Below are 57,266 nucleotides of genomic sequence, written 5' to 3'. Positions count from 1 at the left end.
CTGGCGCCGTAGCTTTGCCGAAACGGCGTCCATAAACGCCCATAGGCGGCGAGTGCTTTTTTATAAGCTAGCTAAATTTATCGATCTAGCGGCAAAGTTTTGCTTCCGCACGGTAAATTTAGCCAAGCCGAAACGCAGCCTAGCGCGGATCGTCTCGGCAAAATTTAAGTCGCGCGCGGCGGCGTAAAATTTCAAGCGATAGTAAAATTCTAACGCAAACTGCTCGTGCAGTAAAAATTTATGCCGCACGAGCGATGGTAAATCGCAAGTGCCCGCTCGCTAAACGAAGCGGGAATTTATAAAATTTTATCGGCTCATGCAGCCTGCAAAATCTTATACCAACGCCTCCCGCGTGCGTTTAATCTTTCGATTGGCTCGTGCGAAGGAGCGATCGCACATCCGCCCAAACGCACGATCCGCGCAATGCATTCATTTCCACGCTCAGCTACACAGCGCATCTGCACCGCTAAGCCTACGATCCTGCGCGCTTTGTCTGCATATCTGTATGTCGTCGGAGCCGTATACGGCCCGCCGCCGTCATACTCAACGGCACTGCCGCCCACCTTATTCGCTCCAAATTTTGCGGTTCAAATTTAGCTCACTCACGATGCCTACAAGCGCGCCGATCTCATCTACGTAAAGCGCTATCGTGGCGTCCTGCTTTAGCGAGCAGTCGATTCTAGGCTCGAAATTATCGCGCCAGGTCTCGATCGCCACGTAAATTTTATCCTCCCTTAGCACCGCGTTTATCTGCGAGCCCACCCTTAGATAAACCTCCGTCAGCCGCTGCATCAAAAGCGGCGTCAGAGCGTATCTCGCGCCTACCTGATCTGTCGTATAGACGTCGAAAAACTCCTCAAATTTCACGTCGTCCATATTTGCTCGCTGTCCGTATTTGCGTAGATTTCGAGAGTTTTTGTGACACACCCGCACCTCGCAGTTAAGCCTTTTGTGAAAATCCGCGACGAAAAGCACTCCTTGAAATTTTACGTCGGTGCGAGTGCCGTTTTTGGTGCGCACCTTTTCAGCGGCGTAAAAGTCGCTAAAGCTAACGCGCACGCCCTGCACCTCCCCGCTCATCATATCCTCGCTCGATTGCTCGTTTATGTAGCAGTCATAAATTTCAAAAAACTCATCTGTCCCCAGCCCGTCACTTTCATCATAGCTAAGTCCGAAGTTTTTTGCGATGCTCGCGACGACCCTGTTTTTAAAATTTGATCTGAAATTCCGTCTTTTGCTCGCCGTTAAAAGAGCGCTCACGACGCCGTAAACAGCTACGCTGAAAAATACGCCGGCCGCCACTTCGTCCCAAAAGCGCGCCACCAGTGCACCCACGCCGGTCCCTACGGCAACGGCGATTAGACCGGCCTTTTTCACCGCTTCTTGCAGCGCTGCGCGCTCATCCTCTAGGCTCTGTAGATCGGCTAGAAAGTTAAATTTTGACCCGGCTGCGCCGTCTTTCTCGCTCCCGCCCTCACCTTCGGCGGCTTTAGGCTCAAACCTTCCGTAGGTAGAGGATATACGGCTATCGCCGTCTTTAAAGCCGCTACCCTCGCCTGCTTCGGATTTTAATACCTGCCCCTCGTTTGCATCAGCGCTTAAAATTTGACCATCTTGCGCCGCGCCCTGCCCTAGCGCGCCCCTGTTTTGCGCCGTATCAAAGCCGCTAAATTTATCAAAATTTGCGCGCTGCGCGTCACCGTTTTTGCCAAAGCTTAAACTGTAAAATAGACGGTAAAGCAGTCCATTTAAGAGGGGCAAGATGATGAAAAGCGCGACTATGAGCCAGTTTGTATCAAACGAGGCAAGCTCCGCCCTGGTATTTAAAAGCACGTAAAACCCGACTAGCAGCAGGGTTATCAAAAATGAGATGAGCTTGCTAATGCGCGCGAGCTTTTCGCGCCGTTTTTCAAGTAGGTAAAGCTCTTCCAGATCGCCGTTTCTATCCATACTCCGCCTTTTGTAACGCATTTAAGCGCCGGTTTATTTGCCGCGCGCTAAATTTAAACGTTCGCGCGCCGCAGCCTGATCGCCGCTAAATTTAGCGTAAAGCTTGCGCCCTGCCGCAAAATTTTAAAATTTGCTCCGCCGCTTTAAATTTTGCCGCTATAAAATTTTAAATTTCGTCCTTGCCGCGCCGCAGTTCGTTTAATGCGGGCAAATCTTTAGCGCCTCTTTCAGCCGCCCTAGCCCGTCTTTTAGCAGCGCCCTAGAGGTCGCGATATTTAGGCGCAAAAATTTCTCGCCGCCCTTGCCGTATTGCGCGCCGCAGGAGAGATACAGCCCCGTTTTTTCGCGGATGAAGCGCGCAAGCTCCGCGCTATCCTGCGTGTAAGCGCCCGCATCAAGCCACATCAGATAGGTCGCGTCTTGCGGCACGACGCGCACCTGCGGAAGCTCACGCGCGATAAATTCCGCCGCGAATTTGCGATTTTCGCTGAGGTATTCGCGCAGAGCATCCAGCCACGCCGCACCCTTCGTAAATGCGGCGATCGCTCCTTGGACGCCGAAAAAATTCGGCTCGGCGATGTCGTCGGAATTTAGCGCCTTTGAAATTTTATGACGCAAGCGCTTATCCGCGGCAAAAACTGCCGCGCTTTGCAGCCCTGCGATGTTAAACGCCTTCGTGGGCGCGATTATGCTGGCCGAGATCCTCTCGCAAATTTTACTTGCCGCAGCAAATGGTGTGTAACGCACGCCCGGCTCGGTCAGATCGCAATGCACCTCATCGCTAAGCACCGTCACGCCGTGCTTCTCGCACAGCTCGCCGATATGTGCAAGATCGTCCCTGCTAAAGGTACGACCGACCGGATTGTGCGGGTTACAAAGGATAAAAAGCGTCGTCTGCGGATCGGCGAGCTTAATCTCCAAATCCTCCCAATCGATGCTATAATCGCCGCTAGCGTAGGCAAGCTCGTTTTCTATAGGCACGCGGGCGGCGTTTTTGATACAGTAGTAAAAGCAGTTGTAAACGGGGCTCATCAGCAGCACATTTTCGGCGGGCGAGGTGAGCTTGCGAATGATCGAATCGATCGCAGGCAGCGTTCCGCCGGCATAGATCAGCCGCTCCTTTTGAATTTCATAATCGTGGCGCGCGAGCCACCAGCCTTGATACGCGCTGCGCCACTCATCATCTACAAGCGAATAGCCCAAAACTCGCTCATTTAGCCGCTTTTGCAGAGCCTCGATGATCTCGGGCGCTACGGCAAAGTCCATATCCGCGACCCACATCGGAAGCTCGTTCTCGCCTACGTCCCATTTAAGCGACTTCGTGCCGCGGCGGTTCGGCAGAGTGTCGAAGTCGTATTTCTCTTTGCCGCTTATAAAATCAAAAAGTCCCATCTTACGCCCTTAATTCAGTAATGATTTCAGTTTTAGACGCGTCCGTTGCGCCGTCTAGGATCAGTTCGCCGATACTTGCCGCGCGGATTAGCCCGCTGCTCGGATTTTTGACGCTATCGATCGCGCCTTTTATTTCGGCATGTACGTCGCTGTATTCAAACGCTAGCGTCGTATTTATTAGCTCGCAGTCTTGCAAGCGTAAATTTTGCATATAGCAAAAGCCCTGCAGGCTCTCGATCTTGCAGTTTCGCAGCGTTACGTTTTTGGAATTCCAGCCGAAGTATTCGCCCGCGATGAAGCAGTCTTCAACCACGATATTTTCGCAGTTCCAAAACGCGTCCTTGGATAGAAGTTTGGAGTTTTTGATCGTTACGTTTCTGCAGCCGTCGAAGCAGTAATCCCCGAAGAGCGATAGATTTTCGATGCTTAAGTTTTCGCAATCAAGCCCAAAATACGCGCCCTTTGCGGTGACATTTTTTAGCGTGACATCGCTGCAGTGCCACAAGGTCTCTTGCGCATCATGAAATTCCACGTTTTGCAGCGCGGCGTCTTTTACGCGGCGAAGCCCTTTAGGCGCGCCGTAGAGGCAGTCTTTTAGCACCACGCCGCGGCTATACCAGATCCCTGCGCGCGCGATCTCGTCGAATAAACAATCCTGCGCGCGGATATTTTCGGCATACCAAAACGGATATTTCCACTCAAATTTACAGTTTTGCGCGACGATATTTGCGCTGTGTTTTAGCGGCGACTCGCCCTCGCCGAAGACGGAATTTTCGATCCGCAGATCCTTTGCGCCGAACAGCGCGCGCTCGCCGCTAAAGTGCTTTTGTCTTAATATTTGCATGGCTTTCCTTAGATTTTAAAATTTGCTTCAGATTATACAAGGAATTTCAAAATTCCGCATAGATTAGGCGTATGAAACGCAAGCGAATTTTAAAAATTTTAAAATTTAAAGGCGGCGAGGGACTAAATTTGATGTGCCGCGGTAGCGGGTACGAAACACATGCGGCGAATGCGCGGAAAATCGCCGCGCACCCATGGCCTATAATGGCGCTTCACAAAATGTAGATAAAGCGCGTCTAGGTAGCTACGGCGAGCTGCGTATTCGCTTAGGCACCCGTGTATCTGTTCGCGACGCGCGCCGCTTAAAAGACGCATAAAATTTTGTGTCTAATGCTCGTGATGATGCAAGTGGATATCTTCGCCGCGGTCTCGATCTGTAGCGCGCTTTCGTAGATCAAAATACACAAAAAGCCCGCTAGGCTCGCCATCCTCGTAAATTTCAAGTTTGTAGCGCATTACGGCGTGCGTGCACACTGCAACATCAAGCGTCGCTTCATAGCCGTCTGCGCTGCGCTTTAGCGGAAATTCCGCATTGCCCATATTCATACTCACGCCCGAAATTTTAACGCTCGGATTTTTCAGCTCACGCGAAATTCCGCTTATTTTTAGCTCGTTTGCTCCCGCTTCGATCGGATGGCGCGCCACGCTAAAGAGCGCCTTCTGCCCGCCCGCGTTAGTCTCGCAGTCCTGTGCGGCTAGATTACAACCCAGACGCGTCCTTATGTCCTTAAATAATGCATCGCTCTCATCCGCGCCAAATCCTAAAGTAGCGGCGAAAATCAAGCTAAAACGTAGAGCCTTTATCATTATGATCCTTTGTAAATGAAATTTGTGCGCAATTTTAGCAGAAAATTCCGCGCCTATTAAAAATATTTATTAAAATTTTAGCTAAAATAACGATATCTTTTACGAAAGGATGAAAAATGGCTGAGTTTTTAATCAAAGACGCCAAAGACGGCTGCAAATTCGATCTACTCTATGACGGACACGTACTGTGCACCTCCGAGGTTTACACGAGCAAGGCCGCTTGCAAAAACGGCATCGAAAGCGTCGTAAAAAACGCCGCGCTAAATAAGATCGAGGATCAAATCGCAGGCGGAGAAAAGCTAAATAATCCGAAATTTGAGCTTTACACCGATAAAGCAGGCAAGGTTCGCTTCCGCCTAATGGCTAGCAACGGACAGATCATCGCCGTTAGCAAGGATTTTGAAGCCAAAGCGGACGCTCTAAAAGTAATAGAGCTTATCGTAAAACAGGCTGCAAAAGCCAAGATCAAGGAGGCGTAAATGGACATAAACGGACTTGTAAATATGGTCTCGGCGCTCAAAAGCGACGATAAAAATTTAAGAGAATTTCAAAGCGGTCCGGTCGCTTTTATCGAAAAATTTCTAGGCGTGGACCTGCCCGACGACCAGATAAATGCGATAATTGCGGGCATCAGCTCAAATTTTTTAAGCAAAAACGAAAGCGGCGGATCTAGCTCGCTAGGCTCGATGCTGGGCGGACTTTTGGGCGGCGGCGAGGACGTGCAAGCAAACGCCGTCGATAGCAAAGGCGTGGATTTTAGCGCGCTGATCGGTAAAATCGCAAGCGCCAAGCTCGACCTTAACGGCGACGGTAAAATCGATATCAACGACGCAAGTAGCTTTTTGGGCGATCTTTTAGGAGGCGGCGCAAACGGCGAAGATAAGAGGCTAAATTTAGGCAGCCTGCTAAAAACGTTTAAAATTTAAACGAGGCTGAATTTCAAACGCAGGTCGGATTTTGCGCGACGATGTTTAAATTCGCGCGCGCTATTTTAATCCGCGCCTGCGTCGTTTAACGCTCGCGTGAAGGGTTTAAATTTATGCTGCATTGCGCGCGAGGCATTGAGTTTAAGCAAAACGAGCTTAAATTTATAGCCAGCGAGACGGCATTGAATTTAAGCCGCTTCTTTGTAGCATTTTATTTATACTGCCTTGGCAGAGCACCCTGCTCCGCTCTTTTGATCGCCCATATTGAGCTAAAATAATCACAAACCTGCTTTAAATTTTATCTTTGCTCTTTAATGTCCGCTTTAAATTTAGTCGCTTTTTGGCTCCGTTTCATTTCGCTACCCATTCAAATTCCCACATAGCGCACCATAGCATATCGTCGAATTTCATCAAAATTTTAAAAAATGCTATAAATTAAGCACGAAAGAGTTTGCCTAAAAAGGATATATTTTATTTCTATTTACTATTTAGGTAGTATAATCGTTCACGTCCGACAAGATAAAACCTCCTTTTTGTATGAAGCCCGAGTTTAAAAGCTCGGGCTTTTTTTATGCCCGAAATTCTGCTATAATCCCGCCAAAAACTGCAAGGAATTTTATGCTTACACATATCGACGAAAACAATATGCCCCGCATGGTAGATGTCGGCGCCAAGGACGAGAGCGAGCGCGTAGCCACCGCTAGCGGTATCATACGAATGAGTGCGGAGGCGTTTGCCGCCGTCAAGCAAAACACGGCCAAAAAAGGCCCTGTGCTTCAAACTGCCGTCGTTGCCGCGATAATGGGCGCTAAAAAGACGAGTGAGCTAATACCCATGACTCATCCGCTTACGATTACTTCGATTAAAACCGATATTGAGGAGCTTGCGAGCGAGTGTGCGTTCAAGCTTTTCGTGACGGTAAAGATCACGGGCAAAACGGGCGTCGAGATGGAGGCGCTAACGGGCGTGAGCGTGGGGCTACTGACGATTTACGATATGCTAAAAGCGATCGATAAATCGATGCAGATCACTGATGTCGTGCTACAGCGCAAAGAGGGAGGCAAGAGTGGCGTGTATATTAGGATCTGAAAAGCCAAAAATCGACTATCCACTCTTTTGGGAATACAAAGTAGTCCTAGACGCGACTACCCAAAAGCGTGAGCAGATCGATGAAATTTTAAAGGACGAAGATTACAAAATAGACTTTTCGCGCTTTTCAAACGGCGGCAAATATATGAGCTTCAACGTAAGCGTTTTCGTTAAAAGCGACTTGCATCGAAACGAAATTTTCGAGCGCCTAAAAGCCCACTTTAAATATGTATTGTGACAGGAGATGAAATGAAAGAAGCAATAATCAAAAAATTCGGCGCCGATCTCGCGCAAATTTCACAAGCCGAGCTAGCCTCATATGTGCAAGAGCTCGCCTTGCAAGAAGCCACGAAGGCTTTGTGTGAGCTTGACGACAAGAGTAAAAGCGCCAAAAGCATGCAATTAATCCTAGACTTCGCAGCCGAGTTAAAAGACGCGGGCGCGCTTAGCGATGAGACGGCAGAAGCCCTACTTAACGGCGTTAAAAAGGCGCTGTGCGACGAGGACGAGCAGGCTCTTTACAAGCTCATCTACGACTACGACGATCTGCGCAAAAAGATCGCTTGTAAGCAAAAGGCGATTAAAACCCTAGTTCTGCGCAGCTACGACGATCTAGATACCGCACTGCAAAACGTAAGCGAAACGGAGCTAAAAGAGCGCATAGGCTCGTCGCTACAGCGAGCGATTGCGAGCAAATTGCCGCTTGCGGACGTGCTGAAAGAAGCAAGCGAGCTAGCCTTCATAAGCGTACTCGAAAGCGGGACCGACATCGAGGATACCGCGCACGAGACGGCGAAAAACATCGCATTTTCGGCTATCGGCGACGGGGAATTTACGAAATTCCGCACGAAAGAAATTTCAAAAATCATCATAAATCGCGCGATTTTCGTCGCAAACGAGAGCAAAAATACAGCCTCTGCGCTGATTAGAGGCGCGATTTTAGGCTGCTACGACGGCATAAACAAAGCCGCCGAAAGATACCGCGACGAGCTAAGTTTCTCGCCAGCAAGCGACGCACAGAGCCTAGAGAACGAAAGACTTCAAATTTCGCAGATGAGCGAGCTATTTAGCGCGGTTTTAAGCGATGCGGTCGCAAGCTCGGAGGAGCCCGCTAAAAGCGAAATCGCCAAGATCGCCGATGAAGAATTCGGAGGCTATTTGGCTAAATTTAGAAAAATTTCAAGCGATCTTGCCGAGCAGCTAAGCGCCAAAATCGGCGAGATCGAGCTTGGCGAGCGCGCGAAAAAGGCGAGCGCCAAAGCGCGCGAAATCACTCAAGAGCTGAGCCAAAAAAGCGCCAAAATCATCGAAAACCTCGATCTGGACGAGAAACTGGACGCAATCAAAAAAGAGCTCAGCGAATTTGAAAAGAAGATGAGCCAAAAATTTGCCGAGCTAAAAAGCTCCGACGTCGCTAAAAACGTAAGCGAAAGGGCGCGCGAGATGAGCGCTAAGGCTTACGAGGCCGCAAAAGAAACGATCGCCAAGCTAAAGTCCAAAAAGGACTAAATGGGCGCTGCAGGCGCGAAATCCCTAGCGGTAAACACTCAGCGCTCACTGCTTTGCGCTGCAAAATTTACTAGCATGCCTTAAAGCTCGCGTGCCCTAAAAGAAAGGAGCTTTCGTTAGAGTTTGCGAGGCCTGCGCAGAATTCTTTATGCGCTTTAACGGCGCTGTAAAATTCCATGCTGATAAGAATTTTACGAATTTTGCATAGCTAAATTTAGATGCGCGCTGCAAAATTCCGTGCCGCCAAAAACCCTACGGCGATGCGAGACCCCGGTCCAACCAAATCTTGCCGCAGCGATAAAATTCTAAGTGTAAAATTTTATAGCTGACGCGGCACATATAAAATTCCAAAAACGGCGCAGATTTTTAAGCTTAAAATTTCATCGTACAAATTTGCGTAGCCGAATTTTAAAATTCTAAACGCATAAAATTTAAAATTCCGCCCCAAAGTGATATAGCACGGTTTGCAGTTTGAAATTTTATCCCGACGCGCGCAAATGAAATCCCACGAGATAAATTCTACAAAAAGGCGTCTGTGGCGTTTGGCATTTCTGCGATCATTTCAATTCCCACAACGAAATTTTATTGCAACACAAGATGCAGTGGTGTAGTGCCTTTTGCCAAGTTAATAATTAGAATTTATGCGCCACAAAATACTAACGCGACTAATCTCAAATCATAGCGACATCCGAGCCCATTTTATCGCACGATTTGATCGCACAAATTTTAAACCGATCTTGCTGCGCCCGGGTCGAGCGCCTGGTGTAAATAAAATTCTACCGGATTTATCGTTGCGTAAATTTAAAACCGCGCCCCCGCTCTATTTGGGCGCAGAGGTACCTTATTTATACAACGTCGCACTTGGATTTGGATAAATCCACTACTTTCACGTAGCAATGCCTCGTTTACGCCACGATAAAATTCTGCGAAATCACCGCTAAATTTTATCGCTAAATTACAAAGCCCAATTCTATTTTAAAGGCGACGGCCGTCCTTAAATTTCACGACAAATTCCAAATAGATCCCGTCTGCAAAATCCGGCAATCCAAAATAAAATTCTAAAAATTTAATCAAATTTCGCTAAAATCGCCGCAAAATTCCAAGGAGAAAAGATGAAAAAATTAGCTCTTTTAATATCCTTTGCTGCGATGATGATTTTTACCGGCTGTGCGAGTACCACGCAAGGCGGCGCCGTAGGCATCGACCGCTCGCAATTCATCACCGTAAGTGAAGCCGAAATGGATCAAAGTGCCGCGCTTGCCTACAGGCAGATTACCGCCCAAGCAAACGCCAAGCACGTCCTAAATACTGATAAAAAGCTAACTGATCGCGTTAGAGGCATCTCGAAGCGCCTAATCGCTCAAGTCGGCGCATTTCGCAAAGACGCACTGAAATGGAACTGGCAGGTAAACGTCATCAACGACCCTACGATCAATGCTTGGTGTATGCCTGGCGGTCGCATCGTCGTATATACTGGCATCATAGAAAAACTAAAGCTTACCGATGCCGAGTTAGCTGCTATTTTGGGGCACGAGATGTCGCACGCACTGCGCGAACACAGCCGCGAGCGAGCCTCGACTGAACAGATGAAAGATGTCGGTATCGCCGTAGCAAGCTCTGCAGCGGGGCTTGGAGATCTGGGCTCGGCGGCTTTGAACATGGCGGCGCAGTACACATTCACGCTGCCGTTTTCGCGCACACATGAGACGGAGGCCGATCTGATGGGTGTCGAGCTGATGGCGCGCGCAGGATACGACCCGCGAGCGGCGATAAACGTCTGGGAGAAGATGAATAAGCTAAATGAGAGCCATCCGCTTAAATTTATGTCCACGCACCCTTCAAACGACGATCGCATCGCCGATCTAAAAGAGGTGATGCCGAAAGTCTTGCCGCTTTACGAGGCTGCCACAAGAAATAGATAGTCTTGCGATTTAAAATTTCGCAAGAGCTTGCGCGCTAAGGTTTTTTAATTAGCAGGTTTTATCGTCGCATTTAAATTTCTTAATGGGCTTGCGCGCGGCGCTAGGATTATCCGCCGCAGCGCTGTAGCTCTATTGCGATAAAATCTCGCTGAGACAAAGACCTGCCGCAGCGCGAAATTTTAAATTACCGCAGAATTCTGCGCACGGGCGCGAGGCATTTTCCACACCTTTTGGATTTTAAAGCGTTTTTAGATATAATCATAAATATTTATTTTTAAATTTCAAAGGATAAGAAATTTGGACACGGACAGTTCGGTTTTAATGTTAGTTTTAGCTTTTGTATTCATCTTTATGAATGCTTTTTTTGTTCTTTCGGAATTCTCAATCGTCAAAGTCAGAAAGTCTCGCCTCGAAGAGCTTATCAAGGATAAAATTCCAAACGCAAAGCTCGCTTTTAAAATTTCAAACTCCCTAGACACCTACCTCAGCGCCACTCAGCTAGGCATTACGATAAGCTCGCTCGCCCTTGGCTGGATCGGTGAGCCCGCGGTATCAAGACTGATCGAGCTGCCGCTAAGATCCATCGGCATAGGCGGCGGAGCGGCGGCACATACGATCGCCTTCGTCATATCTTTTACGCTCGTTACGCTATTTCACGTAGTGCTTGGCGAGCTAGTGCCAAAATCCATCGCTATTGCTAAAACCGAGAAGATCGTGCTTTTTATCTCCAGGCCGCTTCATATTTTTTGGATTATGTTTTTTCCGATCATAAAGGCATTTGACTTCATCGCTGCCGTCTCGCTTAAAATCATCGGCGTAAAGCCCGCTAAAGAGAGCGAGCTTGCGCTTTCGGACGAAGAGATCAAAATCATCGCGAGCGAGAGTCTAAAGGGCGGTGTGCTCGATAGCCTAGAGACCGAGATCATCAAAAATGCCGTCGATTTTAGCGACACGGTCGCCAAAGAGATAATGACGCCGAGGCGCGATCTCATATGCCTAAATAAGCAAAAAAGCTACGATGAAAACTACGCAACCGTACTGCAGTCGAAATTTACGCGCTTTCCATATATCGACGGCAGCAAAGACAACGTCCTAGGCCTCATCCATATCCGCGACATCATCCAGCAAAAGGGAGATAAAAGCTTCGATAAAATCGTGCGCAAACTCATCATCGTGCCTGAAAACAGCCCGATCTCTAAAATTTTACCGATGATGAATAAGCAGCGCATTTTCGCCGCGCTCGTCATCGACGAATACGGCGGTACTGCGGGATTTTTGACGATGGAAGACATCATAGAAGAAATTTTTGGCGACATCAACGACGAGCACGACGCGAATGCACAAAATTTCAAACGTATCGACGAGAACACCTTTGAGTTTAGAGGCCGCTTCGAGATCGAAGGCGTCGAGGAAGTGATGGGAATTGACTTCGACGAAGAGACCGAGCAGCTAACGATCGGTGGCTACGTCTTTAATCTCTTCGGCAGCCTACCTGAAATCGGCGATAAAATAAGCGATGAAAACTGCGATTACGAAGTGCTGCGAATGGATGGCACGAGGGTATCGCTCGTAAAAGCGATCAAAAAAGTAGTCGCGCAACCGCAAGAAAACGAAGAAGCGGAGAAAAATAACTAAGTCAAAGTGTAGGCTAATAACATTCCGCCCTGCGATGCTGCGCGCCGGAAATTTCAAACATGCTGCCGCTTGCGACGCTCTCAATTCCCATGTAGGGTAAAAATTTATTCACCGCTCCCACATAGATGCCCTAATAGCGGGCACAGGAATGCCACTAGCCTTGTAGAGCGCCATAAAAGTGCTATTTATAAGTCCTCTTCATATTACAAACGAAAGGCGAAATTCTACCGCGAAAATTCTGCCAGAACAATGCTAGATAGAATTTCTCGATGAGTCTATTTTTAAATTTTGCGAGATCGTAAATTTTAAAATTTTAAAATTTCGCGGAATTTTAAAATTTCAATTGATCTAAATTTCTCGGCTAACTTAAATATCAAGCCCTGCTACAAGCCTGGGCTAAGCGGATTTTAAAGCCAAAGTCTAAGCGTAAAATTCTAAAATTATTAAAGATAAAATTTTGCTGCGTAGTATCGCAGAATTAACTCTATCAATTTTGATCATAAAATTTCACCAATCTTACTTTAAAACTTCGCGATTTTAAATTCTAAAAATTCCTAAGTAATCAAATCGGCACGCCTTAAAATTCCGCATAAATAAATCTTAAATTCCTTTTTGCTACCATAACTAAAATTTTTCGCACGGATGGCTTTATGACAAAACACAAATTCTCATCGCGCTGGGCTTTTATCATCGCTTGCGTGGGCTCCGCCGTAGGTATGGCAAATGTCTGGGGCTTCCCTTATAAACTCGGCACGAACGGCGATGGCGCATTTTTGCTAATCTAAGTTTTTTTATAGCGCTGTTTTCATACGTAGGCCTAAGCGCCGATACGCGATCGGTCGCCGTGCCAAAACAGGCACGCTAGGCTCATACGAATACGCGTGGAAAAGCCGCAGACTTGGCGCTATCGGTAAGGTTATCGGTTGGTTGCCACTTGCCGGTTCGATGTGTATCGCAGTGGGCTATGCCGTCATCATCGCCTACGTTCTAAAAGCGCTAGTCCAAGCCATAGACGGCTCGCTAATGAGTGAAAATACCGATACGTGGTTCAACTCTTTTGCCCTGACGCCCTACTCCGTGGTACCTTATCACTGCATAATTGTTGCAGGCACGTTGCTGACGCTGTTTTTCGGCGCCAAAAGCATCGAAAAAACGAATAAAATTATGATGCCGCTATTTTTCGTGCTATTTGCGATTTTGGCGGTTAGGGTTGCGACACTGCAAGGCGCTGCGGGCGGATATGCGTTTCTTTTCGGCGCCGATTTTACTAAGCTAGCAGATCCGATGGTTTGGATTTCTGCGATGGGACAGGCGTTTTTCTCGCTATCGATTACGGGCTCAGGCATGATCGTCTATGGCGCGTATCTATCCAAGGACGAAGACGTCGTATCTGCGGCGAAAAATACCGCGCTATTTGACACGCTAGCCGCGATGGTAGCTGCGCTAGTGATGATCCCTGCAGTATTCGCTTACGGAATGGATCCTGCGGCGGGGCCTAAGCTACTTTTCGTAACTCTGCCTAAAATTTTACAAGATATGGCAGGCGGTAGAATTTTTGCGGTGATTTTATTTACCGCCGTGATTTTTGGTGGAATTTCATCGCTTCAAAATATGTTCGAAGTAGTCGCCGAATCGCTAATGCATAAGTTTCCAAGGCTAAGCCGCGCCTTCACGCTTGCGCTATTGTGCGCGATCTGCCTTGGTGCAGGCCTTGGTATGGAAGCGATAAGCTCATGGGGTCCGTGGATGGATTTCGTATCGATTTATATCATTCCGATCGGAGCAGTAATCGGCGCAATATCGTGGTTTTGGGTGATTAAGCGGAATGAAATTTTAGATGAGATCAATCTGGGCGCAGATAGGGCTCGCGGCAAGCTCTGGTATGATATCGGGCGCTTTGTCTATGTCCCACTGGCGCTACTTTTATGCATAATCGCGCTTAGTATGCATATTTCGTTTTGAATTAAAATTTTGTTAGATTTAGAATTAATAGTGTTTTCTCGTAATGGAATTTTAGCAAAGCACATTTATAAATCATTGCATTATCCATATAAATAATGTATAATGCAATCAAAAAGGAGACAATATGACGCGATCTATAAACGTAAATTTTAGAATGGATGCCGAGCTTAAAAAAGGGTTGGAGGAAGTATGCTCTGAAATGGGGCTAAATTTAACTACTGCTTTTACAATATTTGCTAAAAAAGTATTGCAAGAACGCAAAATTCCTTTCGAGCTGACAGCAGATCCCTTTTACAGCCACGAAAATTTATCTCATCTTAAGCGCTCTTTTGACGAATTAAAGGAAAATAGCGGGATTGAGCACGATTTGTTAGAAGCGGATCAATGAAAAAAATCTGGTCGCAAGAAGCTTGGAAGGATTATCTGTATTGGCAGGAAAATGATAAAAATATCCTAAAGCGCATAAATAAGTTAATCCTAGATATAGAGCGTAACGGCTACGATTGTATAGGCAAACCCGAAGCGCTAAAGGGCAATTTATCGGGGCTTTATAGTGTTAGAATAGATGGAAAAAATCGGCTCGTATTTAGAATATCTAATGGCGCCATAGAAATAGCTCAGTGTAAAACTCACTATGGAGATAAGTAAAATACGCACAAAAGCATCAATATCAAAGCGGTAGTATTTGTCCCAAAATAAAAACTTTCACACCAAAAAAAAGGCGTGGAATTTTAAAATTTTATCTTATTTTATGGCTTAAAATTTTGAAATTCAGTCTGGATTTAAGACAGCAAATTTCGAAATTTTGCCTTTGGCTGCTAAAAAGAAATTTCGTCATCAAATTTAACAACAGAAATTGCTTTTTAATAAATGCCGTATCTGCAAAAGAATATCATGAGCTGCTGCAATATTTCAAGGCGCTAAACGTAAAAATAGAAGATCGGACCGACTTTATACCGCAGGCTCAAAACAGCGGTTATTTCACCGATAAAAATGAAATTTACAGCGACAATTTTAGCGATACGCAAATTCCGAAGAAAAATTTTAAATGGAAGCTTAGGCGATTTTTTAGTTTGGATTGAAATTTTAGTCCAAACGGCAAGTTCTTAAATTTAGCGAGAATTTCACGAGCAAATAGAGAGTAGGGCGGCGAGGCAAATATTACTTGCTGTTATCTCCAGCCTGCCACAGCTCAAAGTTACGATAAGTTAAAATCAACTCAGTCATCACTGCAAGCGCAAGGCTATAAAATTTAAATCAGCCCCGCGACCTATCGTTGCAGTCGCGAAACTACGGCAAGCTAAATTGGTCCCAATACACAGCCGGACTATATAAAGCTGCGGCAAGTCGAAATTGATATACCTCGCCGTAGCAAAACCACGGCGAGTTTGGCTAAAGCCTGTAGAGGATCGGCGTATCTAATCCAAGCCAGCAATGAGCCAGTCTTAAAACCTAAACCGCCCCCCAATCTTTACTTCGCCCCTTTAGGCGGCATAAATGCGGTTAGTTTGATATCCTCGCCCGCCTTGTGTTTATAAAGCTCGATATCTACCAGCGCCGTGTGGGAGATATTACCGTTGGCAAGCTCGCTCGTAGGCAGGTCGATCGTAAGCACGTTTGGATTTCCGTTTTTGCAAAGACCCTCGGCGTTAGGATCGTACCACGCGCCTTCAAAGATCTGCACCACGCCGCGCATTATGTCGCCGCTTACGTTGGCTCCCGCCAAAATTTCGCCGCGAGCGTTAAATACGCGCACCAGATCGCCCTGCTTGATGCCGAGCTCCTTAGCGTCTTCGGTATTGATCAGCACAGGCTCGCGATCCGCGACGGCGTATCTCTTGCGATTTGAGGTATTGCTCTGCTGCGAATGCAAGCGATCAAGCGGATGCAGGCTAAGCAGGTGAAATTTCGCAGGCTTATCCTTCATGCCCAGCCACTCGACGGGCTCGAACCACATCGGATGCGCGCCGCAGTCTTTGTAGTTCATCGCAGCAATCGTATCGGAGTAAATTTCGATCAGCCCGCTAGGCGTTCCCAAAGCCTCCAAAACGGGATCGTTTCTAAAATCCTCAAACGTCACGTAGGCGGCATTTTCAGGCGTCTCATAAAATTCCGTCGGCTCGTTTTTCTCCCACCACTGCTCAAAGCTCGGCATCTGAATGCCTAAAGCGGTGTTTGCGTTCACGGCGCTCGCCGCCCCTTCGTAAAATTCTTTGATCCAGTCCATCTCCGTTTTGCCGCCGTCCGTATAAGCCTCGGCAAGCCCGTCTGCGTAAGCCTTGCAAAGGTCAGTAAAAATTTGATAATCGTCCTTCGCGCCGTGCTGCTTGGCGACGACCTGCTTCATAGGAATGATGTGCATATTGGAGTAGTCCCCGCTCATCGTAATGTCGTTGCGCTCGTACTGCGTAGTGGTCGGGAACACGATGTCCGCTATCTTCGCAGTCGGCGTCCAGTAAATTTCATTCACTACGATGGTGCGCGGCTTGCGCCAAGCTTTTATGTTGGCGTTGGTGTCTTGATGGTGCACGATCGGATTTCCGCCGACCCAGTAGATAAAATCGATCTTCGGATAGGTGATCTTTGCGCCATTCGCGTCGATCGTCTTTCCCGGATTTAGTAGCACGTCCGCGATACGAGCTAGAGGGAAAGCAACCTTCGCCGTATTTACCAGCCATGCTTGGGCTGCTTCGCCGCCTTGCTTCTGATCCTGCGCAAGCCCTAGGAATTTGCCGTCCTTAACGACGCCGACGCTTGCCGCGTTCATTCCGCCGATCACGCCGCCCGCGCAGGTAGGCGCGCCGCCGTTAGCGTAGTGGTAGCTAAAGCCAAAGCCGCCTCCGGCAAGTCCGATCTGCCCCAGCATCGCGCACAAAGTTACGATCATCCAGTGCGCCTGCTCGCCGTGATGAGCGCGCTGGATACCCCAGCCAGCCATTATCATCGTGCGGTTTTCGTAAAATTTTATCGCGAGCTCTTTGATCACGTCCGCGCTAATGCCGCAAATTTCACTAGCCCACTCCGGCGTCTTAGCCACGCCGTCGCTCTGCCCCGTGAGGTATGGGACGAATTTTTCAAAGCCCACGGTGTAGTTTTGTAAAAATTCCTTATCGTACTTGCCCTGCGAGTAGAGGTGCTGCGCCATGCCCAGCATCATCGCCACGTCGGTGTTCGGGCGAGGAGCGATCCATTTTGCCTTGCCCTCGAAATACTTGCCGCTTACGGTTTTGATCGGATCGATGATGATGATCTCTTTGTCGCTGTCTTTTAGCTGTTCGAAATACTTAAATCCCTGCTCGTCCGAGCTCGTCCACGCCACGCGAAGCGTAGAGATCGGATTGAGCCCCCAAAAGACCACTACTTTGGAGTTTTCAAGCACCACCGGCCACGAGGTTTGCTGCTCATAGACCTGGTTTGAACCCGTTACGTGCGGCATTATTACCTGCGCCGCGCCCGTAGAGTAATCGCCCGTGACGCCCGTAAAGCCGCCGGTTAAATTCATAAATCTATGAAGTAGCGTCCTTGAGACATGCACGTTGCCCGTGCTCTGCCAGCCGTAGCTGCCCGCAAACACCGAGCTCGCGCCCTTTTGCTCGCGCGTCTTTTTTAGCTCGCGCGCGACGAGCTTGATCGCGTCTTCATATTTTACCTCGACCCATTCGTCAAGCCCGCGAAGCTCGGGCTTAGGATTATCGGGATCGGCGAGGTAAGATTTTCGCACCATCGGCGCTTTAATACGCGTGTTATAAACGAGATCCGCCATCGTATTTTGAAGAGTATTTGGAATTTTAGAGGTGATCTTCCACGGCGCGGATTTTACGATCTTGCCGTTTTTGACGCTCGCTTTTAAAATTCCCCACCGCGCCGCGGTTAAAATTTCGCCGTTTTTCTTAAGCGCGGTGAGTTTATCCGCCGCAAGCATCGAGCTTGGGATGAGCGGAAGCGCCGAGGCCGCCGCACCGAGCTTTAAAAAATTTCGTCTTTTCATTTCGTCTCCTTTAAATTGACATCTTTAGAGTGCTTTTGCAGATACTGCACCACCGCCCAGCTCTCGTCCTCGCTAATAGGCGTACGCGAAAGCATCGATTTTATGTAGCCGGGCCATTTGTTTGCCTCGTAGCTTGCGGACTGATGCAAGGCATGGCAGACGCTACACGAGGTTTCGAATTTTTCCTTAGCGCCCGCGAAAATTTTATCCACGTCGCCGCTTAGCGCGCTCTCGTCGGTGTAGGCGGTTATTTTAACCTTATTAAAGCCGTCCTCTTCGCCCAAACTCTCGCTTTGAAATTTGGCCTGCTTCGAAAACGCCACCGCGATTATGCGCGCTTTAGGCGTGAAATAAATAACGTTGGGCGCCTTTGGATTTTGATAGCCCGTGATCGAAAATTTCACCGCTCCGTCCTTGACCTCCAGTACCTCTATGGCGTTTGTGGGCAGCAGCCTGCCGTCCTTGTGCGACAAATCGCCGCTTACGCTTACCTGCTTTAGCACCGTGCCGTAAAGCGTCTCGCCCGCCTTAACCTCGGCGCCAGCGTAGCTTGTGATCGCAGCCGCAATAGCCGCCGCAGCCGCAATAGAATTTAAAAACTTCATGCTTATCCTTTCTTAAAATTTTAAAAACTTCTCGTAAATCTGCCGTATAAAAAGCTCGCAAACATCACGGCCAAAACAGCCGCGAATGCCGCAAACGCTACCTGCGCGCACTGCGCCGCATCTGCAAATTTTATGCTCGGCACCAAATAAAATCCCTCGCCGTAAAATCCGCCGAAAAAGCTCTGCACATCGCTAAGCGCGGCGCCTGCGGGAAAGGACGGAGTGCCCGTGCAGCTTGCGGGGCGAAATAGCTCCGGCAGCAAGCCATCAAGCGGCGCCGCAAAGGGAAAGGCGGGTGCCGCGAGGCAATTTGCCGTATCTGCGGCGGGGTGCGGCGCGGAGCTTTGCATAAACCCGTATATCGCGCCCGCAAAGCCAAGCACGTAGGCAACGAGCCTTGCTATGAAGCTAAACGGCATCAGTAGGCCGATGAGCGCGCCCACGCCCGCTACGGCAAAGCCCAGACGCACGAGGGCGCTCGTCTGCGTAGGCGACATAAAAAGGTAGCGCTGAAAGAAAAAATACGATACCGCAAGATAGCCTGCGCTTATCACAAAGAGCCAAAACCATGGCGTAGCGGTATTTTGCCACGCGTAAATCTTCAAAATCAATCTATTCAAGATCTCCTCCGTCTTATAAAATTCTTAAGAATACTTTTTAATCTTAAAATTTAAATTTATGAGAGAATTATAGCAGTAAAAGATAAAAATTCATGTCTGCATTGCCTAAATATCGGAGTTTTATACACTTTAAGCTTAACGTATAAAATTTCAATTTTAAAATTTGTCGCTCCTTGCGTAACGGCGAAACGTTTTTGAAATATGAAATTAAAATGGTAGATTTTATAAAATTTATCTTTATTCGGCTCTGTTTTGAGGAAAAATATGCCGATTTTAAAACCCTCGAAACCCCGATACTCGATAAATATTATGAAGATGATATAATGAGCCAAAATTTTGAATAATATCACTTTATAATTTAAGGACGAGGTGCCGTGTGAAATTTAACATAAATGCCGTTATCGGCGGGGCGGATGATGTGCCGATCTATATGCCGGATATTATAAGAGCGGTAAGGCAAGAGATTAAAAGGGTTTTTAGCAACTTTGAAATGGAGTCTCTACAAAAGATCGATATTTGCCTTTGTTTGAGCGTAGAAGTATCGAGATATTTTCCGAAATCGGGAATTTACCAGCCGAAATATTATCTTAAAAGCAAAAAAATTATTGCGTATATTCATTTTAGCTCAGACGAGTGGAGCTCCGATAAAAAGGCAAACGTAGATAAATTTTTAGAGAAGCTCAAGCGGTATCTTATGGAGCTTGGAGATATTACCGGGCGGAAAATTGCTAATAATAATTTGGAATTTGACGATACGCAATACAAAGACAATATAAATAAAATTTTTGAAAATTTAGTAGTAAATTGTTGAAATAAAATTTAAAAGAATATCTATCTGAAGCGGCAAAATTCCGCTTCAGATAAAGTAGGCGTGAGCCGGGCTCGTGAAATTCCAAACACCTTAAAGTGCAAATAGCGATGAGGCGAGTTTGGAATTTCATCATCAACTATAATTTAAAATTTTGCCCGAAAGCTTATTGGCTAGCTTAAAGCGCCTTGGTTGGCGCCCCGTAGAATTTCAAAGCTCAAGCAGGCGATGCGCGAGCAGGGCAAAATTAATCTTGTGCGAGCGCATAGAGGCGCGCGAGTGTTATTTCGCGGTAAAATTTTACGGATTTGATCTCGCGTATAAAGGGCGATATCAAGCTTAAATGCCCGCGCAAGGACAAATTTTACGCAAGACGGGCCTTGCGCGAGCGCTAAATCGCGGCTTTTAACGCCTCAAATTTCGCGTCTTGCTCGGCTAGCAGCTGTCCTTTCTCGTCGCGCGAGACGTAAATTTTAAAGATATTCTCGCCCGCTTTGTCGTAAAAGCCCACGAATTTCGAGAGCATCCCCATGAAAGTCTGCGTCACGAGGATGATCTTATCGATCTCATCCGTCTTTAGATGACCTGCTAAAATGCCCAGCCCATGTGCCTCATCGCCGTTTGCGCCCATGCCGAAATTATAATATCCGCGCGCGCTCTTGCCGCTTGGGATCTTGGTTTTAAACTCGATGATGAAGCTCGGCGTATTTTTTACGAAAAGCACCTCGCCCCAGCTCTCAAGCTCCCTAATGACCTCGCAGAATTTATCGCCGCCGGCGCTCTTGCCGAAGCGCTCGGGCAGGTTTAGCAACACGTCGATCTCCTTCGCGCCCAGCTCCTTGCAGATCTGCGCGATCGAAATTTTAGGATTTTGCGCGAACAGCGCCTCGATTCTCTCTTTCATTTTCATCCTTTCTAAAATAAAATTTTAAGAGCCATTATAATATAAAAATTCTAAGTTATAGATAACGGCAATCAATTAAAGAGGATTTGAAAAGCTTATTTGAAGAAAAATTTAGCGCTGCAAAGTGCTTATGCGTAGAATTTTAAGTGATAATACAAAGAATTTTATCTGCACGGAATTTTATAATTCTAAAATTCCGCAAATCTTTAGAGCTGTATCATAGCGGATCGTATCCGAAGCGATTGGACCCGCTATCGCCGCGCTGCACGAAAAATACAAGCAGCACTATCCAACCCACAAATGATACCAAAAGCCCGATATCGCCGAAAAAAGCGCCCACAATCGGCGTTAAAATAAGCAGAAAAAACCAGCCGCTTCTATCGGTGTCATGTAGTCGCCTGACCGATACGGCAATGGCTGGCACGAGCATAGCTAGCTGAAAAAGCGCATCTATAATGCCGATTTCTTGATGGACGATTTTGCCGGCTATTATTTGATTGTACCCTATCGTAGTGCCTAAAATGCCATCTATCAAGCTCAAAACAATCCCACCAAGCACGGTAAATAGAAAAAACCACCAGTACTCCGACCTTGATGCTCGTCCGCTAAATGCGGCGTATTTTTGCTTTACGCAAGTTTGCACAGACTCCATAAAAGTCATTTAAAACTCCTTTTTTAAAATAATATAGGATTATACTAATCGCCCCTTAAATTTAAATACCTAAAACTCCCGCCCGTTCATCTGCCTTACGTGATACGCCAGATGCACTAGGCCGTAGCCGCCTTTTGAAGCGGTAACCTCCCTAGTGCCATAAACCGCCGAAACATTTAGAATTACCGAAGCTAACCACCCTATGGCAAATACTAAGGCGAAAAGCTGTGAGTCAAGCGCTATCAAGACTAGAGTTACTATCTCCGTAGCTGCAATAACATAAAACGCTCTTAGATAGTTTTTCTCTCCGCTGCAATCGTAAAGCTCTTTACTAACTAGCAGCTGATAGATCAGATATACCGCTGTGCATACGCAATAAATGCTTATCATAAAAACCGATGGTTTAAACAATTCAAATCCTACAAATATAGTACTTACTGCGCTTATAGCCGAGGAAACCCCGACTAACACGGCGTTTGATAGCAGATCGGTGCTGCGTATAGCGCGCGCTAAAAAATATAGCCCCACAGCTAGGCATATCATAGATATAAGTCCGACGCCCTCCAACGCACCCACTTTATCTACATTCTTGATATATCTGCCTACCGCATTTAACGCCTCAAGCCCAAACGCTATGTAAAGGGTAGTTTTGGCAGTAGATATATTTTCGCTCTGCTCTTTAGCGTCATCCGTATAAACATACAGGATTGCTCCCGCGCCTACGGATACATTTAGCTTTCGCACCATATCAGGCAACCTAAAAAAGTCGCTAACAAGCCAAATTAAAAACAAAACATTAGGCACCGAGAAAATAACCATAAAATGAAAAAAGCCCTGTTCTATATCTTTTAGGTCTGATGCTTGCACGCCTAAATCCGGACGAGATGAGCTTATAAGCGCCAACAGCTCGTTACTTTCTATACTCGTCCACATGACGGTAACTACTATTAAAAAGAGCCAGATGAGAAATGGTAAGCCGCCTAAAAGCTGAAAAATCGCGGAAATTATACGCCCAAGATAAAATCTATGCGCGCCGAAAGGTCCGAGAAACATATAAAATACGTAGGCCTTATTTAGATCGTAAGCCTTAGCCGCTGAGATCTGCCTTGCTGAGCTTTGTGTAGAGCTAATTCTATCGGAATTTGAGGAAGCTGAATTTTGCCAAGTGGAATTCTGCTCTGCAAAATTCTGCGAGTTCGCAGCATTTTCGGTAGAATTCAAACTTTTAGCGTTAGAATCTTGCTCGCTAGAGCCTGTAGCGGCAGAATCTCGCAAAATAGAATTTTCTTCATCCAAGCCTTGAGCTGCAAAAGCTAAATTTTGCTCCGCAGAATTCTGTGGCGTAAAATTTTGCCTTATGGAAGTGGAATTTTGCTCTATAGAATTCTGAGCCGCGAAATTTTGCTCTATAGTATCATCCGCCGCAAGTTCTTCTTGCGCTAAATCTAAATTCTCAGATTGCTCCTGTGGTTTCTCATCCAGGGGCTTTTTTTCTTCGCCGCTTTTACGTCTTATACTGGCTAGCGATGCAGGATTACTGCTGCTGCCCCAAATATCTTCGCCCATCTGCTCTCCTTGATTTTTAAAGCAATTTTACCTGAAATTTAAGGAATTTTTGTATATTCGCCGCTACAAATTCAAAACAAAGGACAAAAATGTCAAAAGTAACATTTCAAGGAAAGCCCGTAGAGTTAAGCGGGCAAGAGATAAATCTAGGCGATCGCGCGCCACAAGTGCGCTTAGTAGCTCAAGATCTAAGCGAAATCGAGATCGCTAGCGGCAAGCACGTACAAATCATAGTCGCTGTGCCGTCGCTAGATACGCCCGTCTGCGCGACGGAGGCACGTAAGTTCAACGAGCGCGCCACATCGCTTCCTAACACAGAAGTAATCGTCGTTTCAATGGATTTACCGTTTGCGATGGGGAGGTTTTGCACGACTGAGGGGATCAAAAATCTACGCGTTGCAAGCGATTTCCGCGATAAGGAATTTTGCCGCCGCTACGGCACCCTCATCGCCAGCGGCGCATTAGCGGGTCTTAGCGCCAGAGCGATCTTCGTCATAGATACCGCAGGCGTCGTGGTTTATAAAGAGCTCGTAAGCGACATAGCCTCTGAACCCGACTACGACGCAGCGCTAGATTTTGCAGAGCTCGTCGCTCGCAACAGCTGCTCTAACTGAGCAAGATAATAGATCCAAGGTTTGGATAATTTTCGCCTCGCTTTAGTTCACTACTTTAAGCAAATTCGCCCTACTGCAAGTAAAAAACGAAGTAGGGCACTTAAAATTCTACTTCAATTTTACATTTTGATTTTACGCTTTAATTTGCGCTCCAGCGTACGCAAAGCTGTTAGCGCACAGCAATAACAAGCGAACGAGCATGAAATATAGGATCGCCTGCTGCTAAATTTTAAATTTAGCAGCAGCGAGAGTTGAAATTTTAAAATTTGCTCGCTTAGCCACTCCGCGCGATAAATCCGCTAAAAGAGATCTCCTGCGCGTAAAATTTTACCCCGAGCGAGACGAGTTTGTCTTGCAGCGGCAGCGCCAACTCCTCTATGCCGCTAAATACGCAAAGCGGCAGTTTTTGTGCCCTCTCTTTGGTCGCCGCAAAGCTCCCATCTTCAAAAAATTTCTTTAAAAACACGAGCGTTTTTACCGGGTCTGCGCCTAAATCCTAGATGAAAACGCTGAAATATTTATATCCCGGCTCCTCGCGCGCTTCATCCGCCTGCGCATAGTCGTCCGCCAGTTCGCGGTAAAATTCGTTGTTTAAGTCTGCAAGCGGCGCGATCGCATCAAGCGAGCAGAGTTTTTTAATCCGCGCAAAATTTACATTCAAATTTTGAAAGATTGCTAAAGAAAGCAAATTTACGTTCAAATTCAACAAACTGCAAATTTGAGCACAAAAAGACAAGCGGAAGTATCGCGAGATGATTTTGAGAGTTGTGCAGAAATTTTAAGTCAAGGCTAGACAAGTAGTCTGCCGCAGACTTAAAATTTCAAATCTCTCTCAAAAGCACTCGCGAGACGACGCGTTAAATTCTACAAAGATTGTAAGATTTTAGGTTTTGAAAACGCTGTTATAGGTTTAATCTCTCCCTTAAATTTCTCGATTTGGGCAAGCACGGTGTGAGCCGAGTTGCTTTGCGCGAGACTTGACGTGCCTTTATCAAACGTAAGCACATTTACACAGCCGTGCTGGCAGAGGCTCTTTTCGCCCCAAACCTCGGGATCGTACCACGCACCTTCGCAGATAGCTGCGACGCGCTCGGGCACGATGTCGGTAACGAGCACGCCCGCTAAAATTTCTCCGCGATCGTTGAAAACGCGCACGATGTCGCCGTTCGCAAGCCCGCGAGCTTCGGCGTCTTTTGGATTGATAAGCACCGGCTCTCTGCCGCTAACCTCGGCGAAATTTCTGATGATCGAGTTGTTTAGCTGGCTGTGCAGGCGGTAGCGAGAGTGCGGGCTTACGATATGAATCGGGTATTTCGCCGTCTTTTTCGCATCCCCTAGCCACTCTTTAGGTTCAATCCAAGTAGGCATCGGCGGGCAGTCGGCATAGCCCATCTTAGCGATTACGGGCGAGTAAAGCTCGATCTTGCCGGATGGCGTACCGAGACGATTTTTGGCGGGATTTTCGCGGAATGCCGCGAGGCGCGTGTATAGCGCGCTGCTCTCGTCGTCCTTTTCAAAGCGCACGAAGCCCTTGTCGTAAAATTCCTCAAAGCTAGGCATCGTTATATTTAGATCTTTAGCTTGCTCTACGGCATCGGCGTAGAATTCCTTCATCCATCCTAGCTCATCCTTGCCCTCGCTAAAGACCTCGCCGTATCCCCAGCGCTTGCAGATCTGCTCGCAGATCCAAAAGTCGCTCTTGCTCTCGCCCATCGGCTCGATTGCGGGCCTGTAAGCGACTATATATTCGCCCGTAGCGCCGGTTTGGTTGATGTCGTTTCTCTCGACCTCGACGGCGACGGGAAGCACGATATCACTAAGCTTCGCCGTGCTCGTCCAGTAAGGCTCAGCGGTGATAACGGTGTCGAGCTTACGCCACTGCCTCACAATATTATTCACATCTTGGTGGCGCGTAAACATCGATCCGCACGCCATATATGCGACTCTCATATGCGGCAGCTTGATTTTAGTGCCGTCGTAATCGATCTGCTTGCCCGGATGCTCCAGCGCCTCGATGCTGCGAGAGGACGGGATGGTAATGTTTTTCGCACTTTTCCAAGGCGCAGAGCCCGTGTTTTCGTATTTTTCATCTATACGAGTGCTAAGCCCCTTTAAAATCGGAGCTACCTTATTCGTAGCGCCCGCAGAGTCGTAGCCTAGGCTAAATTCAAAGCCGAGCCCCTCCTTGCCGATATGCCCTAGCATCGCATTAAGCGCCACGAGCGCCCAGAAAGGCTGCTCGCCGTGATCGGCGCGCTGCAAACCGCGACCGATTAAAATCGTGCTCGGCTCCTTTGCAAGCGCCGTAGCAAATTTCGCAATAGCCTCCTCGCTAAGCCCGCAAATTTTGCTCGCCCAAGCTGCGTCCTTTACGATTTTATCGCTCTCGCCTAGAAAATACGCTTTAAATTTATTAAATCCGACGGTGTATTTTTTGATAAATTCCTCGTCGTAGAGGTTATTCGTAAACAGATAATGGCACATACCGATGATGAGCGCAGTGTCGGTGTTTGGGCGCACGATGATATCTTCGCTGCCAAAGTAGCGCGCGGTGTCGTTTCTCATCACGTTTACGCTATAAGTTTTGATGCCCGATTTTTTAAGCTCTTGCATGCCGATGTAGCCGTCGTGCGTAGGCGGAATGGATGAAATTTGATTGGTTACCGCAGGATCGGTCGCCCAAAATACGACGTTTTTAGCGTTTTTGACGATCGCTTTCCACGTAGTAGGCGCGTCGTAAACGGCGCTTGAGCCCAACACGTGAGGCATGATGACGAGCCCCGCGCCGGTCGAATAATCGCCGCTTTCCTCTACGTAGCCGCCTAAAATTTTAAGCATTCGGTGCGCTACGGTGCGTCCCCAGCCGATCTTACCGCTACCGCCCCACCAGTAGCACTCGCCGTAGATCGCCTCGGCGCCGTATTTGTCGAAATTTTCTTTCAAAGCCTTCGCCGCTAGATCAAGCGCGACGTCCCAGCTAACGCGCACGAACTCCTCTTTGCCGCGTAGTTCGCTCTTTGCCGCGCCTTTAGCCTTTAGATAGCTTTTGCGCACCATCGGATAGAGCACGCGATTTTCGTTTTGGATATTATCGGGCAAGCTGTAATTCATCGTGTTTGGAAATTTATCGCCCTCAAAATCGCTTACCGAAACGATCTGCGACGAGTTTAAATTTAGCCAAAAGGGGCCGAATCTATTTGCGCCGAATACCTTTTTGTTATCAAAAATCGTCTGCGTAACTCCCTCGATCCTGCTAGCGCTTGCCGCGCTTGCGCCTAAAATCCCCACCTTTAAAAAGTCTCGCCTTTTCATCTGATCTCCTTTATCATTCAGGTTTTTTTGCGTTGTGTTGTAGATATTTTATGATCAAATTTAGCTCGTCGCCCTCGAGCGCTACGTAGTTTGCGTTGATCATCTCTTGCAGATTCGCAGGCCATTGATTTGCCGTGAAGCTATTCGGCTCGTGAAGCCTATGACACGCCGAGCAGATCTGCTCGTAGTTTGTCTTTGCCTCCGCATAAAGCGCCTTAGCGTCCTTAGCTACGGCATCCGAGCCAACCTCATAAATTCCCTCGACCTCGTACCAGATCTCGCCGTAATCATCCTCGAGCTTTTTACCCTTTTTAAAATTTGCTTCGGCTTCGTTCGTAAAAATCGCATAAATTTCAGCCTCCTTCATATTTTTTTGTATTTGAAGCTGATAGTTTTCGCTCACGACGCCTTTAATTTTAATCTTGGTAACGCCGCCATCGCTGGATATTACCTCGATCGGCGTTAAAATTTCAGCCTCGCCGATTGCTTTGCCGTCTTGCGAGATCGTAGCGGTTTTGGAGATCACCTCTCCGCCGAAAAGCGAACACGCACAGATAAATGAGATAAAAATTTTCCTCATAAAGTATCCTTTCTAGGTTGTCTTTAACGCGAATTATAAATCAAAGATAAATTTAAATTTGTCGCGATTGCGACGAATTTATCCTTTTTATGTAAAATTTACGTGAAATTTTATGCAAAGAGCTGCTATGATAGATAGATTAAATAACGATTACAGCGAGAAATTCGACTTTTTAAGCAGGGAGCAGATTGCCAAATTTAGGCGCGAAAGCTACGCTCACGGCGACGTGATCTACGCGCAAAAGTTTAAATTTATCATTTTGCTGCAGGGTAGGGCGAAGCTAAACTGCTACGAAAACGGCAAGGAATTTATCTTTAGCTTCGTAAGAAGCGGCGCCTACGTCTGCTTGGATAAAAACACGAGCCTTGAAATTTTAAGCGACTGCGAGACGCTGCAGATCAACATCTCGGAGCTTTTTGAGCTGCTTGGAAACGAGTTTGCAAGCTCGATCATAAACGCGCTTATCAAAAATATCTACTCGCAGCGGATTTTGATCAAAGAGATCGTCTTTGCGAAAATCCAGACGCGAATTTTAAATTTTCTAAATCGCATCGCAAACGCAGATAAGATCGTGGAGCTTCCCTTTAATATAATGACGCTTGCAAGCCTGCTTGGCGCGCCTCGCCAAAACGTCTCTCAGGCAATTACGAAGCTCGTAAACGACAAAAAGATCGTGAAATTAAAGGGCAATAGGATTAAAATTTTGTAGTTTGAATCTCGCGGCGAATCTAAATTTAAATATAAAAGGCTATTTTGAGCGAAACCGCCTAGTAAAAAGGGCTAAAACCAAAATGGAATTAGCCCTAAATTAGCTTATTTACAAAGCTTATGTGTGCTACAAAGCTACGTTTAAAAAATTGAGCCTCTGCTTGCGGGTCGCAACGGATCGTCTCCAAAGCGATTGCCTCCGTTAGTGCCTTGCTGGATAAAAAATACGATCAATACTACCGGACCTATTATCGGGATAAAAATTAACAGATAAAACCAGCCGCTTCTATCGGTATCATGCAGACGCCTTACTGCTACGGCGATAGAAGGTAAAAGTATTGCCAATAAAAAGATTGAGTTAATAAAACCGATCATTCTACCGGAACTCATAACGGCATAGGTGCCTAAAAAGCCATCCAATACTAACGTTACGATTCCTAAAAGTGCCGCAAATAATGCAAACCACCAGTACTCTGAACGTGGTGCACGCCCCTCAAAATTGCAATAATTCTCTTTGAGACAAGTGCGAACAGACTCTATAAAAGTCATCTCAAACTCCTTTTTAAAAAATAAGGTAAATTATATAACAATGGCACTTAAATTTGTCCTTTATATTGATTAAATTTTAAAATTTACCTTCGCCGCCGCGCTGTCTGGCAAATACATTAAAATTTATCTCGAATGAACTTAATAGCGAGCTGTTTGATAAGCGGAGGAGGGTAGGTTAGGCGGAACAAATTTTGCTTTTTCGCTCGCGCTAAATAACAAAGTAGGGCGACTGCGACTAGCACAATTATAATAGCGAATTTATCTGCTTTGCACCGCCATAGCTGCTCAAATTTTAAAATTTACTTCTCTTTGCAGCTTAAAATTTTAGAAATTTTTACAGCGTCGTAAGTTTTCGCCTGCGCTTTTAGAAACTCGCAAAGCTCTTTCTGCTCGCACAGACCGTGCGAGAGCAGAAATTTCGCCGTCATCTCGTCATCCAGCACCACAGCTACTTTGATAAGCGTTTCGATCTCCTTTTTATCGATGCTTGCAAAGCTTTGAAATTTTAAAATTTCGTCCAAATAGCATAATCTCCCGTCACGGAATTCTTTAAATTTGGCGCCCGCGGCAAACTCCCTCGCGGCAAGCGGCAGCGCCTCCTTATATCCGAGAATAGAAACGTTGTTATCGCTTAAAAATATTAATTCGCTGCCCGCAACCGAGCCGACTACGTCTTTCGTATCTCGCGCGCCGTTTGCAATCAAAAACTTGAATGCCTCGAAATTATCGTTTGCCACGGCATCTCGTAGCAGCCCGCTAGTCTTGGCGTTCGCGCCGTTTTGTACCAAAAGCTCTAAAAGCCGCATCGCATCAGCGCTATCAAAGCGATAAAGCTTCGCCATCTCGCCGCTAAATTTCGAGCCGAAAAAGATCGCGAGCTTTAGTGGCGAGAAAAAACCGCCGTCTCCGCCGTAATTGAGATTTGGTTTAAATTTAAGGATTTTTTCTATCCGCTCGAAGTCAAATTTTGAATTTCGCAGCACCTTCGGATTAAAAATGAAAGCGGTGAAAATTCTATCTTTAAACTCCCCGAAATCATCGTCGATCCTGCCCCTGTTTTGCGCCGCGAAGGCTAAAAGTGCGTCCAAGCCCGCATCTATCTGCGCATCGCTAGCATTTTCATCGTAAAAAATTTCAAAATTTGGCTGCGGCAAATTTGATGCCACCTGCTGCGTAGTAGAAGCCGCCGCATCCTCTTTAGCGGCGCCGAAAGCGTAGCCCGCAAGTAAAAGCCACAAAAAGATAAAATTTTTCATATCGCCCTCGCTTAAATTTTGCGCGATTATATCAAATCTAAGGCTAAATTTAACGGCGTCTTGAAATTTCATAAAAAGCAAACGGCAAATAAATTTAGCCTAAAAAAGCGCCTTTTGATTTTAATTTCGCTAGAATTAGCCATAAATAACCTAAACAAAGGAGCAGCAAATGAAACTACTTTTTACTTTGATCTTGCTTTGTGCGGGGCTTTTTGCAAACACGCTGCAAGAGATCAGAAATAGCGGCGTCATTAGAGTAGGCGTCAGGGACGGCAGACCGCCTTTTAGCGAGATTAGCGGTGGTAAATTTGAAGGTTTTGAGATCGAGCTTGCCAATGCGATCGCAAAGGCGATTTTCGGCGCTAAACAAGGTGAAGTGCAGTTTGTCTCTCTAAACGCCGCCGATCGCGTCTCGTATCTAGTCAATAATAAAGTCGATATAGTCGCAGCTACCTTCGTCATCGATTCGGCGCGTAAAAATCACGTGGACTTCTCGATGCCGTATTTTTCGACCAATCTCGGCGTGTTAACTCGTAAAGCGGACGCCATCAAAGATATATCGCGTTTGCGTGATATGAGGCTCATCACTGAAGAGGGCACGACCGTAGATAATTACCTCAAAAAAGAGAAATTTAGCAACGTAAGCTACTGCAAAAGCACAAGCGAATGCTACGCGATGATCCGAGACGGTAAGGCTGATGGATACATCAATTTAAATATCACGGTGCTAGCCTACGCCGTCGTGGACGATACGCTCGAAGTGCCGTTTCAAAACTTCGGTAAGCCCGATTTTATCGGTATCGGAGTGCAAAAAGGAAATAAGGAGCTGCTTGATTTCATCAACGCAGAGCTTGTCAAACTAAGCAAAGAGGGCTTTTTCAAAAAGGCTTATCAAGACACCTTCGAGCCTTTTTACCGCGGCACGGCGGATAAAAAATACTTCCTGCTAGATGGAATTTATGATTTGCTATAAAAGCGTAGAGCTAGAAATTAAAATATAAAATTTATCGAAGGCAGTTTGCATAACGAATAAATCTTGGGATTTAAAATTTTTCAAATTCATTAAATTTCAAATCCCCACTTCGCCTCTAAATTTCAAACCTACATACGCGCGGTGATTAAATTTTAAACCGCTTGCATTTATTTTCTCTAAAATATATAGTGCTATAATTATTTCAAAACTAAAAAGTAGGGGGCTTTTTATGAGATTACTTTTTATTTTAGCCTTATTTTGCGCTAGCATTTTTGCAAATACACTAGATGAAATCAGGCAGGCAGGGGTTATCAGAGTAGGCGTGCGCGAAGGTCGTCCGCCGCTAAGCGAGTCTAATAACGGCAAGTTTGAGGGCTTTGAAATCGAGCTTGCTAGCTCAATCGCCAAAGATATTTTCGGCGATAAAAAGGGCGAAGTGCAGTTCGTAGCCGTAACCGCAGGCGAGAGAATCCCGTTTTTGAAAAATAATAAGGTCGATATGGTTATCGGCACCTTTATGATTACGCAAGAGCGTAAGAAGCAGGTGGATTTCTCACTGCCGTATTTATCGGTAAATTTTGGCATTGTAACGCGTAAAGAGGATCAAGTGAAGGACTTCGCACAGGTTCGTGATATGAGAATTTCAATCGAAAAAAATCCCAACGGCTCAATGACCGAGCGCTATCTACGCAAAGAGAAATTTAGCAATTTAGTTTACTGCAAAAATACCTCCGAGTGCTACGCGATGATGAAGGACGGCAGAGCCGACGGCTACGCCAATGACAACATCATCGTCCTAGCCTATGCCGTCGTGGACGATACGCTTGAAGTGCCGTTTAAAAACCTAGGCGCGGCGGAATTCTTAGGCGTCGGCGTGCAAAAAGGCAATCAAAGCCTGCTTGATTTCATCAATGCCGATCTAATCAAGCTAAGCAAAGAAGGCTTTTTCAAAAAGGCTTATGAGGACACTTTCGAGCCATTTTACCGTGGCACTGCGGATAAAAAATACTTCCTGCTAGACGGAATTTATAATATGCTTTAGATCTTAGAATTCTAAGGCGCGGAATTTTGAAATTTTGAAATTCCGCTTCGCACGCGGCGAGTGGAATTCCGCGATCTGCAAATTTTAGAATTTTTGTAGCTGCAAAATTTCGTAAAATTCTAAAATTTAAAATTTTATCTTACGCTCGGTTTAAAAACATCTATTCCATTCGGAGCAAAATTCCACGCTACGATAGAATTTTAATCCCGTGCTGCAACAAAATTTCGTAATTCAGGGCTTTTGCGCTGCGATAAAATATAAAAATTTATCGTGCGGTGTAGAATTCCGCAGATAAGCGCGATAAATTTAAAAGGATAAAATTTCGCGTGAGGAGAAATATAGCTCTTGACAAAAGCACAGTCGTCGCAGATACTATCGCTTAAGCTTTGTGGTCGCAGAAATTTACTCAAACGCCTTGTAGTGCGCCTCGTCGGCGAATTCTAACATCTCGCGATCGCCCCTGCTGTCGCCGTAAGCGATGATGCGATCGAAAGCCTGCACGTCGTATGCCGCGCGCACGCGAGCGACCTTTTGCGCGCCGTAGCAGTTCTGCCCCTCGATCTCGCCCGTGATGATGCCGCCTTTGCGCCGTATTTTGGTGCCCAAAAGCTCCAAGCCCTGCGCATCGCACCACGGACGCAGCCAGTCTTCTAGCGAGGCGGTGACAATGACGATTTTATCGCCCGCGGCTTTGTAGCTTGCGATCTTGTCCATCGCGCTTTGTTTTAGGATATCTTCGATGTGAGTGGTAGAGTATTTTTTGCAAATTTTATCGAATTTATCGGCGCTCATGCCCGCAAAAAAGTAGCCCAAGAGCTTTCTGCGCGTAAAATTATTGCTCGCAAGACCTAGCTTATACGCCGCTAAAATGGGCGATAGCACCAAAATCCCGCGAAAAAATTTCTTAAATCCGACTACGTAGGCGACGAACTCGAGCAGCGAATCATCGCGCGTGATCGTGCCGTCAAAGTCGAATAAAACAAGATTCATTGCCTCTCCTAGCAAAATTTTAGCAGCGTAAATTTTAAAATTTGCCTATAAAAAAGGCGTGAAATTTAAAAGCTAAATTTCACGCCGAATTTTAAAATTTCATTTTGAAATTCTATTTTTTAGCCATTCGTCTGCGCGTCGTAGGATCCAGGTATCGCTTACGCACGCGGATATTTACGGGCGTAACCTCCACAAGCTCATCCTCCTCGATCCACTCCAGCGCGCGCTCTAAATTTAATGCTCGCGGCGGCACGAGCTTGATCGCATCGTCGCTGCCGCTGGCGCGGACGTTGGTTAAATTTTTACCCTTGATCGGATTGACGTCCAGATCGTTCGGGCGGCTGTGCTCGCCGATGATCATGCCCAGATAAACCTTCGCCTGCGGAGCAATAAAAAGCACGCCGCGATCTTGCAGATTCCACAGGCTGTATCCTAGCGCTACTCCGTTTTCCATGCTCACGAGCGCGCCGTTTTGTCGCTTCTCGACCGCGCCGATGAAGGGGCGAAATTCCAAAAAGCTATGATTCATCACCCCTTCGCCGCGAGTATCGGTCAAAAACTGCGAGCGAAAGCCGATAAGACCGCGCGCCGGGATCTCAAACTCCATACGCGTCTGCCCGTCGCCGGTAGGGTTCATCACCTTCATCTCGGCCTTTTTGCGGCCGAGCTTTTCGATGACGGTGCCGGTGCAATCATCGGGCGCGTCGATAACTAAGTGCTCGAAGGGCTCACATTTGATGCCGTCGATCTCTTTGATGATAACTTCTGGGCGCCCGAGGCAGAACTCAAAGCCCTCGCGGCGCATATTCTCGGCCAAAATCGTGATCTGCAGCTCGCCGCGACCGCTTACTTTAAATTTACCCTCGCCCACGTTTTCATAGCGCATCGCGATGTTGGTTTTCATCTCCGCTTCCAAGCGCTCGTCGATCTTATTTGAGGTTACGAATTTGCCCTCCGTGCCCGCCAGCGGTCCGTCATTTACGCTAAAAATTACGCTAAGGGTGGGCTCTTCGATATGTAGCGCATCAAGCGGAATCGGATTATTGGGATCTACGATACTATCGCCTACGTCAAGCGCGTCAAAGCCAGCGATCGCTACGATGTCGCCGGTGCCTGCCGCGTCGATGTCGGTGCGCTCAAGCCCGTTAAAACCGATGAGCTTTGAAATTCTACCATTTATATGCGTGCCGTCGGCTTTGGCTAGCATAACGCTTTGGTTTTTGTTTATCGTGCCGTTGAAAATCCTAGCGATGCCAATCTTGCCTACGTAGTTATCGTAATCGAGCGTGAAAACCTGCAGCTGCAAAGGATTATCGTCGCTACCGCTCGGGGTAGGGACGTGAGAGATAATCGTCTCAAAAAGCGGCTTCATATCGGCGCTTTCGTCACTTAAATCGTATTTTGCATAGCCGTTTTTAGCCGCGGCGTAGATGACGGGAAACTCGAGCTGCTCGTCGTTTGCGTCAAGCGCTACGAAAAGATCAAAAATTTCATTTACCACGCGGTCCGGATCGGCTGCGGGCTTGTCGATTTTGTTTACGACTACGATAGGTCTGAGCCCTAAAGATAGTGCCTTTTTTACGACAAATTTTGTCTGCGGCATGACGCCTTCTTGCGCGTCGACGAGCAAAAGCACGCCGTCTACCATCTTTAGCACGCGCTCGACCTCGCCGCCGAAATCGGCATGGCCCGGAGTGTCAATGATGTTGATTTTAACGCCGCCGTAGTGGATGGCGGTATTTTTGGATAGGATCGTAATACCGCGCTCGCGCTCGATGTCGTTGCTATCCATCACGCGCTCGCCGACTTCTTGGTGATTACCAAATGTGCCGGACTGTTTTAAAAGCTCATCTACGATAGTGGTCTTGCCGTGATCGACGTGCGCGATAACCGCAATATTTCTGATATTTTCCAAATTTTTCTCCGTTTGCTATTTTAAAGGCTGACGATTATACTAAAAAAATTCTTAAGATAAAAATTTACGAGTACTCTTTGACTTCGCAGACAAAAAACTCATAAACGCGCTGTTGGATTAGTGCATCCTCGTCATCATCTCCGATCAGACGGCGCAGATGCGAAAAATCGATCTTTTTGATATATTTTTTGTTGTTTTTGATATCTCTGTCGATCTCTTTTAGAAGCGAGTCTAAATTTAAACTTTTATAGGTTTTCGCCTTTAAGATATACTCTTTTACGATGGAAACAAGCACGCCGATGCGCTGCTCGTCGCCCGGATAAATTTCGCCCGCTATATCTTTGATCACGTCGTAATCCTCGTCGGTCTGCTTCTTTTTGGCAAGCAGCATCGCGGCAAAAATTTTGGCTCTAAACTCGATAGAGCGATGATGAGGGATAAAGACCTCACGAAATACGGATAAAAGATGATTTTTGAAATTCATTTATAACCTTAGTTTAAGAAACATTTCCATATAATCCCGTTTGCCCTTTCTTAGACCTGTGCAATGCTTTTTTTAGGCACCGCTTCAGGGTAGGAATACAGCAGAGCACTTAGATCTCGCATGTGCCGCAGCTATCTGGGAAGGGGTTTTACAAATCGATCCTATTAAGCCCGAAATGCTCTTTGAAATCCTCGCAAACACTCTGAAAATCAACGCCTTCGATTTTCGGCTTGGCTTTGAAAAACTCTAACATCGAATTATACCCACTAAGCAACTCCTTGCTTTTCACGCCGTAGCTGATCGAAATCCCCGCCTCGAAAAACGCCGCTAGTTTATCGCAATACTTAAGCGCCTTGCCGTCGATTGCGCGAAATTTATCTTCATTAAACATCTTTAGGCTGCCTTCTGCAAATTTAGGCTCCTTGCCTAGCTCGAAAGTGCGATTTTCAAACTCGTCTTTTATAAATTTACCGCCCTCTTTGCGGATACCTAAAATATAACTGAAATCATCTCTCATATGCTCGGGCACAAAGGGTAAAATTTTATCGTCTATTAGCCGCATCTCATATTCGCTAATGATGTCGCTAAGGCCCTTGACGCCGTATTTTACGGGGCTAATGATGTCGCGAGTTAGGCTTTCGGGCAAATCATGAAATAGCGCGCAGAAAAAATTATACGCCGTGCGCGAGCGGCACGCATCCACTTCAAGCGAAAAAAAGTAGCTTAAAATCGCAACTACCAGCATGTGTCCAAGCACCGATGTCTCAGGGATGCGCGGCGTCTGCGCCCAGCGCTTTTGAAAACGAAGTCTGCCGCTAAGATCGACTATGCGAGCAAGTTTTTTATTCATCACGATCTTTCGCACGCCGATTAGCTCGTAATAATCCTCGAGCTCCTCCTCGACCTTGGCTTTTAGCTCCTCGATGTCGTTTAGAAACTGACTCGTTTGATAGACGATATTAAATTCCCAGCGCGTAGAAAGGTAGCTCGCCGCCTTTAAGATCACGGCTTCTTTCTTATGATCCTTGGAATTTAGATATTTTTTAAATCGCTCGAAAAAAGCGCCATTTTGAATAGGCAAAAGATCGCTTTCCAGGACACTTAGAACCCATTCGTTGATCTTTTTTTTCTTGGTTTTTTGGATCTGATGAAAAACGTCCGGGCGAATATCGGTTACGACGATGCGCGCTAAAAACTCGAAAATCCCTGCTTCTATCACATAGTTGATATCCACATCGCGCTCAAAGCTAGCGATGAAATAAGCGATGATAAATTTATGCGCCTGTTTGTCGAGCTCGACTAGACTTACCATCTTTGGGTAATCGTTCCAGCGGCTAATGCTTGCGGATTTAAAAATTTGTTCGACTAAATTTGAGCTTATCATCGGTAAATTTGATCCGAGTTTATTTTGATTACGGTGTGGACATTGCCGCGCGGATTAAAATCGCCCGTGATTTTCATAAATTTAGGCTTTAATTTGCTTTGCAATGCGCCATAAATTTCATTTATGCTATCTTCGTGGCTAATATAGCGATTCATAAAGGAATTTATGTAAAGTTTGATAGCTTTAAGTTCGACTACGAGCTTGTCCGGGATATATTCCAAATAGATCGTCGCAAAATCCGGATAGCCCGAGCGCGGACAGCGGCAGCAAAACTCAGGTAGGGTTATTTTTATCAGATAATCGTGCTCCTGTTTATTGGGCCAAACTTCCATCTTTTCTATGTCAAATTTCTCAATTTCCTCTTCGCCGTATCTCACTATGATCTCCTTAAATTCGATATATCGTTCGGCTTTTCGACGCAAAATCCCTGAATATAATCGATGCCCATTTTATAAAGCTGCATTTGAAATTCCTCTTTGTCGATGAAGCGCATTACGGTTTTGACGCCCGATTTCGCACAGGCTTCGTTGATGCCTATAAAGATATTTTTAATCTTTTCATCGTCTAAATTTTTATTAAATTCTATGTCGTAAACGATAAAATCCACTTCTAAAAATTTTAAATATTCAAAGCTTGCGTTTGAGCCGCCAAACTGCGACAGCGCGAAGCTAAATCCGAGTTCGCGGAATTTAATCAAAATTTCATCAAAGCGCTTGATCTCAGAATAGATAAGCTTTTCGTTAAACTCAAACACGATCTTTTTCGGATCGATTAGATTATTATCGATGAGCTTTAAAATTTCATTGCGAAACTCGTTATTTCGCAGCGTCTGAGGCATAATCTCGATAAAAATTTTAGCGTCGATATCCTTAAAATAGATGATTCTAGAAATTTGCCTCATCATCGAAATATCGTATTTAATATCGTAATGATTTAGAAGCAAAATATCTAAAATTCTACTTTTTGTGATCTTTTCGCCGCTTCGCAGATCAAGCTTTGGAATCAAATTTATATGTGATTTCACGCCGTTTTTATCTGCGACGCGCTGATATTTAAAACTGAAATTTTCACTATCGATCGCTTCCATTACGTCGGCGGAAAATACGTCGATTAGTACCTTCTCAACGTCGATCGCCTTCTCGCCGTGCTCTTCGTCGTCCAGGTGATTTATCTTATAAAATAGAGCATTTACGATATTATTTAGATTGCGATCATATGAGCTTGGAAGCATTGTAAATTCGCTTTTTATCTCTACATTTTTAATCGTTTGACTTGAAATTTTATGCTCAAACATCCGCAAAATATGGCTTAAATTTGTAGCTTTCGATTCCACTCCGAATACGAAGTAGCCGTTTATAAAGCGACCGATCGGAAGGTCCTTAAAGCCCTGTTCCGCCATAAAATTTGAAAGTTCCTTACAATACTCATATAAAATTTCATCGCCGTTTTTATATCCGTATCGATCGTTTATGTCGATGATATTTTTAATTCGCAAAAGCACGATATTTATTTGACGATTTTTGGCTAGATCGTTGCTCAAAATTTTCTCGATCTCCTCGCGCACAAACACATGCGTAACGGGATCGATCAGTGTCTTTTGAAAGCCGAAGTAAATTTGATAAATGACATAATAAACATAGCAGATTAAAAGTATTAAAAATAAAATTACATCGTCAAATTTAAACTCGCCGTTTCGGAACAAAATAATTCCGAAAACAATCAAAACGCAGGTAAACGGCACCGAAATTTTAAGTGCCGTTATGAAACGATTTTCGCGCTCTTTGGTCTCACTAAATAGCATCTAAACGTCCAAATGTTTTACATCTTTTGCATGATCTTGGATGTAATTTCGGCGCGGCTCGACCTCGTCGCCCATAAAAAGATTAAAGGTATCGCTAGCACTCTGCGCATCGGCGATATTTATTTTTAGTAACCTTCTATTTTCAGGGCTCATAGTGGTTTCCCAAAGCTGCTCCGGATTCATCTCTCCAAGACCTTTATAGCGCTGAATATAAGCGCCTTTTTTCGAGCTTTTTTCGATTTCGTCTAAAATTTCAATAAAATCCTTGCCAAAGCTTACATCCCGCTCTTTGATCTTAGAATAAACTCTGATCGCCTCTTCAAAGATATAATTGCCGAATAAATTCTCATCTATCACGAGCTGTTCTAAGCCGCTCGGCGTCTGGACATAAATTCTAATGCCTTCATCATTTACGTAGGAATTTAAGATGTTAAATCCTTCACTCTCTAGGCGCGGTTTTAAAATTTTAAATAGTTCCTCGTAGCCTAGGCTTCGCGCTTCGTCGTTTTCTATCAAAAATCTGATCGCGCTAAGCACGCTGAAGCGCTTTTTAAGCTCATTTAGAAGAGAGCGGTAGTTTGAAACGATTTTTAGGTAATCGATCAGATCCTCGTTGCCGATGCCTTCAAACTCGCCCATATCGATGCCCGTTTCGATTAAAAACTCGCTAAGCGCCTTTTCGTCTTTTAGGTAAATTTCTTTTTTGCCCTTTTTATATCTAAAAAGCGGCGGCTGTGCTAGATAAACATAGCCGTTTTCGACAACAGGGCGTAAAAATCTAAAGAAAAATGTTAAAAGCAGCGTCTGGATATGGCTGCCGTCGACGTCTGCGTCCGTCATAATGATGATTTTATGATAGCGGAGTTTCTCTTCGTTAAATTCCTCTCCGATACCGCAACCAAAGGCCGTGATCATATTTTTAATCTCTTCGGATTGCAAAATTCTATCCAGGCGCGCCTTTTCTACGTTTAAAATTTTACCTCTAAGCGGCAGGATCGCTTGAAACACGCGGTCTCTTCCCTGCTTTGCCGAACCGCCCGCACTATCGCCCTCGACTAGATAAATTTCACTGATGCTTGCATCCTTACTCTGACAATCGGCTAGCTTTCCTGGAAGGGTGCCGACGGAATTTATATTGTCTTTTTTGCGCGTTAGATCGCGCGCTTTTTTCGCTGCTTCGCGACCGCGCGCGGCCAAAAGAACCTTATTCATAATGGCGCGCGCTTCGATCGGATTTTCTTCAAAATACTTACTAAGCACCTCAAACGCCATCTTTTGCACGATCGGCTTAACGTAGCTGGAGCCCAACTTACCTTTAGTTTGTCCTTCAAACTGCGGCTCGGGAACCTTTACGCTAATTACCGCGATAAGTCCCTCGCGAACGTCGTCGCCGGTGATCTTCGTGTCCTTTTCGCGCGCAGCCGCATTTGCCGCGACGTAATTTGTTATCGCGCGCGTAAGACCCGCTCTAAAACCAGCCTCGTGAGTACCGCCGTCTGGAGTTTTGATATTATTTACGAAGCTTAGCAGTTTTTCCTCATATCTTTCGTTATACATCAACGCAAAATCCACCATAACATCTTCCGCGCCGTCGCTAAACGATACGGCTTTGGATATAGGAGCGGCTTTATTCATATCGTTTACGAAGCTTTCCAAACCGCCTTCAAAATGAAAGTGCTCGTCCCTGCCCGTGCGGTTATCTTTAAAATTTATCGTGATTTTTGGATTTAGATACGCTAGCTCGCGAAATCTTTTTGATAAAATTTCATCATCAAATTCTAAAATTTCAAAAATTTCGCCGTCGGGCCAAAACTCGATCGTAGTGCCCGTACGATTAGTAGTTTTTATCTTTTCAAGCTCGGTAGTAGGAATTCCTTTGGCAAATTCTTGTCTATAAATATTTCCGTCACGTTTGATCGTAGCAACGAGCTTTTTTGAAAGCGCATTTACAACGCTAACGCCAACGCCGTGCAGACCGCCGGAGACTTTATAAGTGTCTTTGTCAAATTTACCGCCTGCGTGAAGCACCGTAAGAACCACCGTCGCTGCAGGAATTTTTTCAGTCGGGTGTATATCGACGGGGATTCCACGACCGTTATCGTTAACGATGCAGCTTCCCTCACTCGTGATCTCGACGTCGATTATGTCGCAGTACCCTGCCATCGCCTCATCGATCGAATTATCTACAACCTCATAAATCATATGATGAAGCCCACCGATATTGGTGTCTCCGATATACATTCCAGGGCGCTTTCTAACAGCCTCAAGACCTTTTAAAACTTTAATATTACTGGCGCCGTAATTTTGTTTCATAATTTTCCTTTAAATATTATTTATCGGCATAACGACTGTTTTTAAGCCGTCCGCGCTAAGTACGAACGCCGTATCGGAGCTGTTAAAATCAAGCTCAAAAATTTCACTCTCAATATTACTTAAAAAATCAAGCAGAAAGCGGTTTTTCACGCCAAAAACTATCTCGCCGTTTATCTCGATCGCCGCTTCAATTTCGGTCTTTGCCTCAGAATTATCCTCATTAATGCTCTCAAAAATCATTCCGTCCTTTTTAATAGTAACCTTCATCTCCTCACACATCGCGTTTATCGCTCGCACGCCGCTTACCATCTTATCGCGCGGAATTGAAATTTTATATGCCGTATCGCTTGGGATCACGCGCTCGTAGTTTGGAAATTTGCCGTTTATAAGCTTCGTAAAAAACTCAAAATTCTCGCTTACCGCTAGCAGCACGTTTTCGTCGTAATAAATTTTAATCTTGTCCGAAAATAGCTTTTGAATTTCTCCTATTGCCTTTTTAGGGATTAAAATTTTAGTATCTAGCTCGCCCGCTTTTGACTGAGTGATCAGCTTATAAACGCTAAGTCGTTTAGTATCGGTCCCGACTAAATTTAAAAAGCCCTCTTTTACGTCGATCAAAGCTCCGTTTAGCTCATATTTTGGGTTGTTGGTGTCGATCGAAGGATAGATCTTTTTAAGGCTTCTGCCTAAAATTCCAGCATTTACGTCAAAGCTGTTTTTGCCCTCTATCGTAGGAAAGTTTGGAAAATCCCTCGTTTCAAACATCGGAAGCTTATACTTGGATTTTTTTTGCTTCACAAATAGTGCTCCGTTAACGGTTTCTAAAGTAACGCTATCGTCGCTTAGGCCTTTTATGACGCTAAGAAGCTTACCTCCGTTTGCCGTGGCTTCTCCTTCCATTTCTATTGAGATATTTTGTAAATTATAGCTGAGACCAATTTCATGATCGGTAGCTTTTATACTAAAAATCCCTCCCTTAGCGGTTATTAGTAGGTGAGAGGTTATCGAGCTTAGATCTTTTTTATCAAGATAGGAGCTCGTACTGGAAACTATCTCTTCTAAGAGTTTTTTGGCGATTACGACCTTCATATTTTATCCTTTTAAAATTTTATCGTTGTAGTAGTTGGTAAGCGGTTTTTGTGAAAAACTCATCCTAAAGCTCGTCTTTAGGCGGTTCATCTCGTGAGTAAGTAGTTTTGTTTTATTCACTTTCATTCACCTTTTTTGCTTTATTTTCATAAAGTTTAAATTTCATTCTTATCCTTTTTGGTTATTTTGTTTTTTAGCTCTTCGATCTTTATCTTTAACATCTCGTCGGTTTGGATGAGCTCGTTGATTTTTTTGATATTTTTGCTAATGGCGCTGTGGTCTTTTAGATTAAAAAACGTTGCGATTTTCGGCATTGAGTTTTGAGTTAACTGTTTGGTTAGATATATGCAAATTTGGCGCGCTTCGACGACGTTTTTAGCTCGCGTTTTACTCTTTAGCTCGCTAGGTTTTACGTTTAGTTCTTTTGAGATTACCTCTATGACGTGTTCGAGGCTCACGCTTAAATATTTTTGATGGATCTGATCTTGAAGTGTACTTTTGGTAAATTCCAGCGTGATCTTTGTGCGAAGTATTGAGGAATAGGCATTTAGTTTATTAATCGCACCTTCGATCTCTCGGATATTATCACCCATATTTGCAGCAATATATTCTACGACGTCGTGTGGAATTCTAACGCGATTTTCCTCACTTTTTTTATTGATGATGGCGATTTTAGTTTCTAGATCCGGCGGGGTTATGTTTGCTATTATGCCGCTTTCGAATCGCGTTGTGAGGCGACTTTCAAAGCCTTTTAAAAATTTCGGCGGCAGATCGTTAGTAAGGACGATTTGGCAGTTTTTGTCTTTCAGCTCGTTAAACGTATAAAAAAGCTCCTCTTGAGCTTTATCACGCCCGATTAAAAACTGAATGTCATCGATGAGTAAAACGTCGCAGTTACGGTATTTTTGCTTAAATTTATCGATCGAGTTGTTTTTGAGATTAAAGACGAAATCATTAGCAAACTGCTCGCTGGTGACGCAAATGACGGTCTTTCCCTTTTTGATACAGTAATTTCCGATTGATTGAAGCAGGTGAGTTTTTCCAAGCCCGCTAGGCCCGTAGATAAAGAGCGGATTAAAGCGAATTCCTGGCTCTTTTGCGACAGATACCGAACACTCGAAGGCAAATTTATTTGAATCGCCGATGATAAAATTTTCGAAGTTGTAATTTTCGCTTAAAATAGTGCTTTTAGGCTTTTCGGAGATGATTTTTACCTTTTCTTTCGGCGAAATTTTAGCCTTTGAGGTGATTTTGACGATCACGTCGTTAAGCCCAAACTGTTTTTTGATAAGCTCTTTTATCTTCGTGCCGTATTTTGTCTGCGCGTATTTGGCGATAAACTCGTTAGTTGCGTTGTAGATAAAAAATTCCGGTGTCGAATTTTTATCGTTAAATTTCAAATTTTTAATGTATCTAGAGTATTCGGTAGGTAAAATTTCCTTCTCTAAATTCGATAAAATTTCTTGTGCTTGCGACGTCGCCATAAAATTCCCTTGCAAATTAGATTAAGATTTTAGCTAAATTTCGCTAAATTTGCGGTAAATTTAAGTTTATTCACTTGTGATTAAGCCGTGAATAAGCGTGAAAGAGGATTATGAAAATTTTAGGAATCGATCCCGGAACTAGAAATTTAGGCTATGCGATTTTGGAAAAAGATGTGAATAAAATCACCCTTATAGAGGCGGGATTAGTGAAAATGAAGGCTGAAAACGTGCAATTTCAAATGACGCAGATGAGCGAGGCGATCGATCAAATTTTTAGCGCTCATAATATTGATGAGGTCGCGATAGAATCGATGTTTTACGCCTACAATCCGCAGTCTGTTTTAAAGCTCGCTCAGTTTCGCGGCGCGCTGGCTCTTAAAATTTTACAAATTTTTGGTAATTTTGCCGAATACACGCCGCTTCAGATAAAAAAATCGGTCACAGGAAAGGCGAAGGCGGCGAAGGAGCAGGTCGCCTTCATGGTAAAGCGGATTTTAGGGATTAATAAAGAGATCAAACCGCTCGACGTTACCGATGCCATCGCCGTTGCGCTCACGCACGCTCACGCGATGCGCCGGGCGCCTAGATAGGAGAAAGAGTTGAAAATAGCAATCTTGCAAATGAACGTAAAGCTCGCCTCTACTGCCGCGGATTGCGAGCAAAATTTTATCCGCGCGCGCGGGCTGATCGATCGCACGTTAAAATGCGGCGCGGACGTAGCGGTACTGCCAGAGGCCTTTAACACGGGCTTTTGCGTGCAAAATTTCAAGCGCTTAGCCGACGCGGGATCTGCGCGAACGAAGGGATTTTTAAGCGAAATTTCGCAAAACTGCGGCGCTGTTTTAATAGGCGGATCGATAAGCTCCGAGCGAGATAAAATTTATAATTCTGCTTTCGTCTATCAAAACGGAGCCGAAATTTTACGCTACGACAAGATCCACGCTTTCTCACTCGCTCGCGAAAACGAGATCGTAAGCGGCGGCGATAGGTTGGGCATTTGCGAGATAAAATTTCAAAATCGCGCGCTTAAAATCGGCATCGCGATCTGCTACGATCTGCGCTTCGGTGAAATTTTTCGCGCCTTGGCGCTTCGCGGCGCGCAGATTGTTTTTGTGATCGCGCAGTTTGCGCAAAGCCGCATAGAGCATTTTATCACGCTTGCGAAAGCCCGCGCGATCGAAAATCAAATTTTTATCTGCGCGGTAAACGGCTGCGGCGATACGGGGCAGGGCGAGAGTTTCGGCGGAAATTCCATGCTGATTGGTCCGGGAGGTGAGATCGTCGCGCGCTTAGGCAAAAAAGAGGCTATCAAGATCGCTCGAGCGGATTTAGATGAAATTTTAAAATTTCGCGCTAAAATGGATCTTTTAAAAGATATGAAACCTGAAATTTATAAGGAGTTTTGATGAAAACTTTGGTATTTGTGATCGATATGCTAAACGGCTTCGTAAAATTCGGCGCGATGGCCGATCCTAGCATAGCAAAGATCGCTCCTGCCGTGCTTAAACAGATTGAGGCGGCTAAAAATGTGCATTTTATCTGCGATGCTCACGCCGAGCGGGATTTGGAGATGAAGCGCTATCCGATCCACTGCCTAGCTGGCTCGCCCGAAGCGGATGTAATTGAGGAGCTAGCGCCCTACGTAAGCGAGCAAAACGTCACTTTTAAGCGCAGCACGAACGGCTTTCATAATTTGGATAAAAAAATCCTAGACGGCTTCGATCGCTTTGTGATTACGGGCTGTTGCACCGACATCTGCGTGATGCAGTTTGCCCTTAGCCTGCGCACCTATCTCAACGAAACGGGAAAGGATAAGGACGTCATTGTTCCGCGAGGTGCGGTAGCTACCTACGATGCGCCGAACCATGAGCGCGGCTACTACGACGAATGTGCGCTAAGCCTAATGCAAAATGCGGGAATTTTGGTAGTTTAAGCTGTACTTAGATTAAACAGAATTTCAAGCTAAATTTTCTAGATTATAAATTTTAAAATTTAGAGCCGCTCTTAGAATTTTGAAATTTTGTGTTGCTCGTAAAATTTTAAAATTTTAATCTTTTTATGAAATTTAGCTTTGTTTTACTGCGACTGCTTTTGCGACGAAAAATCCAACTACCCCGGAAATTATCGAGCCTAAAAATACCGCGAGCTTGTCCGTGTAATGATACATATCGCTACCGCCGTATGCGAGGCCATCGACGAAAAGTGCCATCGTAAAGCCGATACCACAGATAATTGCCACGGCGTAAAGCTGTGGCCAGCCCGCGTTTTCGGGCATGTAGGCGATTTTGGCTTTGATTAAGATCCAGCTGAAAGCAAAAATCCCGATCTGTTTGCCGAAAAATAATCCAAGCATAATGCCCATCGGTACGGGACCGAAAAGAAAGCTAGGACTGATGCCCGCTAGCGATACGCCTGCGTTTGTAAAGGCAAAGATCGGTAGGATGAAGAAATTTACTGGGTAGGCTAGGCCGTGCTCCATATCCTTTAGCATAGAGCCCGAGCGGGTCTTAAGCGGGATGCAAAAGCCCGCAAGCACTCCTGCGATGGTCGCGTGGATGCCAGAGTTTAGTACCATCACCCACAGCACGACGGCTACGATGATAAACGGAAGCTTTTTATCAACGCCAAGTCTGCTCATCGCTAGCATTATTGCGACACAGGCAGCCGCGCCGCCTAGATAGATTGCGTTTATGGTAGAGGAATAAAACAAAGCGATGATTAAAATTGCACACAGATCGTCCATTATCGCAAGCGTCAAAACGAAAATTTTAAGGCTAGCCGGGATTTTTTTGCCTAAAAGTGCCATCACGCCCACGGCAAAGGCGATATCGGTCGCCGTTGGGATCGCCCAGCCCTTCATCGCGACGGCATCGCCCCAGTTGATGATCGAAAATATGATCGCAGGCATCATTACTCCGCCCAGAGCCGCGAAGCTAGGAAGTAAAATTTGAGAGAAATGGCGCAGCTGCCCTTCGATTTTTTCGCGCTTAAGCTCAAGTCCAATGGCAAAGAAAAATATCGCCATAAGCACGTCGTTTACTAAAAAATGCATCGATTCGTCAAGTTTCGCAGAACCCACACCTATGGTGAAGCTTAGATGTAAAAATGCCTCATAGTATTTAGATAAAAAGCTTACGTTTTGAGCTATGATCGCAAAAACCGCGGATAGAAGTAATATAACGCCGGCGCTACTTTCGCTTGATAAAATTTTCTTAATGATATGTTGCACATGCTTCCTTTAAAAATTTTGCCTTAATTTTATGCAAATTTTAATTAAATTTTTATCAAAACGGGCTAGTTGCTCGGTAAATTCGGCATTATTAGCATTGCATAAAGTATTATAAACATTATGATCGTAGGGCCTTCGTTGATCGCACGGAAGTATTTTCCGCTCCTGTGACACTCGTTTTTTTCAAATTTATACATATAATAATACAGCCACAAATGATAACAGATTAGCAAAACTCCGGCTAGTAATTTTATATGAAAATATCCCATTTTCATAAGCCCCGGATTTAAAATGATAAGCATCACGCCGCTAAAAACCGTCACCGCCATTGCTATCCAGCCGATCGCGTGATACAGCATCCGCTCCATCTTTTTAACGACCTTTACGAAATCCGGCTTGTCTAAATTTTCAGCGTGATATACATACAGACGTGGCATGTAAAACAGCATCGCCATCCATGAAATAAAGCCCGCAAAATGGATAAATTTAAACCAATAGTAACTCATTTTAGCCTCCTTAATCTCTCATTAAAATTTCTTTTCGCGCTTCGAATTCCTCTTTGGAAATCGCGCCTTTTTGATACAGCTCATAAAGTGCATCGACCTTTTTCAGACGCTGTTCGTAGTCGTCCTCCTCCGTCTCGCTTGCAAAAGCATTTAAATCTTCCACCCAAATTCCTACGAAAAATATATCTAGCAAAATCCAAATTCCCCAAATCGCCCAAAACAAAAAGCCCACTAAAAACCATAGTGTAAAACTTCCCAGCCAAAATAGCGCGATTTGAGCAAATCCGCTGATAAATTTGCCGCAATAAATTCTATGCAGTCCGCCGCCGATCGGCATAGCTGCGATCCACGAAAACGCACCTAAAAACCAAAGCGCGTAAGCGATATAATTATTTCTCTTCATTTTTCTCCTTTTTTGCGGTGCGTAAGCCCTGAAAAATAAAAATCACGACGGCCAGATCTATCATCACGTCGGCGAAATTAAACACCGCAAACTCAAACCACTTATGCCACGCGACATAATCCACAACGCCGCCGCGAATAAAGCGATCGAGCAAATTTGAACAACCTCCCGCGAGCATCAGCGCAAACGGCATCCAATGCTCGCAAAAGAGCTTTTTATGACAAAATACATACGCCGCAAGTACTGAGATCAGCGCGATCTGGATAAATTTTAAATTTTCGCCCAAAAACGCAAACATCGAAAACGCAACGCCGCGGTTAAGCGTAAGCTCTAGCGAAAAAAACTCTCCCTGCCATGAAAAGCCGTTTAAAAACAGAAGTTTTATCGCTTGATCGATCGCAAAGATCACCGCAAAAAGTAGGATAAATTTAATACAGGTATTAGCCATCTCGCAGCCTAAATTTAAATATGTAAAGCCTGCATTTTTTGTCCGCGCCTTTTGTACCGAGCCATGAGCTTGTCGCGCCGTAAAATTTCACCGCAACGCTACTCATTTAGGGCTTTGGCAAAAAATTTCTCGACCTCGTCCATTCGCTTTTGCAGCAGCTTTTCGTTTTTGCCCTCGATTAAGAGGCGGATAACGTTTTCGGTGCCGGAGTAGCGAAAGAGCGAGCGGATCTTGTCCGCTTTAAGGCTTGCTTCAAGCTCCTTTAGCCCTTTTAATTTTTCAAGCGGTTTTTTATCCGAAATTTTTAAATTCTTTAAAATTTGTGGATATGGCTTAATCATCCCCGAAAATTCGCTTGCCTTCTTTTTCATATCCAACATGCAAGCGGCGAATTGTAGCGCGCTTGCGATGCCGTCGCCCGTTTTGGCGTAATCGCCAAAGATTACGTGCCCGCTCTGCTCGCCGCCGAAATTTGCGCCTAGCTCGTGCATCGTCTCAAGTACGAATTTATCGCCTACATTGCAGCGATGAAGCGCGATGTCGTGTTTAGCTAAAAAATCCTCCAGCGCAGAATTACTCATCACTGTGGCTACCATTTTATTGCCTGCTAAGCGATTTTTTCCTTTCAAATAGACTGCTAAAATTCCAAGTAGCGCGTCGCCGTGGATGATCTCGCCGTTTTCGTCCACGACTACAAGCCTATCGGCATCCCCGTCGAAAGCAAAGCCGACGTCGGCGCGTAATCTTTTGACCTCCGAGGCTAAATTTTGCGGGCTTAGCGCACCGCAAGCATCATTAATATTTTTGCCGTTAGGTTCGTCACCGATGACGATAGTTTCGGCTCCCAGTTCATTAAATACGGTAGGCGCGACCTTATAGCTTGCTCCGTTTGCGCAATCAAGCACGACGCGAAGCCCGTGCAGCGTCTTTTGCTTCGGGAAGGAATTTTTAATATGCACGATGTATCTGCCGATGACGTCGTCCACGCGCTTTGCGGCGCCTATCTGCATCATTTTGGTGCGCGCCTCAGAGATGAGCTCGTCGCTGAAGTAAATTTTTTCGATCTGCGCTTCCTCTTTTTCGTCGAGTTTGAAGCCCTCGCTGTTGAAAAATTTAATGCCGTTGTCGTAGTATGGATTGTGGCTCGCGCTTATCATAATGCCCGCGTCGCAGCGCATATCCTCCGTAAGAAAGGCAATCGCAGGAGTAGGCATCGGTCCGATCTGGCGGACGTTGTAGCCCACCGAGGTAAGGCCCGCTACGATCGCGGTTTCTATCATATAGCCGCTTCTGCGGGTGTCTTTGCCGACTAAGATCATATTCGTAACGGAATTTTTCCTAAAATAAATTCCTGCTGCCATCGCTACGCGCATTGCAAGCTCGGCGGTCAGAAATTCTCCCGCTTTGCCTCGTACGCCGTCCGTCCCGAAAAGTTTCATTATCAAATCCTTGCATAAAAATCGGGAAATTCTACCAGAAAAAGTTTAATCTTAATAAATTTAAACTATATTTAAATTTTACTTAAATTAAGCGTCGATTAAATATTTTTTACGTATAATCGCAGGTTCAAATTTAACCGAAAAGGAACGTTATGGCAAATCACAAATCCGCCGAAAAACGCGCGAGACAAACCATAAAAAGAACGGAGCGAAATAGATTTTATCGCACCAGAGTAAAAAATATCACAAAAGCCGTAAGAGAGGCGGTCGAGAGCAAGGATCTAGACGCAGCGACCCAGGCTTTAAAAACGGCTAATGAAAGCTTTCACAGCTTCGTAAGCAGGGGCTTTTTGAAAAAACAGACCGCGAGCAGAAAAGTAAGCCGCCTAGCCAAACTCGTAAATTCTTTAAAAACCGCCGCGTAAGCGCCCCTTACGCATAAAATTTAAATGCTAGCCGATAAACTAAAGCCTTTTTTGGATCGCTATGACGAGCTTTCGCGCATGCTTAGCGATCCTGCAGTTACCGCAGATATCGCTAATATGACGGCGCTATCTAAGGAACAGCGCAGTATCGAGCCGATCAAAGAGGCGGCTAGCGAGTATCTTAAAATTTTAAATCAGATCGAAGAAAACAAAGCCCTGCTAAGCGATGCAGATCTCGGCGAGCTGGCCAAAGAGGAGCTTAAAAGCTTAGAGACGCAAAAGCCGCAGCTCGAAGAGAAAATCAAAATTTTACTGCTTCCGAAAGACCCCAACGACGATAAGAATATCTTTCTTGAGATCCGCGCCGGTACAGGCGGCGACGAAGCGGCGCTGTTTGCGGGCGATCTGCTCGGCGCATATCTGCGCTACGCCGATCTTCGCGGCTATAAATGCGAGATCGTAAGCACTAGCGAAGGCAGCGTCGGCGGCTACAAAGAAGCGATCTTGCTCGTAAAGGGCGCGGGAGCGTATTCGCGGCTAAAATTTGAAGGCGGCACCCACCGCGTGCAGCGCGTCCCCGAAACGGAGAGCCAGGGCAGGGTACATACCTCTGCAATCACCGTCGCCGTGATGCCCGAGATCGAGGATAGCGAGATACAGATCAATCCGAACGATCTTCGCATCGACGTTATGCGCAGCTCCGGCCACGGCGGGCAGTCCGTAAATACCACCGATAGCGCCGTTCGCATCACTCACATCCCGACCGGCTTAGTCGTCACCAACCAAGACGGCAAGGATCAGCACAAAAACAAAGAGGCGGCGATGAAGGTGCTGAAGGCGCGCCTTTACGATATGCAGGAGCAGGAGCGCTTAGAAAAAGAGCGCAAAGATCGCAAGGATCAGGTGGGCACCGGCGACCGCTCGGGGCGAATTCGTACCTACAACTATCCGCAAAACCGCATCAGTGACCACCGCATAAATTTAACTCTCTACCGCCTAGACGCGATCATGGCGGGCGGTTTGTTCGACGAGATCATCGATCCGCTCATCGCGCACTCTCAAGCCGAAGCGATCGCAAACGCGGGCTATTAGCCTTTTAAAATTTTAATTTCAATCCCTATATTTTCAAAATTTGGCCGTAATCCCACTGCAAAATTTACTTAAATTTAGCCGCGAGCCTTCGGGCAATGTATTTAATGGCTTTCGCCTCGGCAAATTCACTTAAATTTCGTCGCGGTCTCCGCTTAAATTCCGCCTTTTTAAATTTAAATTCTATCGCCGTGCCACCTAGCGTTTTAAATTTCTCTGTTTTTTAAATGCGCGCTGCAAACGCCGTTTTAAAATTTACGCAGACGCGAGAGACCAGAAGCCGTTGCGATAAATTTAAAGTCAAATTTTATTTCTAGCCATCTTTTAATTTGTTTCTTATCTTTGGTGTATTAAAATCCCGCTCCGTTTCATTCGCGAATTTGAAACGTATCTTAAAAACAAGGAAAGCCGATGAGTGAAAGAAATTTACAAATTTTAGGTTGGGCGGGCACATGCCTGTCGGTCATCATGTACGTATCCTATGTGCCGAACATAATGGCAAATTTAGACGGCAACAAAGTCCCGTTTCTCCAGCCGCTCGCAGCCGCGATAAACTGCACGATATGGGTTAGCTACGGTCTTTTAAAGCCCAAAAAGGACTATCCGCTCGCCGCAGCAAATTTCCCGGGGATCATCTTTGGGCTACTAACCGCAATAACGGCGCTTTAAACCGTGCTTTTAGCGGCTTGATAAATTTCAAAATCGCCCGCGCCGTATCTTGCCTGCCGCGTCCGCAACGCTTTTTAGTCGCCTACTACGCTGCAACTACTCGATCGCTGTCAGATGAGCCTGAGCTAGCTTATCGCAAGCGCGCCGGCACCTCACAAATCCATTGCGGCGCGGCTTTAAAATTTCACAAAATCGCCCGCGCCGCATTCAAATCTGCCGAATTTAAATAACTTTTATACAAAATTTGATAAGCTTATTTCGGTCAAAATTTTATCTTTAAAAGGACGAAAAATGAAAAAGGTCATCACTTGCGTCGATCAAAATGCGCTTGCCCCGGCGGTTAGAGATTACGGAATTTACGTCGCTAAAACCTTGGGTGCCGAGCTCGTGTTTATTCACGTGGTTGAAATCCCAGAGCTTGGCGAGAATTTTTATGGGCTAGCCGCAGGCGGAATCGTCCTAGGAGAGAATGATATCCTTGCAAATAGCTACGGAAGTCCCACACTAGGCGGCGTGGATGCGGAGAAAGACCACGAAGAAGCCGAAGCGATGCTAGATGAATATATCTGCGCCGCGACTGCTGCGGGCGTGAAGGCGAGTAAGATCATTAAAGATGGTGATTTTATCGACGTTATCGCGGAGTATAAGGACGAAGCCGAAATTTTTGTACTCGGTATCAAGGGCTCAAATAACGAGGACGTAGGTTTTAACGCAAGCGTGCTGATAAAGGAGCTTCACGTGCCGTCGCTGCTCGTGAATAAGGAATTTTCACCGATTAACTCCGTGCTCATCGCATTTGACGGCACTGACGCGGCGAAACGCACGCTTGAGTTTATAAAGAGCTCAAAGCTTCTTGCGAGCGCGCATAAGCATGTTTTGCACATCAATGCGGGTGCCACAGAGGGCGAGCGGATGCTAGATCTGGCACGCGAAATTTTAGGCACTCAAAACGCCACTTTCAAATTCATCCAAGCGGAAGTGCCCGCCGATGAGATCATCAAATATCGCCGTGCCAATAACCTCGATCTGATCGCTACCGGTGCCTTTACGAAAGGGTTTTTCAAAAAGCTCTTTTTAGGCAGCGTCTCCGAGGATATCTTGCACAATGCGCTTGTACCGGTGCTAGTGCTATCGTAATCGCAAGACCAAACGCCGATAAACGCTAAATTCCGTCGTTTACGTTATTTTAAAGCGGCGGAATTTTGGAATTTCAAATTTTTAAATCCTTCGTTTTTCAAATTCATATACTTTTTAAAATTCATAGAAATTTTGCTTAATAATTCGTCAATAGATCTTATTAAATTCCGTTAAACTAGTAATTGCATATAAAATTTTATGATTTAGTTTATTAAAAATTTTATTATTATTTAAGAAGAATTGTAAGATAATCCCGCCAGTAAATTGATATAGATTATAAAATCTAAAAAGGATTTTTATGAAAAAGGGTAAAATTTTACTTTCTTTTGCGCTACTTTGCTCGCCGTTTTGGCTTACTGCGGCGCAAAATAGCGGCGCTTCCCAAAACTCGTCCGCCGCAAGCTCTGCCTCTAAAATTTCGTCGTCGCAAAGCTCGCGTGCAGCCGCCGCATCGCAGAGTTCCATGCTGCCTGCTTCAAATTTAGCCTCTAATAGTGCGGTGACGCAAAGCTCTGCGCAAAAGCCTGAAAGCCCTACCGCTGCAAATTCCGCGCCGCAGGGCAATGCCGTCGTAAGTTCCGCTACTAAAGGCATTGCACAAAATTCCGCGCCGCAAAGCGGTAGCGCGACAAATTCTACGTTGCAGAGCTTGGACGACGATAATCTCGGCACCATAAACGTCACGGGCAAGGCCGATCTGTCCACTACCGAGGGCACGGGCTCTTATACGACGGGCAATATGAGCACCGCGACGGGGCTAAATTTAAGCATAAGAGAAACGCCGCAGTCCATAAGCGTCATCTCCAATCAGCTTTTAAAAGATCTGAGCTTGCACAACGCCGAAGAGGCTCTTTCAAAATACGCCACCGGCATTTCGCTAAATAACGACGCAGGCGGCAATCGCATCGTCTCGCGCGGCTTTTATGTCGATAATATCCAAGAAGACGGCATCGCAAGCTCGGTTTCTAGCTCCGTGTTCGGGCCGCTGGGCTCATCGAAGGAATTTACCGATTTGGAATTCTACGATCGCGTCGAGGTTCTGCGCGGCGTAGCGGGCCTTACGCAAAGCAACGGCGAGCCCGGCGGCACGATAAATTTAATCCGGAAGCGCCCGAGCGATCAGTTAGGCTTTAACGCAAGTCTAAGCGGCGGTAGCTGGGATAATTATCGCGGCATGATCGACGTTACGGATGCGGTAAATCAAAGCGGTACGGCACGCGCGCGGCTGATCGGAATTTTAAGTAAAACGGGCTCGTTTAAGGACTATCCGCGCAACGGCTATCGCGAAGGCGTCGGCGTTTCGACGGAATTTGACTTGGCCGATAAAACGCTTCTTAGCGCGGGATTTTTGTGGCAAAAAACCGTCGGCGTCTATGATATTTACGGCGTGCCCGTTTTAGATAATCATGGAAATTTACTAAATTTACCGCGCAGAAGTTACTTCGGCTCGGACTGGGACAGAAGCGAATATAAAAAAATTAACGTCTACAGCGAACTCTCGCACGAATTTAGCGATGATCTGAAAGCCTATGCGAGGCTCAATTATACCGATAGCGACAGCATGTTAAAATTCGGAGCGCTCGGCGGGGCAGATCCTTACAACGGCACCACGTCGCATACGGTGCGATATAGAATTTACGATAACGACTCCAAAGAGATCGGGTTTCAAACGGGACTAGACGGTAAATTCGAAGCATTCGGGCAGAAGCACGACTTTTTCTTAAACGGCTCGCTTAGCAACGAAAAGCTTAATTGGCGCGAGACTAGGACGAGGGATTCGTCTCTGGCGTCGCTGGGGATGAATATTTATAATTGGGACCGATCAAGGATCGCTCAGCCCGATTGGAGCAGTGCCGCTACGTTTAAAGACCGAAGCTCCACTACCATAAAGCAGCGCGCGATCTCGCTCGGGACTAGATTAAATTTAACCGACGATTTTCACTTTTTACTCGGCGGGCGCTTTTCGAAGGTAACTTACAGCAGATATTATTATAATATTTTGCGCGGCACGGCTTCGCATAGCGCAAGCCCGAGTAAATCGGATTTCACGCCGTATGCGGGAGTGGTCTGGGATTTTGCGGATAATTTTTCGTGGTACGCAAGCTATGCCGAAATTTTTAAGCCGCAAGCCGCGCGCGATAAAGACGGTAAAATTTTAGATCCCGTCGTCGGCTATAATTTAGAAACCGGCGTGAAGGGAGAATTTTTTGACGGCGCGCTTAATACGAATGTCGCGCTATTTCAGATCATTCAGAAAAATAGGGCGATGAGCGATCCTCTTAATACGAACTACTCCATCGCCGAGGGCAAAGTGCGAAGCCGGGGCGTGGATGCCGAGCTGCAGGGCTCGCTTACTGAGAATTGGAAATTATTCGCAGGATATACTTTCAACCGCAGCGTCTATTTAAAGACGGAAAGAACCTCCGCGGTGGTCGATTATAGCAAGGGCGCAAACGCCAAGCGCTACATTCCGAAGCATCTGTTTAAGTTCTACACGAACTATGAAATTCCGCTCGGCGAAAATCGTAAGGTTACTTTGGGCGCCGGCATGCGCTATCAGAGCAAAACCGCTTCGATATATCGCGAAAACGTTGCGTATTACGCCGCGCCGCAAAAGGCTTACGCGCTGTGGGACGCGAACGTCGGCTATCATTTCGACAAGCACTTTAGCGTAAATTTTGCGGTCAAAAACATCACGGATAAGAAGTATTTTCAAAACACGCAAAATCGCGTCGCTGGGCATAACAACTACTACGGCGAGCCGCGGAATTTTATGCTGACGCTAAATTATACGTATTGAGCGCGGATGAAATTTGCGCTTATGCGAACTCGGATAAACTTCTCGCACGCGGCCGTGGATAAATTCCGCGCTTTATAGGAGCGTGGATGAGGCGGGCGCAGAGGCGAGAGGCTAGGCTTTGTCGCAAGTAGCACGTGGCGAGGCGGGTAAAATTTAAGCGAAGCCGCGGGATTAAAATTTAGCTCGCGATTTGGTTGATTAACGATTGATTAGCGCGAGCGATCGCAGGCAGGGGCGATAAATTTAATTTCGCGAAATTCCAAGCGAATTAAACGCGCAGACTTGCGAGCATAAAATCCGCGCGAGAGATCGCGGGATCAAATTTAATCTCGCGGAATTTCGCTGCAACCGGCGCTAAATTTTAAAATTTAAAGAGAAAATTTGAAAACCCTAAAGCAATTTTTTGAAATTCTACGTCCGCACTGGTTCGGTAAGGGTGCGGCGAAGCTGTGGGCGCTGCTGCTGCTCGCGCTCGGTTTTAGCCTCGCTATCATCAAAATCAGCGTGCTGATGAACGCGTGGGACAAGCGCTTTTACGACGCGCTAAGCGAGCTTAAGGGCGAGTTGATCCCTGCGCTCGTGGGCGAGTTTTTGCTCTACACGGCGCTCATCGTGCTTTTCATCGTCTGCGGCAGCTGGTTTCGCAAACTGCTCGTAATCGTCTGGCGCGAGCGGCTAAGCGCGATGATGGAGCGCAAATGGCTACATAACGCAAACTTCTACCGCACGAGCCTTGAGGGGAATTTCAGCGCCAGGGGCGGATCAAATTTAGAAAAACCTGGTGACGCAAATTTAAACGAGCGCGCAGAGTGTTCCGCAGTCGAAGCGGACAGCGCGGTTTTGCATAGAGACGCAAAGGGGCTTGAAATTTTACCGAGTGCGGCGAAGCAAAATGCAGCAGGGCAAAGCGGCGCAAGCGAGAATGAAATTTCATCTAAAACTCGCGCAGATTGTGAAATTTCAAAAACGATTGCAAAGCTAGACAACCCCGATCAGCGTATCGCCGAGGACAGCTTGCTACTCGTGCAAAAAAGCGTAGATCTCGTAAAATCACTCGTCTATAATCTCGCCAAGCTCATCGCCTTCGTTGCGATCTTGTGGCAGGTCTCGAAGGTGTTGAAATTTGAAATTTTCGGCATGCACTTTGAGATCGAGGGCTTTTTGCTCTACGTCGCGCTCCTTTATACGCTGCTTTGCTCGCTGATCACGCATCTCATCGGGCGCAGGCTTAGGGGGCTAAATTTTGCCAAGCAGCGCGCCGAAGCCGACTACCGCTCGGATCTGTTGCTCGTGCGCGAAAACGCAGAAGCCGTAGCGTTTATGCGCGGAGAGGATGCCGAGCGCGGCCGCTTTCGTGCGAGCTTCGGCGAGATCATGAGAAACTGGCGCAGCATCATGAATACGGAATTTCGCCTCGAATGCTTTTCGGCAAGCTACCTAAAAATCACG

At 45.9% G+C, this 57,266-nt stretch carries 56 protein-coding genes, 1 other RNA gene and 1 pseudogene (1 of these 58 running past the window's edge); 28 read left to right on the top strand and 30 right to left on the bottom strand.

Going from position 1 to position 57,266, the window contains the following annotated elements:
* The first annotated feature begins 52 nt into the window (after positions 1 to 52).
* Positions 53 to 187, top strand: coding sequence for a hypothetical protein (locus tag Q0380_RS03350; protein WP_298960153.1), 135 nt, complete (start codon positions 53 to 55; stop codon positions 185 to 187).
* Positions 188 to 564: 377 nt separating this feature from the next.
* Here the strand turns inward: Q0380_RS03350 and Q0380_RS03345 are convergent, their stop codons facing one another.
* The 4 genes from Q0380_RS03345 to Q0380_RS03330 form a co-directional block, all read right to left on the bottom strand.
* Positions 565 to 1,950, bottom strand: a complete 1,386-nt coding sequence (locus Q0380_RS03345) for a DUF3137 domain-containing protein (protein WP_298960150.1) — start codon at positions 1,948 to 1,950, stop codon at positions 565 to 567.
* A gap of 198 nt (positions 1,951 to 2,148) precedes the next feature.
* Positions 2,149 to 3,342 (bottom strand): MalY/PatB family protein, encoded by a 1,194-nt coding sequence (locus tag Q0380_RS03340; RefSeq protein ID WP_298960147.1) that lies wholly within the window; start codon positions 3,340 to 3,342, stop codon positions 2,149 to 2,151.
* Between the two features lies 1 nt (position 3,343).
* On the bottom strand, positions 3,344 to 4,186 hold the full coding sequence (locus Q0380_RS03335) for a DUF3737 family protein (protein WP_298960144.1): 843 nt from the start codon (positions 4,184 to 4,186) through the stop codon (positions 3,344 to 3,346).
* 326 nt (positions 4,187 to 4,512) lie between these two features.
* On the bottom strand, positions 4,513 to 4,992 hold the full coding sequence (locus tag Q0380_RS03330; RefSeq protein ID WP_297904142.1) for a hypothetical protein: 480 nt from the start codon (positions 4,990 to 4,992) through the stop codon (positions 4,513 to 4,515).
* Positions 4,993 to 5,108: 116 nt separating this feature from the next.
* On the opposite strand from Q0380_RS03330, the gene Q0380_RS03325 reads away from it, so the two are divergent.
* The 11 genes and pseudogenes from Q0380_RS03325 to Q0380_RS03275 all read left to right on the top strand — a co-directional run bounded on the left by Q0380_RS03325 (position 5,109) and on the right by Q0380_RS03275 (position 15,117).
* Positions 5,109 to 5,471, top strand: a complete 363-nt coding sequence (locus tag Q0380_RS03325; protein ID WP_298960141.1) for a YegP family protein — start codon at positions 5,109 to 5,111, stop codon at positions 5,469 to 5,471.
* The gene (locus tag Q0380_RS03320) at positions 5,472 to 5,918 is read left to right on the top strand and encodes a hypothetical protein (RefSeq protein ID WP_298960138.1); all 447 of its coding nucleotides are present in this window, start codon (positions 5,472 to 5,474) and stop codon (positions 5,916 to 5,918) included.
* A gap of 618 nt (positions 5,919 to 6,536) precedes the next feature.
* Positions 6,537 to 7,007 carry a cyclic pyranopterin monophosphate synthase MoaC gene (gene moaC / locus Q0380_RS03315; protein WP_298960134.1) on the top strand — a complete coding sequence of 157 codons (471 nt, stop codon included), beginning with the start codon at positions 6,537 to 6,539 and terminating at the stop codon, positions 7,005 to 7,007.
* The gene (locus tag Q0380_RS03310; RefSeq protein ID WP_298960131.1) at positions 6,985 to 7,245 is read left to right on the top strand and encodes a DUF493 domain-containing protein; all 261 of its coding nucleotides are present in this window, start codon (positions 6,985 to 6,987) and stop codon (positions 7,243 to 7,245) included. The genes moaC and Q0380_RS03310 overlap by 23 nt, the downstream gene beginning before the upstream one ends.
* An 11-nt stretch (positions 7,246 to 7,256) precedes the next feature.
* On the top strand, positions 7,257 to 8,516 hold the full coding sequence (locus Q0380_RS03305) for a hypothetical protein (RefSeq protein WP_298960128.1): 1,260 nt from the start codon (positions 7,257 to 7,259) through the stop codon (positions 8,514 to 8,516).
* Between the two features lie 1,112 nt (positions 8,517 to 9,628).
* On the top strand, positions 9,629 to 10,438 hold the full coding sequence (locus Q0380_RS03300) for a M48 family metallopeptidase (protein ID WP_177386661.1): 810 nt from the start codon (positions 9,629 to 9,631) through the stop codon (positions 10,436 to 10,438).
* Positions 10,439 to 10,759: 321 nt separating this feature from the next.
* Complete coding sequence (locus Q0380_RS03295; RefSeq protein ID WP_297943960.1) at positions 10,760 to 12,073, top strand: hemolysin family protein; 1,314 nt, start codon at positions 10,760 to 10,762, stop codon at positions 12,071 to 12,073.
* Between the two features lie 650 nt (positions 12,074 to 12,723).
* Positions 12,724 to 14,035, top strand: a pseudogene (locus Q0380_RS03290) (sodium-dependent transporter).
* 124 nt (positions 14,036 to 14,159) lie between these two features.
* Positions 14,160 to 14,423, top strand: coding sequence for a type II toxin-antitoxin system RelB/DinJ family antitoxin (locus tag Q0380_RS03285; RefSeq protein WP_295152683.1), 264 nt, complete (start codon positions 14,160 to 14,162; stop codon positions 14,421 to 14,423).
* A complete protein-coding gene (locus Q0380_RS03280) occupies positions 14,420 to 14,683 on the top strand; it encodes a Txe/YoeB family addiction module toxin (protein ID WP_291938836.1) in 264 nt (87 codons plus the stop codon). The genes Q0380_RS03285 and Q0380_RS03280 overlap by 4 nt, the downstream gene beginning before the upstream one ends.
* Before the next feature lie 116 nt (positions 14,684 to 14,799).
* Entirely contained in the window at positions 14,800 to 15,117 is a 318-nt protein-coding gene (locus tag Q0380_RS03275; protein WP_298960125.1) for a hypothetical protein, read from the top strand.
* Between the two features lie 389 nt (positions 15,118 to 15,506).
* Here the strand turns inward: Q0380_RS03275 and Q0380_RS03270 are convergent, their stop codons facing one another.
* The 3 genes from Q0380_RS03270 to Q0380_RS03260 are packed head-to-tail and all read right to left on the bottom strand — an operon-like array spanning position 15,507 to position 19,248.
* Positions 15,507 to 18,023, bottom strand: a complete 2,517-nt coding sequence (locus tag Q0380_RS03270; protein WP_298960123.1) for a molybdopterin guanine dinucleotide-containing S/N-oxide reductase — start codon at positions 18,021 to 18,023, stop codon at positions 15,507 to 15,509.
* Entirely contained in the window at positions 18,020 to 18,628 is a 609-nt protein-coding gene (locus Q0380_RS03265) for a cytochrome C (protein WP_298960120.1), read from the bottom strand. The genes Q0380_RS03270 and Q0380_RS03265 overlap by 4 nt, the downstream gene beginning before the upstream one ends.
* 20 nt (positions 18,629 to 18,648) lie before the next feature.
* Positions 18,649 to 19,248, bottom strand: a complete 600-nt coding sequence (locus Q0380_RS03260; protein ID WP_298960117.1) for a disulfide bond formation protein B — start codon at positions 19,246 to 19,248, stop codon at positions 18,649 to 18,651.
* 212 nt (positions 19,249 to 19,460) lie between these two features.
* Here Q0380_RS03260 and Q0380_RS03255 point away from each other — a divergent pair, with 212 nt between their 5' ends.
* On the top strand, positions 19,461 to 19,592 hold the full coding sequence (locus tag Q0380_RS03255; RefSeq protein WP_298027588.1) for a hypothetical protein: 132 nt from the start codon (positions 19,461 to 19,463) through the stop codon (positions 19,590 to 19,592).
* A 32-nt stretch (positions 19,593 to 19,624) separates the two neighbouring features.
* Entirely contained in the window at positions 19,625 to 20,059 is a 435-nt protein-coding gene (locus Q0380_RS03250; RefSeq protein ID WP_298960114.1) for an Imm12 family immunity protein, read from the top strand.
* 388 nt (positions 20,060 to 20,447) lie between these two features.
* Here Q0380_RS03250 and hutX read toward each other — a convergent pair whose 3' ends face one another.
* The 3 genes from hutX to Q0380_RS03235 all read right to left on the bottom strand — a co-directional run bounded on the left by hutX (position 20,448) and on the right by Q0380_RS03235 (position 23,178).
* Positions 20,448 to 20,960: a heme utilization cystosolic carrier protein HutX gene (gene hutX, locus Q0380_RS03245; protein WP_295150559.1), complete on the bottom strand. Its 513-nt coding sequence runs from the start codon at positions 20,958 to 20,960 to the stop codon at positions 20,448 to 20,450.
* A 217-nt stretch (positions 20,961 to 21,177) separates the two neighbouring features.
* The gene (locus tag Q0380_RS03240) at positions 21,178 to 21,621 is read right to left on the bottom strand and encodes a DUF805 domain-containing protein (RefSeq protein ID WP_298960111.1); all 444 of its coding nucleotides are present in this window, start codon (positions 21,619 to 21,621) and stop codon (positions 21,178 to 21,180) included.
* A gap of 60 nt (positions 21,622 to 21,681) precedes the next feature.
* Positions 21,682 to 23,178 (bottom strand): NINE protein, encoded by a 1,497-nt coding sequence (locus Q0380_RS03235; RefSeq protein WP_298960108.1) that lies wholly within the window; start codon positions 23,176 to 23,178, stop codon positions 21,682 to 21,684.
* 89 nt (positions 23,179 to 23,267) lie between these two features.
* On the opposite strand from Q0380_RS03235, the gene tpx reads away from it, so the two are divergent.
* Entirely contained in the window at positions 23,268 to 23,792 is a 525-nt protein-coding gene (gene tpx / locus Q0380_RS03230; RefSeq protein WP_298960105.1) for a thiol peroxidase, read from the top strand.
* Between the two features lie 274 nt (positions 23,793 to 24,066).
* On the opposite strand, the gene Q0380_RS03225 is transcribed toward tpx, so the two are convergent.
* The 4 genes from Q0380_RS03225 to Q0380_RS03210 form a co-directional block, all read right to left on the bottom strand.
* Positions 24,067 to 24,258, bottom strand: coding sequence for a hypothetical protein (locus Q0380_RS03225; RefSeq protein WP_298960102.1), 192 nt, complete (start codon positions 24,256 to 24,258; stop codon positions 24,067 to 24,069).
* A 30-nt stretch (positions 24,259 to 24,288) separates the two neighbouring features.
* Positions 24,289 to 24,498: a hypothetical protein gene (locus tag Q0380_RS03220; RefSeq protein WP_298960099.1), complete on the bottom strand. Its 210-nt coding sequence runs from the start codon at positions 24,496 to 24,498 to the stop codon at positions 24,289 to 24,291.
* Between the two features lie 158 nt (positions 24,499 to 24,656).
* Positions 24,657 to 27,104, bottom strand: coding sequence for a molybdopterin-dependent oxidoreductase (locus Q0380_RS03215; RefSeq protein ID WP_298960096.1), 2,448 nt, complete (start codon positions 27,102 to 27,104; stop codon positions 24,657 to 24,659).
* A gap of 13 nt (positions 27,105 to 27,117) precedes the next feature.
* Positions 27,118 to 27,684: a hypothetical protein gene (locus Q0380_RS03210; protein ID WP_298960094.1), complete on the bottom strand. Its 567-nt coding sequence runs from the start codon at positions 27,682 to 27,684 to the stop codon at positions 27,118 to 27,120.
* Positions 27,685 to 27,811: 127 nt separating this feature from the next.
* Between Q0380_RS03210 and Q0380_RS03205 the strand changes: the two genes are divergently transcribed.
* Entirely contained in the window at positions 27,812 to 28,393 is a 582-nt protein-coding gene (locus tag Q0380_RS03205) for a Crp/Fnr family transcriptional regulator (protein WP_298960091.1), read from the top strand.
* A 140-nt stretch (positions 28,394 to 28,533) separates the two neighbouring features.
* Here the strand turns inward: Q0380_RS03205 and Q0380_RS03200 are convergent, their stop codons facing one another.
* On the bottom strand, positions 28,534 to 28,941 hold the full coding sequence (locus Q0380_RS03200; protein ID WP_298960088.1) for a DUF805 domain-containing protein: 408 nt from the start codon (positions 28,939 to 28,941) through the stop codon (positions 28,534 to 28,536).
* A gap of 299 nt (positions 28,942 to 29,240) precedes the next feature.
* Positions 29,241 to 30,269, bottom strand: a complete 1,029-nt coding sequence (locus tag Q0380_RS03195; protein ID WP_298960085.1) for a hypothetical protein — start codon at positions 30,267 to 30,269, stop codon at positions 29,241 to 29,243.
* 97 nt (positions 30,270 to 30,366) lie between these two features.
* Between Q0380_RS03195 and Q0380_RS03190 the strand changes: the two genes are divergently transcribed.
* On the top strand, positions 30,367 to 31,170 hold the full coding sequence (locus Q0380_RS03190; protein ID WP_298960083.1) for a transporter substrate-binding domain-containing protein: 804 nt from the start codon (positions 30,367 to 30,369) through the stop codon (positions 31,168 to 31,170).
* A gap of 229 nt (positions 31,171 to 31,399) precedes the next feature.
* Positions 31,400 to 32,212: a transporter substrate-binding domain-containing protein gene (locus Q0380_RS03185; protein ID WP_297987633.1), complete on the top strand. Its 813-nt coding sequence runs from the start codon at positions 31,400 to 31,402 to the stop codon at positions 32,210 to 32,212.
* Positions 32,213 to 32,614: 402 nt separating this feature from the next.
* Here the strand turns inward: Q0380_RS03185 and Q0380_RS03180 are convergent, their stop codons facing one another.
* The 3 genes from Q0380_RS03180 to Q0380_RS03170 all read right to left on the bottom strand — a co-directional run bounded on the left by Q0380_RS03180 (position 32,615) and on the right by Q0380_RS03170 (position 35,601).
* Complete coding sequence (locus Q0380_RS03180; protein ID WP_298960080.1) at positions 32,615 to 33,202, bottom strand: HAD-IB family hydrolase; 588 nt, start codon at positions 33,200 to 33,202, stop codon at positions 32,615 to 32,617.
* 112 nt (positions 33,203 to 33,314) lie between these two features.
* Positions 33,315 to 35,117, bottom strand: a complete 1,803-nt coding sequence (gene typA / locus Q0380_RS03175; RefSeq protein WP_298960077.1) for a translational GTPase TypA — start codon at positions 35,115 to 35,117, stop codon at positions 33,315 to 33,317.
* A gap of 64 nt (positions 35,118 to 35,181) precedes the next feature.
* Positions 35,182 to 35,601 (bottom strand): hypothetical protein, encoded by a 420-nt coding sequence (locus Q0380_RS03170; protein WP_297901478.1) that lies wholly within the window; start codon positions 35,599 to 35,601, stop codon positions 35,182 to 35,184.
* 47 nt (positions 35,602 to 35,648) lie between these two features.
* Between Q0380_RS03170 and ffs the strand changes: the two genes are divergently transcribed.
* Positions 35,649 to 35,746: signal recognition particle sRNA small type (gene ffs / locus Q0380_RS03165), an RNA gene on the top strand.
* A 3-nt stretch (positions 35,747 to 35,749) separates the two neighbouring features.
* Here ffs and Q0380_RS03160 read toward each other — a convergent pair.
* From Q0380_RS03160 to dnaA, 6 genes are all read right to left on the bottom strand, one after another.
* Positions 35,750 to 36,985, bottom strand: coding sequence for an HD domain-containing protein (locus tag Q0380_RS03160; protein ID WP_298960073.1), 1,236 nt, complete (start codon positions 36,983 to 36,985; stop codon positions 35,750 to 35,752).
* Positions 36,982 to 37,362, bottom strand: coding sequence for a preQ(1) synthase (queF, locus tag Q0380_RS03155; RefSeq protein ID WP_298960071.1), 381 nt, complete (start codon positions 37,360 to 37,362; stop codon positions 36,982 to 36,984). Before queF ends, Q0380_RS03160 begins: the two co-directional genes overlap by 4 nt.
* Positions 37,362 to 38,786, bottom strand: coding sequence for an EAL domain-containing protein (locus Q0380_RS03150; protein WP_298960067.1), 1,425 nt, complete (start codon positions 38,784 to 38,786; stop codon positions 37,362 to 37,364). Before Q0380_RS03150 ends, queF begins: the two co-directional genes overlap by 1 nt.
* Entirely contained in the window at positions 38,787 to 41,099 is a 2,313-nt protein-coding gene (gene gyrB / locus Q0380_RS03145; RefSeq protein WP_298960065.1) for a DNA topoisomerase (ATP-hydrolyzing) subunit B, read from the bottom strand. It lies immediately after the preceding gene.
* Positions 41,100 to 41,108: 9 nt separating this feature from the next.
* Entirely contained in the window at positions 41,109 to 42,188 is a 1,080-nt protein-coding gene (gene dnaN / locus Q0380_RS03140; RefSeq protein ID WP_298960061.1) for a DNA polymerase III subunit beta, read from the bottom strand.
* 155 nt (positions 42,189 to 42,343) lie between these two features.
* Positions 42,344 to 43,672 (bottom strand): chromosomal replication initiator protein DnaA, encoded by a 1,329-nt coding sequence (gene dnaA, locus Q0380_RS03135; protein WP_298960058.1) that lies wholly within the window; start codon positions 43,670 to 43,672, stop codon positions 42,344 to 42,346.
* A 110-nt stretch (positions 43,673 to 43,782) separates the two neighbouring features.
* Between dnaA and ruvC the strand changes: the two genes are divergently transcribed.
* From ruvC to Q0380_RS03120, 3 genes are read left to right on the top strand one after another with little or no spacing between them, the layout of a single operon-like run.
* Complete coding sequence (gene ruvC, locus Q0380_RS03130; protein ID WP_298960055.1) at positions 43,783 to 44,262, top strand: crossover junction endodeoxyribonuclease RuvC; 480 nt, start codon at positions 43,783 to 43,785, stop codon at positions 44,260 to 44,262.
* A gap of 9 nt (positions 44,263 to 44,271) precedes the next feature.
* The gene (locus Q0380_RS03125; protein ID WP_298960052.1) at positions 44,272 to 45,078 is read left to right on the top strand and encodes a nitrilase-related carbon-nitrogen hydrolase; all 807 of its coding nucleotides are present in this window, start codon (positions 44,272 to 44,274) and stop codon (positions 45,076 to 45,078) included.
* The gene (locus tag Q0380_RS03120) at positions 45,078 to 45,605 is read left to right on the top strand and encodes an isochorismatase family cysteine hydrolase (RefSeq protein ID WP_298960050.1); all 528 of its coding nucleotides are present in this window, start codon (positions 45,078 to 45,080) and stop codon (positions 45,603 to 45,605) included. The genes Q0380_RS03125 and Q0380_RS03120 overlap by 1 nt, the downstream gene beginning before the upstream one ends.
* 132 nt (positions 45,606 to 45,737) lie before the next feature.
* Here the strand turns inward: Q0380_RS03120 and nhaA are convergent, their stop codons facing one another.
* The 5 genes from nhaA to glmM form a co-directional block, all read right to left on the bottom strand.
* Complete coding sequence (nhaA, locus tag Q0380_RS03115) at positions 45,738 to 46,901, bottom strand: Na+/H+ antiporter NhaA (RefSeq protein WP_298960047.1); 1,164 nt, start codon at positions 46,899 to 46,901, stop codon at positions 45,738 to 45,740.
* Positions 46,902 to 46,966: 65 nt separating this feature from the next.
* On the bottom strand, positions 46,967 to 47,407 hold the full coding sequence (locus Q0380_RS03110; protein WP_297964227.1) for a CopD family protein: 441 nt from the start codon (positions 47,405 to 47,407) through the stop codon (positions 46,967 to 46,969).
* Positions 47,408 to 47,417: 10 nt separating this feature from the next.
* Positions 47,418 to 47,810, bottom strand: a complete 393-nt coding sequence (locus Q0380_RS03105; RefSeq protein WP_298960044.1) for an SHOCT domain-containing protein — start codon at positions 47,808 to 47,810, stop codon at positions 47,418 to 47,420.
* The gene (gene lspA, locus Q0380_RS03100; RefSeq protein ID WP_298960041.1) at positions 47,797 to 48,258 is read right to left on the bottom strand and encodes a signal peptidase II; all 462 of its coding nucleotides are present in this window, start codon (positions 48,256 to 48,258) and stop codon (positions 47,797 to 47,799) included. Before lspA ends, Q0380_RS03105 begins: the two co-directional genes overlap by 14 nt.
* Positions 48,259 to 48,356: 98 nt before the next feature.
* Positions 48,357 to 49,697 carry a phosphoglucosamine mutase gene (glmM, locus tag Q0380_RS03095; RefSeq protein WP_298960039.1) on the bottom strand — a complete coding sequence of 447 codons (1,341 nt, stop codon included), beginning with the start codon at positions 49,695 to 49,697 and terminating at the stop codon, positions 48,357 to 48,359.
* A gap of 152 nt (positions 49,698 to 49,849) precedes the next feature.
* Between glmM and rpsT the strand changes: the two genes are divergently transcribed.
* The 6 genes from rpsT to Q0380_RS03065 form a co-directional block, all read left to right on the top strand.
* Positions 49,850 to 50,122 (top strand): 30S ribosomal protein S20, encoded by a 273-nt coding sequence (gene rpsT, locus Q0380_RS03090; RefSeq protein ID WP_291938896.1) that lies wholly within the window; start codon positions 49,850 to 49,852, stop codon positions 50,120 to 50,122.
* Positions 50,123 to 50,146: 24 nt separating this feature from the next.
* Positions 50,147 to 51,214, top strand: coding sequence for a peptide chain release factor 1 (gene prfA / locus Q0380_RS03085; protein ID WP_298041800.1), 1,068 nt, complete (start codon positions 50,147 to 50,149; stop codon positions 51,212 to 51,214).
* Positions 51,215 to 51,622: 408 nt separating this feature from the next.
* Positions 51,623 to 51,880 carry a SemiSWEET family transporter gene (locus Q0380_RS03080; protein WP_005872903.1) on the top strand — a complete coding sequence of 86 codons (258 nt, stop codon included), beginning with the start codon at positions 51,623 to 51,625 and terminating at the stop codon, positions 51,878 to 51,880.
* A 291-nt stretch (positions 51,881 to 52,171) separates the two neighbouring features.
* Positions 52,172 to 53,017 carry a universal stress protein gene (locus Q0380_RS03075; protein WP_298960036.1) on the top strand — a complete coding sequence of 282 codons (846 nt, stop codon included), beginning with the start codon at positions 52,172 to 52,174 and terminating at the stop codon, positions 53,015 to 53,017.
* Between the two features lie 298 nt (positions 53,018 to 53,315).
* Complete coding sequence (locus tag Q0380_RS03070; RefSeq protein ID WP_298960033.1) at positions 53,316 to 55,817, top strand: TonB-dependent siderophore receptor; 2,502 nt, start codon at positions 53,316 to 53,318, stop codon at positions 55,815 to 55,817.
* Between the two features lie 381 nt (positions 55,818 to 56,198).
* Positions 56,199 to 57,266, top strand: partial view of an ABC transporter ATP-binding protein/permease gene (locus Q0380_RS03065; protein WP_298960030.1) — the 5' portion only. Its footprint extends 822 nt past the window's final position; 1,068 of the gene's 1,890 nt are visible here — the first part of the coding sequence; its start codon is at positions 56,199 to 56,201; its stop codon lies beyond the right edge, outside the window.

Origin of the sequence: uncultured Campylobacter sp. (assembly GCF_937959485.1) — a bacterium.
In the GTDB taxonomy this organism is placed as follows: domain Bacteria; phylum Campylobacterota; class Campylobacteria; order Campylobacterales; family Campylobacteraceae; genus Campylobacter_B.
This window is presented reverse-complemented; position numbering and strand designations above follow the sequence as displayed.

Bases quoted from the DNA above. Each gene is read 5' to 3' on its own strand.
- Q0380_RS03345 (WP_298960150.1), bottom strand. From the start codon at position 1,950: ATGGATAGAAACGGCGATCTGGAAGAGCTTTACCTACTTGAAAAACGG.
- Q0380_RS03340 (WP_298960147.1), bottom strand. From the start codon at position 3,342: ATGGGACTTTTTGATTTTATAAGCGGCAAAGAGAAATACGACTTCGAC.
- Q0380_RS03335 (WP_298960144.1), bottom strand. From the start codon at position 4,186: ATGCAAATATTAAGACAAAAGCACTTTAGCGGCGAGCGCGCGCTGTTC.
- Q0380_RS03330 (WP_297904142.1), bottom strand. From the start codon at position 4,992: ATGATAAAGGCTCTACGTTTTAGCTTGATTTTCGCCGCTACTTTAGGA.
- Q0380_RS03325 (WP_298960141.1), top strand. From the start codon at position 5,109: ATGGCTGAGTTTTTAATCAAAGACGCCAAAGACGGCTGCAAATTCGAT.
- Q0380_RS03320 (WP_298960138.1), top strand. From the start codon at position 5,472: ATGGACATAAACGGACTTGTAAATATGGTCTCGGCGCTCAAAAGCGAC.
- moaC (WP_298960134.1), top strand. From the start codon at position 6,537: ATGCTTACACATATCGACGAAAACAATATGCCCCGCATGGTAGATGTC.
- Q0380_RS03305 (WP_298960128.1), top strand. From the start codon at position 7,257: ATGAAAGAAGCAATAATCAAAAAATTCGGCGCCGATCTCGCGCAAATT.
- Q0380_RS03300 (WP_177386661.1), top strand. From the start codon at position 9,629: ATGAAAAAATTAGCTCTTTTAATATCCTTTGCTGCGATGATGATTTTT.
- Q0380_RS03295 (WP_297943960.1), top strand. From the start codon at position 10,760: ATGTTAGTTTTAGCTTTTGTATTCATCTTTATGAATGCTTTTTTTGTT.
- Q0380_RS03285 (WP_295152683.1), top strand. From the start codon at position 14,160: ATGACGCGATCTATAAACGTAAATTTTAGAATGGATGCCGAGCTTAAA.
- Q0380_RS03280 (WP_291938836.1), top strand. From the start codon at position 14,420: ATGAAAAAAATCTGGTCGCAAGAAGCTTGGAAGGATTATCTGTATTGG.
- Q0380_RS03270 (WP_298960123.1), bottom strand. From the start codon at position 18,023: ATGAAAAGACGAAATTTTTTAAAGCTCGGTGCGGCGGCCTCGGCGCTT.
- Q0380_RS03265 (WP_298960120.1), bottom strand. From the start codon at position 18,628: ATGAAGTTTTTAAATTCTATTGCGGCTGCGGCGGCTATTGCGGCTGCG.
- Q0380_RS03255 (WP_298027588.1), top strand. From the start codon at position 19,461: ATGGTAGATTTTATAAAATTTATCTTTATTCGGCTCTGTTTTGAGGAA.
- hutX (WP_295150559.1), bottom strand. From the start codon at position 20,960: ATGAAAGAGAGAATCGAGGCGCTGTTCGCGCAAAATCCTAAAATTTCG.
- Q0380_RS03240 (WP_298960111.1), bottom strand. From the start codon at position 21,621: ATGACTTTTATGGAGTCTGTGCAAACTTGCGTAAAGCAAAAATACGCC.
- Q0380_RS03235 (WP_298960108.1), bottom strand. From the start codon at position 23,178: ATGGGCGAAGATATTTGGGGCAGCAGCAGTAATCCTGCATCGCTAGCC.
- tpx (WP_298960105.1), top strand. From the start codon at position 23,268: ATGTCAAAAGTAACATTTCAAGGAAAGCCCGTAGAGTTAAGCGGGCAA.
- Q0380_RS03215 (WP_298960096.1), bottom strand. From the start codon at position 27,104: ATGAAAAGGCGAGACTTTTTAAAGGTGGGGATTTTAGGCGCAAGCGCG.
- Q0380_RS03210 (WP_298960094.1), bottom strand. From the start codon at position 27,684: ATGAGGAAAATTTTTATCTCATTTATCTGTGCGTGTTCGCTTTTCGGC.
- Q0380_RS03205 (WP_298960091.1), top strand. From the start codon at position 27,812: ATGATAGATAGATTAAATAACGATTACAGCGAGAAATTCGACTTTTTA.
- Q0380_RS03200 (WP_298960088.1), bottom strand. From the start codon at position 28,941: ATGACTTTTATAGAGTCTGTTCGCACTTGTCTCAAAGAGAATTATTGC.
- Q0380_RS03195 (WP_298960085.1), bottom strand. From the start codon at position 30,269: ATGAAATTTCAAGACGCCGTTAAATTTAGCCTTAGATTTGATATAATC.
- Q0380_RS03190 (WP_298960083.1), top strand. From the start codon at position 30,367: ATGAAACTACTTTTTACTTTGATCTTGCTTTGTGCGGGGCTTTTTGCA.
- Q0380_RS03185 (WP_297987633.1), top strand. From the start codon at position 31,400: ATGAGATTACTTTTTATTTTAGCCTTATTTTGCGCTAGCATTTTTGCA.
- Q0380_RS03180 (WP_298960080.1), bottom strand. From the start codon at position 33,202: ATGAATCTTGTTTTATTCGACTTTGACGGCACGATCACGCGCGATGAT.
- Q0380_RS03170 (WP_297901478.1), bottom strand. From the start codon at position 35,601: ATGAATTTCAAAAATCATCTTTTATCCGTATTTCGTGAGGTCTTTATC.
- Q0380_RS03160 (WP_298960073.1), bottom strand. From the start codon at position 36,985: ATGATAAGCTCAAATTTAGTCGAACAAATTTTTAAATCCGCAAGCATT.
- Q0380_RS03150 (WP_298960067.1), bottom strand. From the start codon at position 38,786: ATGCTATTTAGTGAGACCAAAGAGCGCGAAAATCGTTTCATAACGGCA.
- gyrB (WP_298960065.1), bottom strand. From the start codon at position 41,099: ATGAAACAAAATTACGGCGCCAGTAATATTAAAGTTTTAAAAGGTCTT.
- dnaN (WP_298960061.1), bottom strand. From the start codon at position 42,188: ATGAAGGTCGTAATCGCCAAAAAACTCTTAGAAGAGATAGTTTCCAGT.
- dnaA (WP_298960058.1), bottom strand. From the start codon at position 43,672: ATGGCGACGTCGCAAGCACAAGAAATTTTATCGAATTTAGAGAAGGAA.
- ruvC (WP_298960055.1), top strand. From the start codon at position 43,783: ATGAAAATTTTAGGAATCGATCCCGGAACTAGAAATTTAGGCTATGCG.
- Q0380_RS03120 (WP_298960050.1), top strand. From the start codon at position 45,078: ATGAAAACTTTGGTATTTGTGATCGATATGCTAAACGGCTTCGTAAAA.
- Q0380_RS03110 (WP_297964227.1), bottom strand. From the start codon at position 47,407: ATGAGTTACTATTGGTTTAAATTTATCCATTTTGCGGGCTTTATTTCA.
- Q0380_RS03105 (WP_298960044.1), bottom strand. From the start codon at position 47,810: ATGAAGAGAAATAATTATATCGCTTACGCGCTTTGGTTTTTAGGTGCG.
- lspA (WP_298960041.1), bottom strand. From the start codon at position 48,258: ATGGCTAATACCTGTATTAAATTTATCCTACTTTTTGCGGTGATCTTT.
- glmM (WP_298960039.1), bottom strand. From the start codon at position 49,697: ATGAAACTTTTCGGGACGGACGGCGTACGAGGCAAAGCGGGAGAATTT.
- rpsT (WP_291938896.1), top strand. From the start codon at position 49,850: ATGGCAAATCACAAATCCGCCGAAAAACGCGCGAGACAAACCATAAAA.
- prfA (WP_298041800.1), top strand. From the start codon at position 50,147: ATGCTAGCCGATAAACTAAAGCCTTTTTTGGATCGCTATGACGAGCTT.
- Q0380_RS03080 (WP_005872903.1), top strand. From the start codon at position 51,623: ATGAGTGAAAGAAATTTACAAATTTTAGGTTGGGCGGGCACATGCCTG.
- Q0380_RS03075 (WP_298960036.1), top strand. From the start codon at position 52,172: ATGAAAAAGGTCATCACTTGCGTCGATCAAAATGCGCTTGCCCCGGCG.
- Q0380_RS03070 (WP_298960033.1), top strand. From the start codon at position 53,316: ATGAAAAAGGGTAAAATTTTACTTTCTTTTGCGCTACTTTGCTCGCCG.